Origin of the sequence: Bacillus sp. JUb11, from assembly GCF_024807925.1 — a bacterium.
GTDB classification, from domain to species: Bacteria; Bacillota; Bacilli; order Bacillales; family Bacillaceae; genus Bacillus; species Bacillus altitudinis.
This window is the reverse complement of sequence record NZ_JANUEZ010000003.1, coordinates 1-57,105: the sequence shown is the minus strand read 5'-3', so window position 1 is coordinate 57,105 and position 57,105 is coordinate 1. Positions and strand designations below refer to the sequence as shown.

At 41.2% G+C, this 57,105-nt stretch carries 64 protein-coding genes (1 of these 64 only partly in view); 41 read left to right on the top strand and 23 right to left on the bottom strand.

The genetic code is table 11. The annotated features are described in order from the left end of the window. The 20 genes from prmC to M2369_RS06215 form a co-directional block, all read left to right on the top strand. Positions 1-507, top strand: the 3' portion of a protein-coding gene (gene prmC, locus M2369_RS06310) for a peptide chain release factor N(5)-glutamine methyltransferase (RefSeq protein ID WP_045033923.1). 381 nt of this gene lie to the left of the window's left edge; 507 of the gene's 888 nt are visible here — the last part of the coding sequence; its start codon lies beyond the left edge, outside the window; the stop codon is at positions 505-507. 137 nt (positions 508-644) lie between these two features. Then, positions 645-1,124: a hypothetical protein gene (locus tag M2369_RS06305; RefSeq protein WP_019743247.1), complete on the top strand. Its 480-nt coding sequence runs from the start codon at positions 645-647 to the stop codon at positions 1,122-1,124. 163 nt (positions 1,125-1,287) lie between these two features. Continuing rightward, on the top strand, positions 1,288-1,938 hold the full coding sequence (gene spoIIR, locus M2369_RS06300) for a stage II sporulation protein R (RefSeq protein ID WP_008343416.1): 651 nt from the start codon (positions 1,288-1,290) through the stop codon (positions 1,936-1,938). Positions 1,939-2,001: 63 nt separating this feature from the next. Beyond that, positions 2,002-2,445 carry a GNAT family N-acetyltransferase gene (locus tag M2369_RS06295; protein ID WP_008343414.1) on the top strand — a complete coding sequence of 148 codons (444 nt, stop codon included), beginning with the start codon at positions 2,002-2,004 and terminating at the stop codon, positions 2,443-2,445. 161 nt (positions 2,446-2,606) lie between these two features. Next, on the top strand, positions 2,607-3,659 hold the full coding sequence (locus M2369_RS06290; RefSeq protein WP_008343412.1) for an L-threonylcarbamoyladenylate synthase: 1,053 nt from the start codon (positions 2,607-2,609) through the stop codon (positions 3,657-3,659). Positions 3,660-3,719: 60 nt separating this feature from the next. Then, positions 3,720-4,274 (top strand): manganese efflux pump MntP, encoded by a 555-nt coding sequence (locus M2369_RS06285; RefSeq protein ID WP_008343411.1) that lies wholly within the window; start codon positions 3,720-3,722, stop codon positions 4,272-4,274. 63 nt (positions 4,275-4,337) lie between these two features. Further along, positions 4,338-4,796: a low molecular weight protein arginine phosphatase gene (locus M2369_RS06280; RefSeq protein ID WP_017360042.1), complete on the top strand. Its 459-nt coding sequence runs from the start codon at positions 4,338-4,340 to the stop codon at positions 4,794-4,796. Positions 4,797-4,937: 141 nt separating this feature from the next. Then, positions 4,938-5,387 carry a ribose 5-phosphate isomerase B gene (gene rpiB, locus M2369_RS06275; RefSeq protein WP_003214714.1) on the top strand — a complete coding sequence of 150 codons (450 nt, stop codon included), beginning with the start codon at positions 4,938-4,940 and terminating at the stop codon, positions 5,385-5,387. Positions 5,388-5,399: 12 nt separating this feature from the next. After that, entirely contained in the window at positions 5,400-5,939 is a 540-nt protein-coding gene (locus tag M2369_RS06270; RefSeq protein WP_041507900.1) for a TIGR01440 family protein, read from the top strand. A gap of 177 nt (positions 5,940-6,116) precedes the next feature. Continuing rightward, complete coding sequence (glyA, locus tag M2369_RS06265; protein WP_041508119.1) at positions 6,117-7,364, top strand: serine hydroxymethyltransferase; 1,248 nt, start codon at positions 6,117-6,119, stop codon at positions 7,362-7,364. Positions 7,365-7,511: 147 nt separating this feature from the next. Then, on the top strand, positions 7,512-8,141 hold the full coding sequence (upp, locus tag M2369_RS06260) for a uracil phosphoribosyltransferase (RefSeq protein ID WP_003214553.1): 630 nt from the start codon (positions 7,512-7,514) through the stop codon (positions 8,139-8,141). A 498-nt stretch (positions 8,142-8,639) separates the two neighbouring features. Then, positions 8,640-9,023 carry an ATP synthase subunit I gene (locus M2369_RS06255; protein WP_007497639.1) on the top strand — a complete coding sequence of 128 codons (384 nt, stop codon included), beginning with the start codon at positions 8,640-8,642 and terminating at the stop codon, positions 9,021-9,023. A 7-nt stretch (positions 9,024-9,030) separates the two neighbouring features. After that, positions 9,031-9,765 (top strand): F0F1 ATP synthase subunit A, encoded by a 735-nt coding sequence (atpB, locus tag M2369_RS06250; RefSeq protein ID WP_007497637.1) that lies wholly within the window; start codon positions 9,031-9,033, stop codon positions 9,763-9,765. Positions 9,766-9,813: 48 nt separating this feature from the next. Then, positions 9,814-10,026, top strand: coding sequence for a F0F1 ATP synthase subunit C (gene atpE, locus M2369_RS06245; RefSeq protein ID WP_003214968.1), 213 nt, complete (start codon positions 9,814-9,816; stop codon positions 10,024-10,026). 120 nt (positions 10,027-10,146) lie between these two features. Continuing rightward, positions 10,147-10,659 (top strand): F0F1 ATP synthase subunit B, encoded by a 513-nt coding sequence (atpF, locus tag M2369_RS06240; protein ID WP_007497634.1) that lies wholly within the window; start codon positions 10,147-10,149, stop codon positions 10,657-10,659. Next, positions 10,656-11,201 (top strand): F0F1 ATP synthase subunit delta, encoded by a 546-nt coding sequence (locus M2369_RS06235; protein WP_007497632.1) that lies wholly within the window; start codon positions 10,656-10,658, stop codon positions 11,199-11,201. The genes atpF and M2369_RS06235 overlap by 4 nt, the downstream gene beginning before the upstream one ends. 16 nt (positions 11,202-11,217) lie before the next feature. After that, positions 11,218-12,726, top strand: a complete 1,509-nt coding sequence (gene atpA / locus M2369_RS06230; RefSeq protein WP_008343398.1) for a F0F1 ATP synthase subunit alpha — start codon at positions 11,218-11,220, stop codon at positions 12,724-12,726. 88 nt (positions 12,727-12,814) lie between these two features. Then, positions 12,815-13,681, top strand: coding sequence for a F0F1 ATP synthase subunit gamma (locus M2369_RS06225; protein ID WP_007497628.1), 867 nt, complete (start codon positions 12,815-12,817; stop codon positions 13,679-13,681). Between the two features lie 24 nt (positions 13,682-13,705). After that, positions 13,706-15,127, top strand: coding sequence for a F0F1 ATP synthase subunit beta (gene atpD / locus M2369_RS06220; RefSeq protein ID WP_008343395.1), 1,422 nt, complete (start codon positions 13,706-13,708; stop codon positions 15,125-15,127). 24 nt (positions 15,128-15,151) lie between these two features. After that, complete coding sequence (locus M2369_RS06215; RefSeq protein WP_008343393.1) at positions 15,152-15,547, top strand: F0F1 ATP synthase subunit epsilon; 396 nt, start codon at positions 15,152-15,154, stop codon at positions 15,545-15,547. 42 nt (positions 15,548-15,589) lie between these two features. Here the strand turns inward: M2369_RS06215 and M2369_RS06210 are convergent, their stop codons facing one another. Then, positions 15,590-16,066: a hypothetical protein gene (locus tag M2369_RS06210; protein WP_041507899.1), complete on the bottom strand. Its 477-nt coding sequence runs from the start codon at positions 16,064-16,066 to the stop codon at positions 15,590-15,592. 170 nt (positions 16,067-16,236) lie between these two features. On the opposite strand from M2369_RS06210, the gene M2369_RS06205 reads away from it, so the two are divergent. From M2369_RS06205 to M2369_RS06180, 6 genes are all read left to right on the top strand, one after another. Further along, a complete protein-coding gene (locus M2369_RS06205; protein WP_025208130.1) occupies positions 16,237-16,467 on the top strand; it encodes a DUF1146 family protein in 231 nt (76 codons plus the stop codon). A 128-nt stretch (positions 16,468-16,595) separates the two neighbouring features. Continuing rightward, positions 16,596-17,330, top strand: a complete 735-nt coding sequence (locus M2369_RS06200; protein WP_035389789.1) for a YwmB family TATA-box binding protein — start codon at positions 16,596-16,598, stop codon at positions 17,328-17,330. 32 nt (positions 17,331-17,362) lie between these two features. Beyond that, on the top strand, positions 17,363-18,670 hold the full coding sequence (murA, locus tag M2369_RS06195; protein ID WP_007497616.1) for a UDP-N-acetylglucosamine 1-carboxyvinyltransferase: 1,308 nt from the start codon (positions 17,363-17,365) through the stop codon (positions 18,668-18,670). A gap of 256 nt (positions 18,671-18,926) precedes the next feature. Then, positions 18,927-19,949 carry a stage II sporulation protein D gene (gene spoIID / locus M2369_RS06190; protein ID WP_008343381.1) on the top strand — a complete coding sequence of 341 codons (1,023 nt, stop codon included), beginning with the start codon at positions 18,927-18,929 and terminating at the stop codon, positions 19,947-19,949. 324 nt (positions 19,950-20,273) lie between these two features. Then, complete coding sequence (locus M2369_RS06185; RefSeq protein ID WP_008343379.1) at positions 20,274-20,972, top strand: VWA domain-containing protein; 699 nt, start codon at positions 20,274-20,276, stop codon at positions 20,970-20,972. A gap of 81 nt (positions 20,973-21,053) precedes the next feature. Further along, a complete protein-coding gene (locus M2369_RS06180; RefSeq protein ID WP_025208129.1) occupies positions 21,054-21,728 on the top strand; it encodes a VWA domain-containing protein in 675 nt (224 codons plus the stop codon). Positions 21,729-21,779: 51 nt separating this feature from the next. Here the strand turns inward: M2369_RS06180 and M2369_RS06175 are convergent, their stop codons facing one another. Further along, positions 21,780-24,128, bottom strand: a complete 2,349-nt coding sequence (locus M2369_RS06175) for an FdhF/YdeP family oxidoreductase (RefSeq protein ID WP_041507898.1) — start codon at positions 24,126-24,128, stop codon at positions 21,780-21,782. Positions 24,129-24,210: 82 nt separating this feature from the next. After that, positions 24,211-25,476, bottom strand: a complete 1,266-nt coding sequence (locus M2369_RS06170) for an L-lactate MFS transporter (protein ID WP_041507897.1) — start codon at positions 25,474-25,476, stop codon at positions 24,211-24,213. 134 nt (positions 25,477-25,610) lie between these two features. Here M2369_RS06170 and fdhD point away from each other — a divergent pair, with 134 nt between their 5' ends. Continuing rightward, positions 25,611-26,399 carry a formate dehydrogenase accessory sulfurtransferase FdhD gene (fdhD, locus tag M2369_RS06165; protein ID WP_041507896.1) on the top strand — a complete coding sequence of 263 codons (789 nt, stop codon included), beginning with the start codon at positions 25,611-25,613 and terminating at the stop codon, positions 26,397-26,399. 10 nt (positions 26,400-26,409) lie between these two features. Next, positions 26,410-27,417 (top strand): GTP 3',8-cyclase MoaA, encoded by a 1,008-nt coding sequence (gene moaA, locus M2369_RS06160; RefSeq protein ID WP_017360030.1) that lies wholly within the window; start codon positions 26,410-26,412, stop codon positions 27,415-27,417. A gap of 254 nt (positions 27,418-27,671) precedes the next feature. Here the strand turns inward: moaA and rpsN are convergent, their stop codons facing one another. From rpsN to M2369_RS06135, 5 genes are all read right to left on the bottom strand, one after another. Continuing rightward, positions 27,672-27,941, bottom strand: coding sequence for a 30S ribosomal protein S14 (rpsN, locus tag M2369_RS06155; RefSeq protein ID WP_008343369.1), 270 nt, complete (start codon positions 27,939-27,941; stop codon positions 27,672-27,674). Positions 27,942-27,957: 16 nt separating this feature from the next. After that, positions 27,958-29,154 carry a GTP-binding protein gene (locus tag M2369_RS06150; protein ID WP_041507895.1) on the bottom strand — a complete coding sequence of 399 codons (1,197 nt, stop codon included), beginning with the start codon at positions 29,152-29,154 and terminating at the stop codon, positions 27,958-27,960. Between the two features lie 80 nt (positions 29,155-29,234). After that, positions 29,235-29,384, bottom strand: a complete 150-nt coding sequence (gene rpmG, locus M2369_RS06145; RefSeq protein WP_003214771.1) for a 50S ribosomal protein L33 — start codon at positions 29,382-29,384, stop codon at positions 29,235-29,237. Between the two features lie 140 nt (positions 29,385-29,524). Beyond that, the gene (locus tag M2369_RS06140) at positions 29,525-29,947 is read right to left on the bottom strand and encodes a DUF5362 family protein (RefSeq protein WP_007497598.1); all 423 of its coding nucleotides are present in this window, start codon (positions 29,945-29,947) and stop codon (positions 29,525-29,527) included. Positions 29,948-30,175: 228 nt separating this feature from the next. Beyond that, the gene (locus tag M2369_RS06135; RefSeq protein ID WP_008343345.1) at positions 30,176-30,673 is read right to left on the bottom strand and encodes a GNAT family N-acetyltransferase; all 498 of its coding nucleotides are present in this window, start codon (positions 30,671-30,673) and stop codon (positions 30,176-30,178) included. Positions 30,674-30,800: 127 nt separating this feature from the next. Here M2369_RS06135 and spoIIQ point away from each other — a divergent pair, with 127 nt between their 5' ends. Then, a complete protein-coding gene (gene spoIIQ / locus M2369_RS06130) occupies positions 30,801-31,697 on the top strand; it encodes a stage II sporulation protein SpoIIQ (protein WP_041507894.1) in 897 nt (298 codons plus the stop codon). 85 nt (positions 31,698-31,782) lie between these two features. On the opposite strand, the gene M2369_RS06125 is transcribed toward spoIIQ, so the two are convergent. From M2369_RS06125 to M2369_RS06105, 5 genes are all read right to left on the bottom strand, one after another. Further along, positions 31,783-32,130: a P-II family nitrogen regulator gene (locus M2369_RS06125; RefSeq protein WP_007497589.1), complete on the bottom strand. Its 348-nt coding sequence runs from the start codon at positions 32,128-32,130 to the stop codon at positions 31,783-31,785. Between the two features lie 18 nt (positions 32,131-32,148). Then, the gene (locus tag M2369_RS06120; RefSeq protein WP_173408360.1) at positions 32,149-33,357 is read right to left on the bottom strand and encodes an ammonium transporter; all 1,209 of its coding nucleotides are present in this window, start codon (positions 33,355-33,357) and stop codon (positions 32,149-32,151) included. 193 nt (positions 33,358-33,550) lie between these two features. Continuing rightward, on the bottom strand, positions 33,551-34,291 hold the full coding sequence (locus M2369_RS06115; RefSeq protein WP_008343342.1) for an amino acid ABC transporter ATP-binding protein: 741 nt from the start codon (positions 34,289-34,291) through the stop codon (positions 33,551-33,553). A gap of 10 nt (positions 34,292-34,301) precedes the next feature. Next, positions 34,302-34,979 (bottom strand): amino acid ABC transporter permease, encoded by a 678-nt coding sequence (locus tag M2369_RS06110; protein WP_007497584.1) that lies wholly within the window; start codon positions 34,977-34,979, stop codon positions 34,302-34,304. A gap of 41 nt (positions 34,980-35,020) precedes the next feature. Then, positions 35,021-35,866: a transporter substrate-binding domain-containing protein gene (locus tag M2369_RS06105; RefSeq protein ID WP_226650609.1), complete on the bottom strand. Its 846-nt coding sequence runs from the start codon at positions 35,864-35,866 to the stop codon at positions 35,021-35,023. A 218-nt stretch (positions 35,867-36,084) separates the two neighbouring features. On the opposite strand from M2369_RS06105, the gene M2369_RS06100 reads away from it, so the two are divergent. Then, positions 36,085-37,476, top strand: coding sequence for an MFS transporter (locus M2369_RS06100; protein WP_035389771.1), 1,392 nt, complete (start codon positions 36,085-36,087; stop codon positions 37,474-37,476). Between the two features lie 33 nt (positions 37,477-37,509). Here the strand turns inward: M2369_RS06100 and M2369_RS06095 are convergent, their stop codons facing one another. From M2369_RS06095 to M2369_RS06085, 3 genes are all read right to left on the bottom strand, one after another. Continuing rightward, positions 37,510-38,109: an undecaprenyl-diphosphatase gene (locus M2369_RS06095; protein WP_008343330.1), complete on the bottom strand. Its 600-nt coding sequence runs from the start codon at positions 38,107-38,109 to the stop codon at positions 37,510-37,512. A 109-nt stretch (positions 38,110-38,218) separates the two neighbouring features. Further along, a complete protein-coding gene (locus M2369_RS06090) occupies positions 38,219-39,406 on the bottom strand; it encodes an MFS transporter (RefSeq protein WP_007497577.1) in 1,188 nt (395 codons plus the stop codon). A 15-nt stretch (positions 39,407-39,421) separates the two neighbouring features. Further along, positions 39,422-39,835, bottom strand: coding sequence for a MarR family winged helix-turn-helix transcriptional regulator (locus M2369_RS06085; RefSeq protein WP_008343328.1), 414 nt, complete (start codon positions 39,833-39,835; stop codon positions 39,422-39,424). 347 nt (positions 39,836-40,182) lie between these two features. Between M2369_RS06085 and spoIIID the strand changes: the two genes are divergently transcribed. The 4 genes from spoIIID to M2369_RS06065 all read left to right on the top strand — a co-directional run bounded on the left by spoIIID (position 40,183) and on the right by M2369_RS06065 (position 43,470). Continuing rightward, positions 40,183-40,461 carry a sporulation transcriptional regulator SpoIIID gene (spoIIID, locus tag M2369_RS06080; RefSeq protein WP_008343327.1) on the top strand — a complete coding sequence of 93 codons (279 nt, stop codon included), beginning with the start codon at positions 40,183-40,185 and terminating at the stop codon, positions 40,459-40,461. Positions 40,462-40,646: 185 nt separating this feature from the next. Further along, positions 40,647-41,648 (top strand): cell shape-determining protein Mbl, encoded by a 1,002-nt coding sequence (gene mbl / locus M2369_RS06075; RefSeq protein ID WP_012011515.1) that lies wholly within the window; start codon positions 40,647-40,649, stop codon positions 41,646-41,648. 134 nt (positions 41,649-41,782) lie between these two features. Further along, positions 41,783-42,622, top strand: coding sequence for a flagellar hook-basal body protein (locus M2369_RS06070; protein WP_017360018.1), 840 nt, complete (start codon positions 41,783-41,785; stop codon positions 42,620-42,622). Positions 42,623-42,651: 29 nt separating this feature from the next. Continuing rightward, positions 42,652-43,470 carry a flagellar hook-basal body protein gene (locus M2369_RS06065; protein WP_024718733.1) on the top strand — a complete coding sequence of 273 codons (819 nt, stop codon included), beginning with the start codon at positions 42,652-42,654 and terminating at the stop codon, positions 43,468-43,470. Between the two features lie 14 nt (positions 43,471-43,484). On the opposite strand, the gene M2369_RS06060 is transcribed toward M2369_RS06065, so the two are convergent. Beyond that, a complete protein-coding gene (locus tag M2369_RS06060) occupies positions 43,485-44,540 on the bottom strand; it encodes a tetratricopeptide repeat protein (RefSeq protein ID WP_113766902.1) in 1,056 nt (351 codons plus the stop codon). 219 nt (positions 44,541-44,759) lie between these two features. Between M2369_RS06060 and fabZ the strand changes: the two genes are divergently transcribed. Further along, positions 44,760-45,194 carry a 3-hydroxyacyl-ACP dehydratase FabZ gene (gene fabZ / locus M2369_RS06055; protein WP_024718731.1) on the top strand — a complete coding sequence of 145 codons (435 nt, stop codon included), beginning with the start codon at positions 44,760-44,762 and terminating at the stop codon, positions 45,192-45,194. A 126-nt stretch (positions 45,195-45,320) separates the two neighbouring features. Then, positions 45,321-45,716, top strand: coding sequence for a large conductance mechanosensitive channel protein MscL (gene mscL, locus M2369_RS06050; protein WP_007497563.1), 396 nt, complete (start codon positions 45,321-45,323; stop codon positions 45,714-45,716). 223 nt (positions 45,717-45,939) lie between these two features. On the opposite strand, the gene M2369_RS06045 is transcribed toward mscL, so the two are convergent. Then, complete coding sequence (locus tag M2369_RS06045) at positions 45,940-46,350, bottom strand: YwpF-like family protein (RefSeq protein ID WP_003215215.1); 411 nt, start codon at positions 46,348-46,350, stop codon at positions 45,940-45,942. Between the two features lie 117 nt (positions 46,351-46,467). Here M2369_RS06045 and M2369_RS06040 point away from each other — a divergent pair, with 117 nt between their 5' ends. The 3 genes from M2369_RS06040 (at position 46,468) to ytvA (ending at position 49,018) form a co-directional block, all read left to right on the top strand. Continuing rightward, on the top strand, positions 46,468-46,824 hold the full coding sequence (locus tag M2369_RS06040; protein ID WP_008343305.1) for a hypothetical protein: 357 nt from the start codon (positions 46,468-46,470) through the stop codon (positions 46,822-46,824). Between the two features lie 391 nt (positions 46,825-47,215). Further along, positions 47,216-48,076 carry a Cof-type HAD-IIB family hydrolase gene (locus M2369_RS06035; RefSeq protein ID WP_216635359.1) on the top strand — a complete coding sequence of 287 codons (861 nt, stop codon included), beginning with the start codon at positions 47,216-47,218 and terminating at the stop codon, positions 48,074-48,076. 153 nt (positions 48,077-48,229) lie between these two features. Continuing rightward, positions 48,230-49,018: a YtvA family blue-light photoreceptor gene (gene ytvA, locus M2369_RS06030; RefSeq protein ID WP_024718727.1), complete on the top strand. Its 789-nt coding sequence runs from the start codon at positions 48,230-48,232 to the stop codon at positions 49,016-49,018. Positions 49,019-49,090: 72 nt separating this feature from the next. Here ytvA and M2369_RS06025 read toward each other — a convergent pair whose 3' ends face one another. Then, entirely contained in the window at positions 49,091-51,868 is a 2,778-nt protein-coding gene (locus M2369_RS06025) for a DEAD/DEAH box helicase (protein ID WP_017360014.1), read from the bottom strand. Beyond that, on the bottom strand, positions 51,855-53,462 hold the full coding sequence (locus M2369_RS06020; protein WP_212359719.1) for an SWIM zinc finger family protein: 1,608 nt from the start codon (positions 53,460-53,462) through the stop codon (positions 51,855-51,857). Before M2369_RS06020 ends, M2369_RS06025 begins: the two co-directional genes overlap by 14 nt. 186 nt (positions 53,463-53,648) lie before the next feature. Here M2369_RS06020 and M2369_RS06015 point away from each other — a divergent pair, with 186 nt between their 5' ends. Beyond that, the gene (locus M2369_RS06015) at positions 53,649-53,792 is read left to right on the top strand and encodes a YwzD family small protein (RefSeq protein WP_003214884.1); all 144 of its coding nucleotides are present in this window, start codon (positions 53,649-53,651) and stop codon (positions 53,790-53,792) included. Positions 53,793-53,906: 114 nt separating this feature from the next. Further along, entirely contained in the window at positions 53,907-55,226 is a 1,320-nt protein-coding gene (locus M2369_RS06010) for a UDP-glucose dehydrogenase family protein (protein WP_045033946.1), read from the top strand. A 40-nt stretch (positions 55,227-55,266) separates the two neighbouring features. Here M2369_RS06010 and chrA read toward each other — a convergent pair whose 3' ends face one another. From chrA to chrS, 3 genes are read right to left on the bottom strand one after another with little or no spacing between them, the layout of a single operon-like run. Further along, positions 55,267-55,800 carry a chromate efflux transporter ChrA gene (chrA, locus tag M2369_RS06005; RefSeq protein WP_024718723.1) on the bottom strand — a complete coding sequence of 178 codons (534 nt, stop codon included), beginning with the start codon at positions 55,798-55,800 and terminating at the stop codon, positions 55,267-55,269. Next, positions 55,800-56,360: a chromate efflux transporter ChrB gene (chrB, locus tag M2369_RS06000; RefSeq protein ID WP_056408440.1), complete on the bottom strand. Its 561-nt coding sequence runs from the start codon at positions 56,358-56,360 to the stop codon at positions 55,800-55,802. The genes chrA and chrB overlap by 1 nt, the downstream gene beginning before the upstream one ends. 37 nt (positions 56,361-56,397) lie before the next feature. Then, positions 56,398-56,874: a chromate efflux transcriptional regulator ChrS gene (gene chrS, locus M2369_RS05995; RefSeq protein WP_017360010.1), complete on the bottom strand. Its 477-nt coding sequence runs from the start codon at positions 56,872-56,874 to the stop codon at positions 56,398-56,400. Positions 56,875-57,105: the final 231 nt, after the last annotated feature.

Here is a 57,105-nt window from a genome sequence, read left to right as displayed (position 1 = left end):
ACAGGTAGCGGTGCAATTGCGATTACGTTAGCTCTTGAAAAAGAATCTCTCACTGTGACAGCGACGGATATTTCACATGAAGCACTTGAAGTAGCAAAGCGAAATCAAGAAGCGCTTGGTGCAGACGTTCATTTTGTCCAAGGGGATTTACTTGAACCGATTATGGCTCAGGGCATCAAAGTCGATGTGTTTATTTCCAATCCGCCTTATATTGCGGCAGAAGAAATGGATGGTTTATCAGAGGTTGTCACAAAGCATGAACCTGTCAATGCGCTGACAGATGGGCGTGATGGCCTGTGGTTTTATGAGCGTATCGCCTGTGATCTCCACAAAGTACTTCATCAGCAAGCGGTGGTTGTCCTTGAAATAGGACATACACAAGCACAAGATGTAAAAGCGCTTCTTTTGCAGGCGTTCCCTTCAGCTGATGTTCATATCATCAAGGACATCAACGGAAAGGATCGAGCGGTTTGCGCACACATTCAAAACGGAAGTCCGGCTGAATAAAGTCGGACTATTTTATTATGTAAAGATGAAACTTATGGTAAAAGGGAAACGTATATATAGAAGAATGAACATTCTGATCATGATTTTTTACATAAATTTGTTTTGAAGGAGCGAATGGTGTGAACAGAAGGTATGCGATGGTGTTGGTCATCGTCAGTGTACTATTGATTGTGAGTGCTTGCGGTAAACCGAGCTTTAAAAAAGAAGCAGCAGCATTTGGGGAAAACTATAAAAAAGCACAATACACAGTGAATCGGACGGATGACCTATCTGACATGAAGGAGAAGTTGAAGGATTATTTAACCGAGCATGAATATCAAGAATATACAGAAGACAGCATGTTTCCAAGTGTATTAGAAGCAGCAAAAGATCAAGATTGTCAAATTAAACTGAAAAAAATTACGTTTACACCTTCAGATGAAAGCGATGACAGGATTGAATTTGACTATGAAATGATCATTCAATTTATTGACCATAAAGGAAAGGTCAAAAAGGAAATTGAGAAAAAAGGTGCAATGACAGTTATCAAAACAGATTCGGGATTAAAAATCAGCCGAGATTGGGATGGAAGACTGTACCCTTCCGATTACCAATCCTCACTAAAAAGCCGTTCATAAGTTGTTGAATGGCTTTTTTGCATGCAGAAAAAACATTGATTCGCTCACCTCATGTAGTTGTTTTTTACTCATAATCTATTAAAAAAATCATTTTTGCTGTTTACGAGATGCGTTTCCTGGACACAATGTTTGTAGCGAAGAGAAAAAGTGGGGGGAACACATTATGTTCAAAAGTAAAATGATGATTTGTCTTTATATGTTTCTATTATTATGTGGTGCTTTTGCAAACCTTGGAAAAGAGGAGACGGCGGCTGCTTCTGCCAATCAGCCTGTTGTGATTCCAGATGAAGCCATTCGTTTACGCATTTTAGCCAACAGTGACCGGTCGGCAGATCAAGGTGTGAAACGAAGTATTCGAGATGAGGTCAATGCCAATATAACGGAGTGGGTGAAAGACCTCACATCCATTGAAGAAGCTAGACGTGTGATTCGTTCAAAGCTTCCAGACATCAATCGTATTGCCAAAGCAAAATTAAAGGAACAACACATTGATCAATCCGTATCGGTCAGCTTTCAAAAAGCCTCATTTCCAACAAAGCTATATGGCAACTTTGTTTATCCTGCTGGGAAATATGAAGCCATTTTGATTACGTTAGGGGAAGGAGACGGAGCCAATTGGTGGTGTGTGTTATTCCCACCGCTCTGCTTTATCGATTTTTCAAACGGAGAAGCGATCGCCTCACCAGAAGGAGATGATAAAGAGCAGGTAGCCGCAGAGCCATCAAATGAATCTGTCAATGAAGTGGTAAAAAAAGAAGAGACGGGTGAAGTGAAATTCTTTCTGTTCGAATGGGTCTCTAGTCTTTTCTCTTAAAAAAGGTCTAAATCTGTTTTTGTCTCATAGAGTTGAAGTAAGAGAACAAAAAGAGGTGAAAGCATGTATTATCAATTAAGAATAGCGACAGAAGAAGATGCCCCGGCCATTAATGCTTTTCTTGAAAAAGGCCAAGCAAAAGGCGGGGTGACGATTGCAGAGCGTACGTCATTTGTGGTCATGGAAGATGCAGACGGTGAGCTTGCAGGCTGTTTAGGTCTTGAACGACTAAATGAACAAGAAGGATTGCTAAGATCACTTGTGATATCAGATAAACTTGGTCAGGGGCATATCGTTTCTCTGTTCCAAAGTGTTCAAACGCTAGGGGAAAAACAAGGTGTGGACACCTTTTATGTTGTAGCCAATCACTCCTCGTCGCATGATTTTTTAGCGCTGATGGGCTTTACGCCTATAGAGGAAATCCCAAAAAGTGTGTGGGTATCTGCGCATGCAAAAGAGTCGTTGGGAAAAGAGCAGGCGGTTGTGCTGCAAAAAACAGCGAGTTAATCACAAAACACCGGACTTATTCACATACTTATCCACTGTAAAACAAGCGTTATCCACAAATTGTGGACAACGCTTGTTTTATTTAGCATCATCTTTTATACTTTCAAAAGGATAATTGAGATATATCAACAGTTTTATCTTTTTTAAAAGGAGTTTGTATGATGTTAAATACAAAAAGATGGTCTGTGGATTTAAAAAAGGATTTATCCACATACTATCCACAAATTGAACAAGCAGCTCTGTTGTTGCGGCAGAATGAAGTGGTCGCTTTTCCGACAGAAACGGTTTATGGACTAGGGGCAAATGCAAAAGAGACAGAGGCTGTGAAGAAAATTTATGAAGCGAAAGGACGCCCAAGTGATAATCCGTTGATTGTTCACATTGCGGATGTTCAACAGCTTCATGAATTTGCGCAAATAGAAAATGAAAAAGTAACAGCTCTGATGGATGCCTTTTGGCCAGGCGCTCTCACCATTGTTCTACCTTGTAAGCCGGGCACATTATCAAAGCAGGTGACGGCAGGTTTAACGACAGTAGGCGTAAGAATGCCTGATCATCCTGTTGCGCTTGAACTCATCCGAGCAGCTGGTCTGCCAATTGCCGCGCCTAGTGCCAACCGTTCGGGGAAACCATCGCCGACACTTGCGGATCATGTCGCGAGTGATCTTGATGGGAAAATTGCTGGCATTGTCGATGGTGGTTCAACAGGTATTGGCGTGGAGTCAACGGTTGTATCCTGTGTAGACGAGATTCCAGTGATCTTAAGGCCGGGCGGTATTACAAAAGAAGCGTTAGAAGAGGTCGTAGGAACAGTCAACACGGATCCAGGGTTGACGAAAAAGGACGAGGCGCCTGTATCGCCGGGAATGAAATACACACATTATGCACCTGAAGCACAAATGTATATATTTCATGGAAGTGATGAAGACATGCAGCTGCACATTCAGAAGTACCGAGCTGAAGGACTAAAAGTAGGTGTGCTGACGACAGGAGAAAAGAAGGAATGGTTTGCGGCAGATGTTATCTTTAGCTGTGGATGGAGAGAAAAGCCTGAAACGGTTGCGGCAAACTTATATCGTGTGCTGAGACAATTTGATGAAACGGATGTAGACTTGATCATTTCAGAAGCCTTCTCAGAGCAGGGAGTTGGTTCTGCGATCATGAACCGTCTGCAAAAAGCGGCAGGAGGGCGCACTCTCTCTTCATTCAAATAGTTCTAACCTCTCTTGGACAAACATAGGTTAAAGGAGAATGCGTGTCCAAGGGGGATTTACATGAATGAACTAGCTGGCGAATTGCTGACACTCAGTATCATGGCTTTTGCACTTGGAATGGATGCCTTTTCGGTTGGACTCGGCATGGGGATGATTCAGCTGAGATTCCGCCAGATCCTTTATATTGGACTTGTCATTGGGATATTTCATATGTTTATGCCGCTTTTTGGCATGCTAACAGGTCAGCTTTTATCTGGCTGGCTTGGGCTCCTAGCAACCTATATAGGCGGGGCGCTGCTTTTGGTGCTGGGTCTGCAAATGATCATCGCTTCTATCCGAAAAGAAGATAAGCCATTTATCGCACCTGTTGGGGCCGGTCTCGTTCTTTTTGCAACAAGTGTGAGTTTAGATAGTTTTTCCGTTGGCTTAAGCCTGGGGATTTACGGTTCTCGGGTGTTGATGACCATTTTATTGTTTGGCTTTTTTAGTATGATGCTCACATGGCTTGGATTATTACTCGGTAAACAGGTTCGGTCATGGGTAGGTTCATACAGCGGGACGCTTGGCGGATTGATTTTACTAGCCTTTGGAATCAAATTATTATTTCCGCTCTAGCCAGTCTCCTTACATAACATGTAGAATGAAATGCTATATAATAGAAGAAAAGGAGGTCGAAAGATGAATATCTTATTTGTTTGTACGGGAAATACTTGCAGAAGTCCGATGGCTCAAGCCCTTTTTTCCTCCATTGCAGATGAAAAAGGCTTACAGGTCACTGTAAAATCAGCGGGCATCTTCGCCTCTGATGCAGGGAAGGCTTCTCCTCAAGCAGTCGAAGCATTATTTGAGAAAAGCATTCCACTGAATCACTCATCGTCTAAACTAACAGAAGAACTTCTTCATGAAGCAGATTATGTCTTCACCATGACGATTCAGCATAAACAGTTGATTGTGGAGCAATATGCTCATGTGAAAGACAAGGTCTTCACTCTAAAAGAATTTGCGACAGGATCAGAAGGTGACGTGTCGGATCCATTTGGAGGGAGTCTCTCCATTTATCAGGAGACACGAGATGAACTAGAAACGCTATTGTATCAACTTGCTAAAAAGCTTAAACAGGATCACAAATCCTCATAAATGGACAACCTGTAAAACCGTTGCGCAAACGGTTTTTCTGCTTTTGTTTGCAAATGACTAGGCAGAGGTTAAAATATAACTGTAAATAAAGAATGAATGTAAGACATGACAGATTAACTCACCCTTAGGAGGAATTGCCCGATGAAAGTAGCCATTGCATCCGATCACGGCGGAACGAATATTCGTGAAGAAATCAAACAACTAATGGATGAATTAAAGATTGAATACATTGATATGGGTTGTGAATGTGGATCAGGTTCTGTAGACTACCCTGACTATGCTTTTCCTGTAGCCAATATGGTGGCAAACGGGGAAGTCGATCGAGGCATTTTGATTTGCGGGACAGGTATCGGTATGAGCATTTCAGCAAACAAAGTGAAAGGCATCCGCTGTGCACTGGCGCATGATACATTCAGTGCAAAGGCGACGAGAGAACATAACGATACAAATGTTCTTGCGATGGGAGAACGAGTCATTGGACCAGGATTGGCAAGAGAGATTGCTCACATTTGGCTGACAACAGAATTTACTGCAGGACGTCATGCTGTGCGGATTGGTAAAATCGCTGATTACGAAGAAAAGCACCTGTAAGGAGCGCTTAACATGAACATTGGTCAAGATTGGCTTGAAATGTTAAAAGAGTTTCATCAAACAGTTGAACTGCGAGCCGGCCACATTTTAGTGATTGGCTGCAGTACGTCAGAATTGGCTGGCGAGCACATTGGGACAGCGGGAAGTGAGCAAATTGCTGAAGCTATTTATCAAGAGCTCGATCAACTGAGACGCGAGACAGGAATTGAATTGGCCTTCCAATGCTGCGAGCATTTGAATCGTGCCCTCGTTGTGGAAGAAGAGGTGGCGTACCGGCTTAACTTAGAAATTGTAGCGGCAGTACCTGTCCGTAAGGCGGGTGGTTCTATGGCGGCGCATGCGTATCAGCAAATGGAACACCCTGTGCTGGTTGAATCCATTTCAGCGCATGCAGGGATTGATATCGGTGATACATTAATCGGCATGCACTTAAAGCGGGTAGCTGTACCGGTCCGTCTCAGCCGTCATCAATTAGGACAAGCACATGTGACGTTTGCAAAAACTCGTCCAAAGCTGATTGGCGGAGAACGAGCCGTTTATACAAGTTCATAGTTCGGATATATTTCTAATATAATGTTGAATGATGAAGACGCTTCACCCTTTGAATATTCGGGTTTTCATAAAAAAGAAGTCGATTTTCCAAAAAAAACTTTTACATTTTACTCAAAAACCGTGTACAATGAGATGGTGAAAACATCGAATGGAAATAGATTGGAGAGGATTTCGCTGATGAAACATTTACCTGAGCAAGACGCACAAGTATTCAAAGCAATTCAACTAGAGCGGAAACGCCAGCAGGACAAAATCGAATTAATTGCATCAGAAAACTTCGTAAGCGAAGCAGTCATGGAAGCGCAGGGCTCTGTCTTAACAAACAAATATGCAGAAGGTTACCCTGGTAAACGCTACTATGGCGGCTGTGAACATGTAGACGTTGTAGAAGATATCGCACGTGACCGCGCAAAAGAAATTTTTGGCGCTGAGTATGTGAACGTACAGCCTCACTCAGGAGCTCAAGCGAATATGGCCGTATACTTTACAATCCTTGAGCATGGCGATACAGTGCTAGGCATGAACTTATCACATGGCGGGCATTTAACACATGGAAGCCCTGTAAACTTTAGTGGCGTACAGTACAACTTTGTAGAATACGGTGTAGATAAAGAAACACAACATATCGACTACCAAGATGTACTTGAAAAAGCACGTGAGCATAAGCCGAAACTAATCGTAGCGGGGGCAAGTGCTTACCCACGTCAAATTGATTTCAAAAAGTTCCGTGAAATTGCCGATGAAGTCGGTGCTTACTTTATGGTGGACATGGCTCACATCGCGGGTCTTGTTGCAGCAGGTCTTCATCCAAATCCTGTTCCTTACGCTGATTTTGTGACAACGACAACTCACAAAACATTGCGCGGACCTCGCGGCGGAATGATTCTATGCCGTGAAGAGTTTGGTAAAAAGATCGACAAATCGATCTTCCCTGGTATTCAAGGTGGACCACTCATGCATGTGATCTCTGCAAAAGCTGTTTCTTTCGGTGAAGTATTGAACGGAGATTTCAAAACATATGCACAAAACGTGATTGATAACGCAAAACAACTAGCTGAAACACTTTTATCTGAGGATATTCAGCTTGTATCTGGTGGAACAGATAACCATCTTGTTCTCATCGACTTGCGCTCTCTTGGCATTACAGGAAAAATTGCAGAAAACGTTCTTGATGAAATTGGTATCACTGTGAACAAAAATGCAATTCCATATGATCCAGAGAAACCATTTGTTACAAGTGGTGTACGTGTAGGTACAGCAGCAGTGACAAGCCGTGGCTTCGATCAAGAAGCGATGAAAGAAGTCGGTTCCATTATTGCGCTTGCTCTGAAACATCATGAAGATGAAACGAAATTAGAAGAGGCGAAAAAGCGTGTATCTGATCTGACAGCTCGTTTCCCTCTATATCAAGAATTAGATTATTAAGATGCAGACCCATTTGCCTATTTTTGGCATGTGGGTTTTTTTTGTAGGATTTGCGAATCATATTGAAAGATGATGTCTTTTTATGTAGAATTGTAGGAAGTGTGCAAAGTTCACCGGAAGATGACAGAAAAGGAGTTGTAGCAAGCAATGGCAAAGGTTTATGTATTTGATCACCCGCTTATTCAGCACAAACTTACATATATTCGTGACGTTCATACAGGAACAAAAGAATTTAGAGAGCTAGTGGATGAAGTCGCAACATTAATGGCATTTGAAATCACAAGAGACTTACCGCTTGAAGAGGTAGATGTAGAAACACCTGTACAAGTCGCTAAATCAAACGTGATCTCAGGTAAAAAACTCGGAGTTGTGCCGATTTTAAGAGCAGGTCTTGGAATGGTAGACGGGATTTTGAAACTCATTCCAGCTGCCAAAGTGGGACATGTCGGTTTATACCGTGATCCGAAGACATTAAAGCCTGTTGAATATTATGTGAAGCTTCCATCTGATGTGGAAGAGCGTGAATTTATCGTAGTAGACCCAATGCTTGCAACGGGCGGATCAGCAGTAGAAGCATTAAACAGCTTGAAAAAACGCGGTGCGAAAAACATCCGCTTCATGTGTCTGATTGCTGCGCCAGAAGGTGTAGAAGAAATGCAAAAACATCATCCAGATGTTGATATCTACATTGCGGCATTAGATGAGAAGTTAAACGAAAAAGGTTACATCATCCCAGGTCTTGGTGATGCTGGTGACCGTATGTATGGAACAAAATAAGAATGATTCATGAAAAGCCCACATGCAAACGTGCATGTGGGCTTTTTTGAAAAATATGACAAACGGTTGATATCGTTCTTAGAAAAATCAATGTATACTGAACATTAGCAGTTTTTTTGCATGAATGTCACAACTCTCCTAAAGTTTGATGAAATTGTGAACATTTTGTGTGCTCTCTCATTATAGAAAAGTTTTTTAACTTTCAACGGATTGACACATCATAGACGCTATTGTATGCTAAACGAGGGTATTATGGTAAGGTTTTCATAGCCTATAGCACTCTACTAATCCTCATTGTGAACCCTTTAATAATCAGGGTTTGTATCAGCGAATGAAGCAGAATCCCATAGATCTAAAGATTTCAAGTCTGATTGCACAATTAGACCGATGGGTGATTGATTTTTTTCAAATAGGACGGCTTATCATAAGCGTCTTCTACGCAGTTTTCATCACCATTTATCACCTTTTTTACAATATTTTTCATCGGGAGTCAGATGAATGAACGATCCAAACGTCATTTTCCGCAGACAGAGTAAATATATGTTCTATTTATTGGCAATTTTTGTGTTTGGCTATGCCATGCCTGGTTTTAAACCACTGTTTCTTGGTTTCATTATCGGCACAATTTTTGCTTTCTTTAATTTATTCCTGCTTATTCGGAGAATGCATGCTTTTGATCGAGCAGTTAAAAAAGGAAAATCTATTCGTTCAATGGGAAGTACAGCCAGGTGGGCCAACGCAATTCTCGCAGTAGCGATTGCTTGGCGTTACCCTAACGAAGTTCATCTGGCAGGTGTTGTTATAGGATTAATGACAATATATCCTGTCATTATGATAGATTCCTTCATTCAACTTAAACGTTCTACTATGGAAGAGAGGTGAATACTCTTTGGGTCACAGTTCAAAAACTACAGAATTTTTAGGGTTAACGTTCAACTTATCCAATGTTCTCATGATTACGATTGCTAGTATCATCGTTCTTCTCATAGCGGTGCTGACTACTCGTGTTCTGGCTATTCGTCCGACAAAGGCGCAGAACTTCATGGAATGGATTGTTGATTTTGTTCGAAATATCATAGGTAGTTCGATGGACATGAAAACAGGAGCCCCATTTCTAGCGCTTGGCGTTACATTACTCATGTACATATTTGTTTCAAACATGCTTGGACTGCCATTCTCGATTACGGTCGATCACAACTTATGGTGGAAATCACCAACTGCTGATCCTGCAATCACAATGACACTAGCGGTTATGGTCATGGGATTGACACACTACTATGGTGTTAAAGCAAAAGGAGTCAAGGAATATACAAAAGACTACTTTAGACCAATCCCACTTTTAGTACCGCTGAAAATTATTGAAGAATTTGCAAACACATTAACACTTGGTTTGCGTCTTTATGGAAATATTTTCGCTGGAGAGATTCTTCTTGGTTTACTTGCAGGACTTGCGACTAATTTCTATTCGCAAAACCTTGCACTAGGTATCATTGGTACATTAGGTGCCATCGTGCCGATGATTGTATGGCAGGCATTCAGTTTGTTTGTCGGAACCATCCAGGCATTTATCTTCACCATGCTGACAATGGTGTATATCTCCCATAAAGTCAGCGACGAACACTAAAAAATTGAGAGTCCAAAAAGGACGTTATTTTAAAGGAGGAGCTTTTTAATGAATTTAATAGCAGCAGCAATTGCAATCGGTTTAGGAGCACTAGGAGCAGGTATTGGTAACGGTCTAATCGTATCTAAAACAGTTGAAGGAATCGCTCGTCAGCCAGAAGCTGGTAGAGAACTAAGAACTCTTATGTTCATCGGGGTAGCTTTAGTTGAGGCACTTCCAATTATCGCTGTCGTTATCGCATTCTTGGCATTCTTTGGTTAATATGTGAGAAGCGTTCTAATATGAATTTTAATGGCGAAGATCAGATTAGTTCGAAACTTCGCCATTCCTTTATGTTTTGTTTCTTAACATATTATTTAAAGAAGGGAGTTGCCGTACTAAATGTCTCAGTTACCAGTAGTTTTAGGAGCAGGTCTAAACACCGGAGATATCATATTCCAGCTGATCGCTATGCTCATCCTGCTTGCACTTTTAAAGAAATTTGCGCTTAAGCCTTTATTAGGGATTATGAAACAGCGTGAAGATTATATAGGAAATGAAATTTCAAGTGCTGAAGAAAAGCACGTTCAAGCTGAAAAGCTTCTTGAAGAACAACGTGTCTTATTGAAAGAAGCACGCGAAGAATCACATACACTCATCGAAAATGCGAAAAAGATTGGTGAGAAACAAAAAGAAGACATCATTCAAGCAGCGCGTCAAGAATCAGAGCGCTTGAAAGAGTCTGCTAGAACTGAAATCGTGAAAGAAAAAGAACAAGCTGTGGCTGCACTGCGCGAGCAAGTTGCATCACTTTCTGTATTAATTGCTTCTAAAGTGATTGAAAAAGAACTTGATGAGCAAGCACAAGAGAAATTGATCCAAGAGTATCTTAAAGAGGCAGGCGAAAGCCGATGAGCGTGACTATTGTCTCTAAGCGTTACGCTTCTGCTCTTTTTGACATCGTTCTTGCTTCTTCGGCAGTAGACGAAACTGAAAAAGAGCTGAATGAGATCAAAAAAGTTCTCAAGGCTGACCAAGAATTAAATGACTTTCTTGTTCATCCGAAGATTACGGCAGACAAAAAGAAACATCTGATTGCAGAAGCTTTCAAAGGTGTTTCGACATATGTTTTGCACACAATGTATTTACTGATTGACCGTGGACGCACGAATATTTTTCCTGAAATGGCGTCTGAGTTTGTGAAACTTGCAAACCGTACGAAACAAATAGACGATGCGATCGTGTATTCAGTGAAACCGCTCAGCGGAGCTGAAATTCAATCTTTATCTGAAGTATTTGCCAAAAAAGCCGGAGTCACATCACTGCGTGTAGAAAACGTGATTGACAAGGATCTAATAGGCGGAGTGAAAATCCGTATCGGAAACCGCATTTATGACGGCAGTGTCAGCGGAAAGCTTTCCCGCATTGAACGTCAGCTTGCAGGCGAAAATCGTTAGAAGGGGTGAAACCTTAGTGAGTATCAAAGCTGAAGAGATTAGCGCGCTGATAAAGCAGCAAATCCAAAACTATCAATCTGAAATTGAAGTAAAAGATGTCGGTACAGTCATTCAAGTAGGGGACGGTATCGCGCGTGTACATGGCCTTGACAACATTATGGCAGGAGAGCTTGTTGAGTTCTCTAACGGTGTAATGGGTATGGCTCAAAACCTTGAGGAGTCTAACGTAGGTATCGTAATCTTAGGACCTTACAAAGATATCCGTGAAGGTGACGACGTAAAACGTACAGGTCGTATCATGGAGGTTCCAGTAGGAGAAGAGTTAATCGGACGTATTGTGAACCCACTTGGTCAGCCTGTTGATGGACTAGGTCCAATTTTAACAAGCAAAACACGTCCAATTGAAAGTGAAGCACCAGGCGTTATGGATCGTAAATCGGTACATGAGCCGCTTCAAACGGGAATTAAAGCAATTGATGCCTTGATTCCAATCGGACGCGGACAGCGTGAATTGATCATTGGGGACCGTCAAACAGGTAAAACATCTGTTGCAATTGATACGATCCTGAACCAAAAAGATCAAGACATGATCTGTATCTATGTAGCGATCGGACAAAAAGAATCAACTGTTCGTGGTGTTGTTGAAACACTTCGTAAGCATGGTGCGCTTGACTACACAATCGTTGTCACAGCTTCTGCATCACAGCCAGCTCCACTTCTTTACCTTGCTCCTTATGCAGGTGTAACGATGGGTGAGGAATTCATGTATAACGGCAAGCATGTGCTTGTTGTGTATGATGACCTTTCTAAACAAGCGGCAGCTTACCGTGAGCTTTCATTATTGCTTCGTCGTCCTCCAGGCCGTGAAGCATTCCCTGGTGATGTTTTCTATCTTCACTCTCGTTTATTAGAGCGTGCAGCGAAGCTTAGTGATGAAAAGGGTGGCGGTTCTATCACAGCATTGCCTTTCGTAGAAACGCAAGCTGGTGATATCTCTGCATATATCCCAACAAACGTTATCTCAATCACAGATGGACAGATCTTCTTACAATCTGACCTCTTCTTCTCAGGCGTACGTCCAGCGGTAAACGCAGGATTGTCTGTATCTCGTGTAGGTGGTTCTGCACAAATCAAAGCGATGAAAAAGGTAGCAGGTACACTTCGTCTGGATCTTGCTTCTTATCGTGAGCTTGAAGCATTCGCTCAGTTTGGATCTGATCTAGACCAAGCGACTCAAGCCAAATTAAACCGTGGTGCTAGAACAGTTGAAGTCTTAAAACAAGACTTGAACAAGCCGCTGAAAGTTGAAAAACAAGTAGCGATTCTTTATGCACTGACAAGAGGATACTTAGATGATGTAGCGATTGCTGATGTCAAACGCTTTGAAGCTGAGTTATTCATGTACATTGAAGAAAACCATAAAGACTTGTTTGACACAATCTCTCAAACAGGAAACATGCCTGCTGATGAAGAGTGGAAAGCAGCGATCGAAGGCTTTAAACGTACGTTTGCACCAAGCAACTAATTAGTAATCTTTCCGAGAGAAAAAGATTCTCTTTTTCTCTCTTTTCACGTAAATGAACACGGATTCCTGAAAAAAGGTGGTGAAATCTTTGGCCTCATTACGCGATATTAAGTCAAGGATCACGTCAACAAAAAAATCGAGTCAGATCACAAAAGCGATGCAAATGGTATCAGCTGCGAAACTGAATCGTGCTGAAAATAATGCGAAGTCCTTTGTTCCTTACATGGAGAAAATCCAAGAAGTCGTTGCGGCAATCGCAACTGGAACAAGTGCTAAGCACCCAATGCTTCTTTCAAGACCTGTTAAGAAAACAGGGTATCTCGTCATTACATCTGATCGAGGACTTGCAGGACCTTTTAACAGCTCGATTTTACGTGCCGCTTACCAAGCCATTCAATCTCGTCATCAATCTGCTGATGAATATGCGGTGATTGTGATTGGTAAAATCGGACGCGACTTCTTCAAAAAGCGTGGTATTCCAGTTATTTCTGAAGTCACAGGGCTTGGAGACGAAGTAGCGTTTGCTGATATTAAAGAATTAGCAAGCAGTACAGTACAAATGTTCTCTGATGAAGCGTTTGATGAGCTTTACATGTTCTATAACCATTTCGTCAGTGCCATTTCACAAGAAGTAACAGAGAAAAAATTATTGCCGCTAACGGACCTTTCGGCCGCAGCAACACCAAATAAACGTTCCGCATCTTATGAGTTTGAGCCTTCTGAAGAAGAAATTCTTGAAGTTCTCCTTCCTCAATATGCAGAGAGTTTGATTTTCGGTGCGCTTCTTGACAGCAAAGCAAGTGAACATGCTGCAAGGATGACAGCAATGAAGAGTGCAACAGACAACGCAAAAGAATTGATCGACAGCCTGACACTCTCTTACAACCGTGCTCGTCAAGCAGCGATTACACAAGAGATTACAGAAATTGTCGGCGGAGCAGCTGCCTTAGAATAGAAATAATTGTCAGGAGGGAATGCAATGAAAACAGGACGCATCAGTCAGATCATGGGACCAGTCGTAGACGTTCGTTTTGAAGACGGTCACTTGCCTGAGATTTATAATGCGATCAAAGTTTCGCATAAAGCGGAAAGCGAAAGTGAAGTTGATATCGACTTAACTTTAGAAGTAGCACTACATTTAGGTGATGATACAGTGAGAACCATCGCAATGGCATCAACAGACGGTGTGAAGCGCGGTATGGAAGCTGTAGACCTTGGAAAACCAATTTCAGTACCAGTTGGTAACGTAACACTTGGACGTGTATTCAACGTACTGGGAGATAACATTGACTTAGATGAGCCACTTGGTGTGGAAGCGCAAAGAGACCCAATCCACAGACAAGCGCCTTCTTTTGATCAACTTTCTACAGAAGTTGAAATTCTTGAAACAGGTATCAAAGTTGTTGACCTTCTTGCTCCTTACATCAAAGGTGGAAAGATCGGTCTATTCGGTGGAGCCGGTGTTGGTAAAACCGTTCTGATTCAAGAATTGATCAACAACATCGCACAAGAACACGGCGGTATTTCTGTATTCGCTGGTGTTGGAGAGCGTACACGTGAAGGAAATGACCTTTACTACGAAATGAAAGATTCTGGCGTTATTGAAAAAACAGCGATGGTCTTCGGCCAAATGAACGAGCCACCAGGTGCACGTATGCGTGTAGCTCTAACTGGTTTGACAATGGCAGAGCATTTCCGTGATGAACAAGGTCAAGACGTATTGTTCTTCATCGATAACATCTATCGTTTTACACAAGCAGGTTCTGAAGTATCAGCCCTTCTTGGACGTATGCCTTCAGCGGTAGGTTATCAGCCAACTCTTGCAACAGAAATGGGTCAGCTTCAAGAGCGTATCACGTCTACAAACGTAGGATCGGTTACATCGATTCAAGCGATCTATGTACCTGCGGATGACTATACAGATCCAGCTCCAGCTACAACGTTCGCTCACCTTGATGCAACGACAAACCTTGAGCGTAAGTTGACAGAGATGGGGATTTACCCAGCGGTAGATCCACTTGCTTCAACATCTCGTGCCCTTGCACCTGAGATTGTTGGCGAAGAGCATTATGCGATCGCGCGTGAAGTTCAGCAAACATTGCAGCGTTATAAAGAATTGCAAGATATCATTGCCATTTTAGGTATGGATGAATTATCTGAGGACGATAAGCTTGTGGTACACAGAGCTCGTCGTGTTCAATTCTTCCTATCTCAAAACTTCCACGTAGCAGAACAGTTCACTGGCCAAAAAGGTTCTTATGTGCCATTGCAAGAAACTGTTAAAGGCTTCAAGGAAATCTTATCTGGTAAATACGATCACCTTCCAGAAGATGCATTCCGCTTAGTCGGCCGCATTGAAGAAGTGGTTGAAAAAGCCAAAGAGATGGGTGTAGAGGCCTAATCTGGTCCTTAGGAGGGTAAAAGCATGAAGACCGTTCAAGTCAATATCGTTACTCCCGACGGCCCAGTGTATGAAGCGGATGTGGAAATGGTCAGTGTAAGAGCAGAAAGCGGTGAGCTTGGGATTTTAGCTGGCCACGTTCCAATGGTTGCTCCGCTAAAAATCGGTGCAGTTCGCTTAAAACATAGTGGATCAACTGAATTGGTTGCAGTAAGCGGTGGATTTGTTGAAGTTCGCCCCGAAAAAGTAACCATTCTTGCTCAGGCTGCTGAAACATCAGACAAAGTTGATGTCGATCGTGCAAAATCAGCGAAACAGCGTGCTGAAGAGCATTTGAACCACCCGAATGAAAGTGATGTACGCAGGGCGGAACTCGCATTAAAACGGGCATTAAACCGTTTAAATGTAGCAGGGAAATAAAACAGAAAATCCTTCTTATCACAGTGATAAGAAGGATTTTTTTTAGGATGACATGAGAGATTGATACATCGACACATAAGGATGAGATGCTTGCTTTTCTAGATATAACTGCTCGCAAAATTGCGTACTGCAATGCCATGTTTTATTATTTCTGCGTAAGCCAAGGGTATATTGGTGCGAAGAGTCCATATAAGACCGCACGACCCAATCAGCATCTGAATGATGACGGATGACAACTTCTCCTAAATACACACTCATCATCGCTTCTAATGCATCTATTGGCATTTTCCACTCAGCAAAAAGCTGCTGACGGAAGGCATCGAAGTATAATGACTCTAACTGATAAAGGCTTTCCTCTGAGTAATCCAAAGAAATGTTATGAAAATGACACAATTGTGCTAATTCTTCTAGCTGTGTCTGTCTATAATCAAAGTAGAAAGCAATGGCTTCCCATTCATGTTCAAATGAGGGAACCAGTTCTCCGTACAAATCAACAAAGTCAGGAAAAGAATCTTTCAAATATGATCAGCTCCTTCCACCGCAGTATATCATCTCCTTCGCATCAGAATAAGAGGGGATTCACTCTAAATGTAGCTCTTTTTTCCAAATGATTCATCTTTCCGATTTTGAAGGATATAATGAAAGGGAGTTTTCCTTTACAGAAATCAATAAAAGGAGGATTCAAGTGTATGGAAGACGTAGGACAACAAGCAATTGTTAGTATTGTGATCCACCTATTTTTTATTGCCATTACGTGGTGGGCATTGCTTGCGGTGAATATCGATCCACTGATTAAAAAAGGAAAAATTATTCAAGCTAGATTGCTCATGATGCTGATCACGATTGCTATTGCATCGGCAGTCAGCAATTTCTTCCTTGATTATTTAAATTTCTCCAGACAAATCCCTTATATGTTTTAACATAAAAGGTTTGGTCACTGCCTTCTGCGGGAACGTAAAAAGAAGTGTCAAAAATATGGCCTTTGATGACTTTTCCACGTATGCATTGATCTCCTTGCGGCAACACTTGTAGCAAGGGGGAATGACAAGTGAGAAAGTGTTTAAAAGGTTGGCCATTATTTGCATTTATTCTTTTTTTTGTTCTGATGATTCAAGGTGTTCGGGCGGAAGAAACATCGACGCTCGCTCAAATAGCAGAAGGTATGAAAAACCAGCAAATCGAAGTAAGTGGATGGACGCTTCATGCCAAAACAAATATAGACATTTCATCCGAACAATTTTCAAAAAAAGTGAAACGTTTGAAAGACGAACTACGACAGTATGAGTGGACCGAAAAAAAAGAGAAACATGTCACCAAAGTCACAGGAATTTACAAAGATGAAAAAAATGATACATTATCGAAAATTTTACTCGTGAAGACCGACACAAAATCAAACCAAAAGTCGTATTTATTATATGAGCAAAAAGGTGCTCGCCCACTGAATACCTGGGAGCATACATATGATCAGTTCGTACGTCATGCAAAAAGCATATTACAAGAAAAATTTGTGATTTTTACTTGTCTCGATGGTCATGTAAATGGTATGATGGATGTTGTTTTGCAAAAAAAAGCTGAAATGATAGCAAATGAATTTCAAGCAAAACCTGTTGAGTATCTCGTTGAGTCTAATTTTGTGTCGCTTTCCGCTTACACAGAGAAGTGGGAACAGTTCATTATGACTTCAAATGATAAAATGAATGTTCAAATTGCCATCAGAAGTTCGGAAATGAACGAAAATCATACGATTACGGTTGGCACACCAATCGTAACGACTGAATATTAATATAGAGAATTTGGGACGCGGAGGGGAAGACCTTGGAAAAAATCATCGTCCGCGGCGGTCAAAAGTTAAACGGCACAGTTAAAGTAGAAGGCGCAAAAAATGCCGTTTTACCAGTTATCGCTGCATCTTTGTTAGCAAGTACAGAAAAAAGCGTAATTTGTGATGTACCTACGCTCTCCGATGTATATACAATCAATGAAGTGTTACGTCATTTAGGAGCAGAAGTACATTTTGAAAATAACGAAGTATCAGTAGATGCATCTCATGCACTAGAAACTGAGGCTCCGTTTGAGTACGTCCGTAAAATGAGAGCATCTGTGCTCGTCATGGGACCACTTTTAGCTAGAACAGGTCATGCAAGAGTTGCATTACCTGGTGGTTGTGCGATTGGTTCAAGACCAATTGATCAGCATTTAAAAGGCTTTGAAGCAATGGGAGCTAAAATTCAAGTAGGTAATGGTTTCATCGAGGCTGAAGTAAATGGCCGTTTAAAAGGTGCAAAAATCTATTTGGATTTCCCAAGTGTAGGGGCAACTGAAAACATCATCATGGCAGCAGCATTGGCTGAAGGAACGACGATTTTAGAAAACGTAGCAAAAGAACCTGAAATTGTTGATTTGGCAAACTACATCAATGCCATGGGCGGTAAGGTTCGCGGTGCTGGAACTGGTACAATTAAAATCGAAGGTGTAGAAACACTTCACGGTGCAAAACACAACATCATCCCTGACCGAATTGAAGCTGGTACGTTTATGGTGGCAGCAGCCATTACTGAAGGAAATGTTCTTGTAAAAGGCGCTGTGCCTGAGCACATGACTTCACTTGTGGCGAAAATGGAAGAAATGGGTATTCAGATCATTGAAGAAGAAGAAGGTTTAAGAGTCATTGGACCATCTGAGCTCAAGCCAATCGATCTAAAAACAATGCCGCATCCTGGTTTCCCGACGGATATGCAATCTCAGATGATGGCGCTATTGCTTCGTGCGAACGGAACAAGCATGATCACAGAAACTGTGTTTGAAAATCGTTTTATGCATGCTGAAGAATTCCGCCGCATGAATGGTGATATTAAAATTGAGGGTCGCTCTGTGATAATCAATGGACCTGTTCAACTTCAAGGTGCTGAAGTGGCAGCGACTGATTTAAGAGCAGGAGCAGCACTTGTACTTGCTGGATTAGTGGCAGAAGGTCATACACGTGTCACTGAATTGAAGCATATTGACCGTGGATATGTGAACTTCCACCAAAAACTAGCAGCAATCGGTGCAGACATTGAAAGAGTAAATGATGAATCAGCAGATGTGACACAAGAACAAGTTGTATCAGATCTAAACGCATAATCATAAAAGAAATCAGTGTGTCCATTTGGGCATGCTGATTTTTTTTAGAATCATAGACTGGTTGCATTTTCAAAAGCTTATCATTAGTGTATCCAATCATTTTAAATTTTATTCATACAGACGAACAGTAAATCAAATGATGAAGAGCACAAACATATCACCAAAAGACTTGTCCAATGAATGAAAGAAGCTGTCATATTAGCTTGTCCTTGCCCATAGGATAAAAGAGATTCAATGACAAATGGGGGCAGCCAATATGAAACCAATGATATGGACAATCGCAGGAATTTGCATCATCATTTTAATGATTCCAACCTTACTCGTGTTGCCGACGTTCCAAGGAAAACCAGCAGCCAGCCAACACGTAGCAGCAGAACCATCAGTTAAAAAAGAAGTGAAAGGTTCAGTCAAATTGAAACAATCACCCGTCTCCATTCCCGTCTACCGTTCAGCGCATCAGCAGGTAGAAAACATCCCCTTAGAAGAGTATGTGATCGGTGTCGTCGCTTCTGAAATGCCAGCCGATTTTGAAATAGAGGCGCTCAAGGCACAAGCACTCGCCGCTAGAACGTATATCGTCAGACAAATGATCATTGATAAAACCGTCAAATCTCCACAGGGTTCTCTTGTAGATGACACCCAAATGTTCCAAGTGTACAAAAATAAACAGGAACTGAAGAAAATTTGGGGAAAAGCGTACAATTGGAAATTAAAAAAGGTCACAGAAGCGGTCGCCAGTACACAAGGGAAAGTACTGACGTATGACGAAAAACCAATTGATGCTTCCTTCTTTTCAACAAGTAATGGGAAAACCGAAAATGCAGAAGCTTATTGGAAAAATGAAATCCCTTATTTGAAAAGCGTCTCAAGCAAATGGGACGAAAAATCACCCAAATTCCAAAACAAGAAAACCATCACAGTGAGCGAATTTCAGCAAAAACTGGGTGTGACCCTTGGCCAGCAGCAGGTGGGAGAAATTGTAGAACGAACACCAGGCAATCAAGTAGCCAAAGCCGTCATTAACGGAAAAACATTGTCGGGCAGAGACATTCGCGAATCACTAGGATTGCACTCTGCAGACTTTACATGGGAACGAAAGGGTCAGCAAATCGTGATTACGACAAAAGGGTATGGCCATGGTGTGGGCATGAGTCAGTATGGTGCACATTATATGGCACAGTCAGGCAAAAAAGTAGAGGCGATCGTGAAACATTATTATCAAGGGATAAAAATTGAATCAGCTGATCGCTTTCTGAACACATATATGGCTAAGAAATAAAAGCAAAGGTGCCTCAAAATGGGGGCATCTTTTTTTATGTGTGAAGAGGTATGAACAGAATGTGACAAATTGCGACTTAAGGCGCACCTCAGGAAATCTTAAACATTTACATCCCGACAAGAACCGATGGCCGATACAAAGCCCCTCGAAAGAATGAGAAAACGAGGGTGACAAAAGAGTCGTTAGGTGAATATATCTAGACATCTGACAGAATTTTAGTGATTTTGATGAAAGAGAAAAAGGGATCGAGTCCTATACCATTCCAAGACAGAATATTTTACGATTAAGATGTTTCAATCAAATACATAAGGAGGAAGGAAAAGCATGTTGAAAAAAGTATTTACACTCGTAACCTTAGCTGTATTGACATTATCAATGTCAATCTCTTCACCAGTATTTGCAGAAGCAGCATCAGCCAAAAAACATAAGAAAGATGTAAGAGTGACGATCTTACTTGATGCAAGTGGAAGTATGGCAAGAAAAGTGGATGGAGAGCGCAAATTCGATTTAGCAAAACAAGAGGTATTTAAATTTGCTCAGTCTCTTCCGAAAGATGCTAAAATCCGTATGAGCTTGTTTGGGTCTGAAGGAAACAACAAAAACTCAGGTAAAGCCCAATCATGTGAAGTCATTAGAGGCGTTTATGGCGTTCAGCCTTATGAAAAGGATAGTTTCGAAAACTCTCTAAACGGTCTTGGACCAAATGGCTGGACACCGATTGCACGTGCTCTTGAAAGTGCAAAGCAAGCGGATAAGCAGCTTCATAAGGGAACAAAACACATTGTGTACTTAATTACTGATGGTGAAGAAACTTGTGGTGGAGATCCAGTGAAAGTAGCGAAAGAGCTTCATAACTCAAAAGGATCTACTGTAGTCAATGTGATTGGATTAGACTTTAACGATGGCTATGAAGGTCAATTGAAGCAAGTAGCTAAAGCTGGTAAAGGTCATTACTACCAAGCAAGCACAGGGAAAGAAATGGGTTCTATCCTTACAGCAGAATCATTAAAACTACACGAATAACTTGCTGAAGAAAAGGGAAACGATTGATTGATGCTTTCGTTTCTCTTTTTCTGTACAAATGAAAAAAAGGGAGATTTTTTAATGAAAAGAAATATTATATTAACCATTTTAGCGAGTCTTGTTCTGCTTCTTTCTTCACCAGCTCATGCTGTAACGAAAAAGGAGCCTGCTCATGTGGTGATTTTACTTGATTTAAGCGGAAGCATGGCACAATCGGTTGAAGGCGAAAAGAAAATCGATATCGCAAAACGCTCGATCCAAAGTTTCGCAAGTATTTTATCAGAAGATACACAAGTCTTGCTTCGTGTTTTTGGTCATGAAGGAACGAATAAAAATGCAGGAAAAGCCGTTTCTTGTGCAAGTTCCGAAGCAGTTTATGGATTTGGAACATATGAGCAAGCAACCTTTCAACAAGCGCTAAATGTGTATGGTCCAACAGGCTGGACACCACTTGCCAAAGCATTAACTGATACGAAACAAGATTTTGAAGATCACCAAGCTAAAGGAAAAAATATTGTCTATGTTGTCAGCGATGGTGAGGAAACATGTGGCGGAAGCCCATCACAAGCAGCGAAGCAATTACATGAAGAAGGTATTGACACAATCGTCAATATCATTGGCTTCGATGTAAATGAAAAAGAAGCAAAAAGTCTAAAATCTGTTGCCAAAGCTGGTGGTGGACAATATCAACCAGCAGCAAATGCAGAAGAATTGAATCATATTCTTCAAAAAGAAGCGAACTCTTTTGGTCAATAGGATGTGAATAGACAGCTGGGGAGAAACCCCCAGCTGTTTTTTCATAAAGGATCAATTTAAAGTCGTTTCCAATTCATCAATCCGTTTCTCCACGTAGTGCTGATCTTTTCTTGCATGAAAGGTTTCGGCTTTTTCTAATATCGCGGTGGTATTGTATTCTGGAATCTGGGAATAGCTTTCGTAAACTCCTTTTGGTATTAACACGTTTCCTTCAGGCCAATAAACTGCGATATTTCCACGTTTCAGCTCTCCGAATTGAGCAACTCCTTGGTAGGATCCATATTGATTAAAAAGGACAACGGGATCGCCTTCTTGGACGTAAAGCTCTTTCGCATCTTCTTCATTCATCAAGATAGAATGCCGCTTTCCACCATTAAAGGCATCCTTTTCACTGTAAATCATAGAGTTGAATTGCTTGCCTCGTCTTGTCGTGATATTGAAATGCCCCTCAGTTTTTCGGTATTGAGGCAGCTGTGCTGGGAGCAGGTGTCCTTTTCCATCCGGTGTTGGACACACCCCATCTTCGCAAAGCCATGCGCCACCCCATTGAAAGACATCCCCTTTATGACGCAAATGCTGGATCCCATCATAGTTTCGATTTGCGATGGCAATCTCACGGCGAATGTCTTCAGCATGGTCAAAATGAATCAGCTTCGCGTCTTCTGGGCGAACCCTTTTTGCTAGGTCAATATAAATGTCCCATTCAGCTCTAGCTTCTTCAATGCGAGGTCCTTCAATTTCCGGACTGAAATACACCATGCGTTCCGTACTGGTTGATGTACCGCCGCCTGGCTGTTCATATCTTGTCATTGCAGGCAGAACAATCACAGTCTCTTCTGCTTCTACCAGTGTAGAGGTGTTCAAAATAATATCTTGATGGACACGGAGTTCAAGTTCGGATAGTGCTTTTTCAATCGCTTCTGGATTTGGCATCGTTTCTAAAAAGTTTCCACCGCTAGTAAACAGCATCTTCAGCTTTTGCGGGTGTTCTTTTGGAAGAGCCATTTTTTCAAATGATTGCCCAATCGTGTCACCATGCCATTTTGGAATATCAAATCCCCATATCTTCTCGATTCTTTTAATATTCTCTTCATCAAAATCACTGCCGGGCAATACGAATGGATCAGCACCCATTTCGCCTGAACCTTGGACACCGCTATGGCCACGAATAGGCATAACGCCACAATGTTTTCTGCCAATAAATCCGCGTAACATGGCAAGGTTTGCGACTTGTGATATATTATCAGTTGCAAAGCGATGCTGAGTGAGACCCATACTCCAAATAAATACCCCTGAATTGGCATTGGCAAGCAGTACAGCGAATTCCTTCATTCTTTCTTTAGATAAGCCTGACGATGCTTCGAGATCCGACCATTTTAACTGAGTGACATGCTGCTTTACATCTTTTATACCGGTTGTATGCGCTTGGATAAATTCATGGTCAAGAGCGGAATGGGGCGCTTGTTCCTCCATATCAAACCAATGTTTGATGACACCATTCATAAACGCAATATCGCCGCCTATATTGACTTGATAAAAATCATCCGCTATTTTTGTGCCGAATAAAGCACTTTCTGGGATAGAAGGGACCCAATATTTTTCCATTGCAGGTTCTTTATATGGATTGATGACAATGATTTTGGTTCCTTTCTTTTTAGCGGCGTACATATATTTAGTCGAAACCGGCTGGTTGTTTGCTGCAACAGAGCCCCAAAATATCAATACATCTGTTCCAATCCAATCACTGTAATTACAGCTGGATGCACCTATACCAAGGGAGCGTTTAAGAGCGGTTTTGCTTGGTGAATGGCAAATACGAGAAGCATTATCGATATGATTTGTTCCAATAAATCGCGCAGCTTTCGCCGCAGTATAGTACACTTCATTTGTAATCCCTCTAGCCGTTAAATAGAAAGCAAGCTGACGTTTATCAATCGATTTGATTTTAGCGGCGATTTTATCTAATGCACTATCCCAAGAAATGCGTGTAAAGGCATTCTCACCTTTTTTTCGAATCAGGGGATAAGGAATACGCCCAAGTTTTCGAAGAGACGTGCTATCCATTTGTTTGAGCCGCTCAATATCTTCGAACCATTTTGGATCAATAGCTGGCATTGTGTTAAGCCGTAACACATTCAGTCTTGTAGTGCATATATGGGGTCCTGCTAGTGTTTGATCGTATAAACCTGATACACCAAGAGCACAGCCGTCACAAACGCCCTGAGTCAATATACGGTACGCATAGGGGAGATTATCTTTGTTCTCCCATGCCACTTTCATCGTGTCTCGAATGTGTTTCGGTTTTACTTTTCCGAGCCCCATAGGAGCAAAAGAGGCCCATAGCTTTGGTGAGGGTTTTTTGTTGAGTTTAATAGGCCCCTTGTGTTTTGTTTTTCCCATGATATCGTCACCCTCCTATCATTTTGTAAAGCGTTTTCATATCTAAAAATTACCTGTAGATTGTCATTCTGTCAAATTCATATTAAAAGCGGACCGTGACAGAAGAAGGAGCAGTAAGATTTGATTCACGAAGTTGTTTAATATCCTTCCGAATGAGAAGAGATATGATAAACGCAATGAAAAATAGGCCAGAGAAGACCATAAGACTTTGTGTGTAATTGCCTGTAATGTCACGAATAAAGGAGGAAAATAAAGGTCCTGCTAAACCAGCAGCGGCCCAAGCGGTGAGAATATAACCGTGTATGGCTCCTAGCTGCTTCGTACCAAATAAATCTCCTATATAGGCTGGAATTGAAGCAAACCCTCCTCCGTAGCACGTATAAATGATCGCCATCACGATTGAAAAGATGAGCGGTTCTTTTAAGTAGGGAAGTAAGGGAAAAGCAATGAGCTGTATAGTAAAGAAAATCGTATACGTATTTGGCCTTCCGATATAATCAGAGAAGGATGCCCATCCGATCCGTCCTAGCCCATTAAAAGCACCTAAAATTCCAACAAGAGTAGCTGCTGCACCCGCCGTGAAACCAACACTTTCTTGAGCAAGCGGTGATGCTACAGAAATAATAGCAATTCCGCATGTGATATTAATAAAGAGCATGACCCACAAATAATAAAAACGCCGTGTTTTAATGGCTTCATTTGCGGTGAGCTGTGATAAATCTTGAGGAATTTTCCTTTGGCTTGTTTTTAGCACGTTAAATTGTTTGACATCATCAGGTGTTGGTGGTGATAAATAAAGAGATGAAACGACCATGATGATAAAATAAGAGATTCCGAGAATATAGAAGGTATTTGCAATATCAACTTTTTCAATGAGAAATTGAATAATGGGACTGCAAATCAGAGAAGCAAATCCAAAACCCATAATGGCTAAACCCGTTGCGAGTCCTCTTCGATCTGGAAACCATTTGACTAATGTTGATACTGGAGCAATATAGCCTACACCTAATCCGATTCCAGCGAGTACACCATAAAATAAATAGAGGAGAGGTAATGAAGACATGTGGACAGCAAATCCTGATCCAGTCATCCCAATGCCGAAGAAAATAGCTGAGAAGAGCCCTGATGCCCTCGGCCCATACTTTTCAACGAAATGCCCCATAAAGGCAGCTGATAAACCTAAAAATAAAATAGCGATGCTAAATGTCAGGCTTATTTCTGTTAATGACCATTGAAAGGTTTGATGTAAAGGATTCGTAAAAACACTCCATGCATAAACAGATCCGATAGATAAATGAATCCCCACAGCACTTGTAGCGATCAGCCAACGATTTTTTGTTTTATTCATTGTGTTCCCTCCATATAAAGCAAACAAAAAGTTTGATAAGATAGAAATATGTTACATTTCTATGACTTTTTAAAATAATATCACAATTCGTCTGGTTCATATAACTAAATTTGTGTTGAAAGGAAGATCAGATCATGAATCCTTCTGTTAAAACGAAACGACGCATACACCAATATGGCAAAGGTCAAATGACATGTAAAACAGATGAAGTTGTAGAAGAATTCCCTTTAACCGTGCTGGTGAATGGTGAAGAGTTTGTCACACTCGTTTGTTCACCAGATCATTTGAAAGAATTGGTGATCGGTTTTTTAGCTTCAGAAGGAGTCATTCGATTTGAAAAAGAGATTAAAAGGTTTACAATAGATGAAAGTATGGGTTTTGCATATGTTGACTTACATCACACAACTCAGTTCCAATCCTCAGATTTTACAAAACGAGTGATCGGATCTTGCTGTGGGAAAGGAAGACATTTTTATTTTCTCCAAGATGTGAAGACGGCAAAAACAGCCATTGACCGAATCAGTATTTCTGCTGAAACTTGTATTCATTTAATGAAATGTTTACAGGAGGAAAGTCAGTTATTTCAACATACTGGTGGTGTCCATAATGCTGGACTGTGTGATACAGAAAAGCTATTCATCACTAGGACGGATATAGGACGGCATAATGCGTTGGATAAAATCTATGGATATTGTTTACTTCATAAAATCCCACTGAGAGATAAAATCCTTGTGTTTAGCGGCCGGATATCATCTGAAGTTCTGTTGAAGGCAGCAAAATTAGGAGTATCAATCGTCATATCAAAATCAGCTCCTACTGAGTTAGCACTTAAAATGGCAGAAGAATTAAATATAACAACAGTTGGATTCGTAAGAGGAGAATCTTTTAATATCTATACTCATCATCAGCGTATTACAGAATAGGAGGCTAAGTATGGTCAGTATTTTGGATAAAAGACATCGACCATTGCGCGATTTAAGAATATCCGTAACAGATCGCTGTAATTTTAGATGTACGTACTGTATGCCTGCTGAAATCTTTGGACCAGATTATCCTTTTTTAGATAAAGAAGAGCTGCTTAGCTTCGAGGAAATTGAACGACTTGCTGCGCTTTTTGCAAAGGAATTAGGTGTGGTGAAATTACGTATTACAGGCGGTGAACCTTTAATGCGTAAAGATTTGCCCGTTTTGATAGAAAAACTCGCAAAAATTCCAGGTATCGAAGACATCGCGATGACAACCAATGGAACGCTGTTACCTTTGTACGCAGATAAGCTAAAGAAAGCAGGTCTGAATAGAGTCACCATTAGTTTAGATTCTTTAAATCCAGATCGTTTTAAGCAGATGAATGGAAGACACATTTCTATCCAAAAAGTATTTGATGGGATAGAGGCTGCAAAAAAAGCTGGACTTGCTATTAAGATCAATATGGTTGTCCAAAAAGGTGTGAATGATCAAGATATCTTACCAATGGCAGCCTATTTTAAAAAAGAAGGACACATTCTACGATTTATTGAATTCATGGATGTTGGCAATACGAACAAATGGAATCTCAAGCATGTATTGACGAAAAAAGAGATTATGGAGCTAATTCATTCAAAATACCCTATCAAACCAGAACCTCCTCGATATCAAGGGGAAGTAGCCAAGCGTTATTTTTATGAGGATGGGTCAGGAGAGATTGGCATTATTTCTTCCGTTTCAGATGCTTTTTGTGGATCGTGTAATAGAGCTAGACTATCTGCACGTGGCGAATTATTCACCTGTCTTTTTGCATCATCGGGTTTTGATCTGAGACGATTCATCCGTAATTCAGAAAATGATGAATACCTAGTGAACATATTGAAGGAACTTTGGTCAAACAGACAGGATCAATATTCAGCTGAGAGAGAGCAAAAGAAAGATCAGAAAAAAGTTGAGATGTCCTACATCGGTGGGTAATGACAACAAAGTATCATGATCATCGATTTTTGAAAAGAAGAGAAAATGCTATAATCACTGTTGAAAATCTTCTTTTAACATCAGGATAATCTTTCCTATAAGGCTCGGTCCCATAAAAAAACAGCAGAGATTCTGCTGTTTTTTAAAATGCTATTTTGTACCTCAAAATTGACGGAGTAAGGATGAAAAAGAGATTTTTATTCATTTTGAACTACTTTACATTGACAGGAACTATGCTAAGATCAAATCAATCTTTACCAACTCGATTTTTTCACTCCTGGAATCTGTCCTTTATAGGCAAGCTCACGAAAAGCAATTCGAGACATTTTAAATTTTCTCAAGTAACCTCTAGGACGGCCAGTTAATTCACAGCGGTTTTTTAAGCGAGTGGGTGAAGAGTCTCTAGGTAGTTTCTGCAAAGCTTCATAGTCACCTTTTTCTTTTAGCTCTTTCCTTAATTGTGCATATTTCAAAACGAGCTGCTGCCGCTTTTTTTCTTTTGCTATTTTTGATTTCTTTGCCATTTAAAACCCTCCTGGTTTAAGTGTGTATGTTCCATTGAAAGGGGTCTTCAAACGTTGTCCAATCTTGATCAAATTCTTCAGGTGTGAGTAAGCATTGATCTAGTGTACGAATAATATCTGCTTTAGGTAAATCTACACCGATAAAGACAAGTTTTGTATGTCGATCACCAAACTCTGCATCCCACTCATCTAGAATGTCTGGTTCCTGATTTAAGATCCGTGATCGTTCTTGCTCAGGCAAGGCAGCAATCCAGTATGCGATTGGTTCAATTGCCACAGATTTTCCGGCTTGTGAAATTAAAATGGTTAAATCATGATGTGTCGCTAGCCATGTAAATCCTTTCGCTCGAACGATTTGCTCTGGCATTTGATCTAACCATGCATTCAGTCTGCCAGTATGAAAAGGAAGCCTTCTTTCATAAACAAAAGATGAGATTTGGTATTCTTCTGTTTCAGGCGTATGCTGAGAGTGTCCAGCATTAATTTCTTTGATCCAGCCCGCAGAAGCACTAGATTTTTCAAAATCGAATAAACCAGTATTCAAAATATCACTAGGCTGTACATTACCTTTAGAGGTTCTAATAATGGTTGCTTCTGGTTGAAGTTTGGTTAACACGTGCTCAAGCCGATCTAGTTCTGATGCTGATACAAGATCACATTTGTTGATAATGAGCACATCACAAAATTCAATTTGATCAATAAGTAAATCGGAAATCTCTCGTTCATCATCATCTGAAACTGCTTCTTTACGATCCAATAAACTTTCTCCTGACTGGAAATCTGTCCAGAAACGGTTTGCATCTACCACCGTTACCATCGTGTCTAATCTGCAAAAACGTGTCAAATCTATGCCCATTTCTTCATCAATGTAAGAGAAAGTTTGAGCGACAGGAATTGGTTCACTAATACCTGTAGATTCAATGACAATATAATCGATATTCCCAGCCTTACAAAGGCGTTCTACTTCAATTAATAAATCTTCTCTCAATGTGCAACAAATACAACCATTAGATAGTTCAACCAGTTTCTCATCTGATCGAGAGAGTTCGCCGCCTTGCTTAACTAATTCCGCATCAATGTTTATTTCACTCATGTCATTGACAATAACAGCTACTTTTAGCCCTTTACGATTCTGAAGAACATGATTTAATATCGTGGTTTTTCCAGCTCCTAAAAAGCCGCTTAGAACTGTGACAGGTATTCTTTTATCCATTTGTTTTAGTCCTTTTGAACATGCTCATTTTGTATGCCGCCTCACTTATATAGTAATGATTACGATTTAGATCTTAAAAATTATTTTGTTTCCCGATGAAGGGTGTATTTCTTTAATCGTGGAGAATATTTTTTTAACTCCAATCGGTCTGGGTTCGTTCGTTTATTTTTTGTAGTGATATAGTTTCTGTCACCTGTTTCAGTACAGGCTAAGGTGATTTTCACGCGCATAATTGCTATAATCCTCCTTTATTTCGTAATGATTACGATTTGTATTTTAAAATGATAAAGGCTGATTGTCAAGTTTAGTATCAAGTCTATGCCAACTCAAATAAAAAAGGGGTATCGTATTTCATTGATACCCCTTTCTATTAATAAAAGTCACCAAGTTCTTCTTCGTAATAATCTTCGTACTGTTGGACATCGGTAGGGAGTTCTTGGAGAAAGGCTAGTCCGCCTAGTATAAACATCAAAACAATCGCGATGAATGAGAGAATAACGGCGGCAATACTTGAAATCGCAAACAGTGTTTGCATTTTCATCATCTTAGCATATTGTTCCAATAATTCTTCGTAAGAAGTATCAGGCGCTTGAATCAATTGTTCAGCTGCTTTCACGGATTTTTGGACATGAATTCCCATCATAATCAGAAAAACGCCAATGGCAGCAGGAAGAACAAGCCAAAACCCACTGAGGATGGATAGACCACCTGAAATATAGAGAAAGATGCTCCCAACCTTTCCCCACTTTGTTATTGAATGAAGAGATTGAATGATTTTCTCAGTTTGTTGCAATTGTGTTCACTCCTTTATGTACTCATTCTTTATCATACTGGAGCATGTAGTACTTTAGGAAGAGTGAATGTTGATCAATTGATTTTTTTTCATCATTTATTTACTTTTTATGATAATTAAATGATTTTCGAACTATCAATCTGAAAAGAAGACAAAGGACTAAATTAAAGTTCAATTTAGCCCTTTGTCAACAATCTAAAGCGTCTCTTTCTTCAAGAGACGCTCCGTTTATAACTCTTTTCCTAAAATATCTAAGTCGTACCGGTTGCCGTCCATTTCTGCGATGCGTGGCAAATGTCCCCAAGTCTCAAAGCCGTGCTTCTTAAATAATTTGATGCTGGCTTCATTGTGGCCGAAAATAAAGGCAAGTAACGTTCGGATGCCTAATGAGGGTGCCAATTCGAGCGCCTCTTGTAAGAACAATGATCCTAAACCTTTTCCTCGATAGTTTTGGTTCAAATAAATACTCATTTCAACAGTACCGTTGTATGCAGGTCTGCCGTAAAACGTTTCAAAACTGAGCCAGCCGTAGATATTTCCTTCCTCATCTGTTTTCACATAGAGAGGACGTTTCTCTGAATGATTCAAAAACCACTGACGGCGGTCTTCTACCGTAACAGGTTCTGTATCGGCCGTTACTTCTCTTGAAGCAATCGTTGAATTGTAGATATCGACGATCTCTTTGAGGTCATCTTCTGTTGCCATGCGGTTGAAAGTCTTCACCATATGTACCCCCATCTTTTTTCATTCATCATACATATTATTGATACGATTGCGCAAAATAAAAAGAAAAATAATTTCGTGTGTATATATTTTTTGAAAAGTGTTCAGAATGTTGCTGAGGTGATGAAAAATGAGAGAGGAAGAAAAGAAACGTACTTCCAAAATCACAAAAGTTCAGCAATTTTTCCGTAAGCGCTGGGTATTCCCTGCTATTTACTTGGTCAGCGCAGCGGTCGTGTTAACAGCCGTTCTTTGGTATCAAGCTGTATCGAAAGATGTGAAAGACCAACTATCTGATGGAAATCAAACAGGACAAGAACAACGTGATGATGCCGTTGAAGTTGGAAAGCCAATTGAAAATGTCGCTATGCCGGTCCAGAATTCTGAGAATGTTTCTGTCGTGAAAAAGTTCTATGAAGCAGATGCTGATCAAAAAGAAAAAGAAGCAGCACTTGTAAACTATAATAACACCTATACCTTAAGCAAAGGTATTGATCTTGCAGATAAAGATGGCAAAGTGTTTGATGTCACAGCTGCTCTTAGTGGAACAGTCGTTCAGGCGAAAAAAGATCCAGTTCTCGGTCACGTTGTTGAAATTGAACATGAAGATGGATTGTCTACTGTTTATCAATCGTTGTCTCAAGTGAGTGTAAAAGAAGGCGATGAAGTAAAGCAGAATGATGTCATCGGTGCTTCTGGTAAGAATCTATATGGTGCTGAAAGCGGCAACCATGTTCACTTTGAAATTCGTATGGAAGGTTTAGCGCTTAATCCACTTAGCTTCATTGATAAGCCTGTTTCTTCCATTGAAAAAGCAGCGCAAGAAGTGACGGAAGAAGCAAAAGAACCTGCTCAGCCAAAGGTTGATGAAAAAATGAAGGAACCTGCTGCTGACGATAAGGCAAAAGAGCCAGCTGAAGAAAAATCTGAAGATAAGTCTGATGAGAAGGGGAAATCCTCTGATCAAGAAAAGTCTTCTGATTCCTCTAAAGACCGCAGTCAGTCAGAAGAAACAAAACAATCTTAATGTCATGTCAGATCCTCTGTGTAGATAAATGCACAGAGGTTTTTTTCTGTCTTTAAAAAAACCTCCGCCATATGGCGGAGGGATGCTATAAGGCGGCAGGTCCTTCTTCACCTGTCCGAATGTTGATTGTATTTTCTATCTCATATATAAAAATCTTCCCATCCCCTGGTTCGCCTGTACGCAGTACTTTCTGTGCTGTTTCCACGACCTGTTCAACAGGTACTTTGCTTAAGACGATTTCAATCTTTAAACGTTCGTACACATTGCTTTCCTTTTTGACGCCACGGTATAGTTCCGTATGTCCCTTTTGTAATCCGCAGCCGTGCACATTGGAAAAGGTAATCGAGGTGACACCAATCTTTCCAAGCTCCACCTTTAATGTTTCAAAATTAGCTGGACGTGTGACAATCTCCACTTTATACATTTTGCTCATAGAGACACCCCTTTTTCTTTAATCTTGATATGCTTTTTCGCCGTGCATCGTTAAATCAAGACCGACTGATTCTTCTTCTACAGTTGCGCGAATCTTGAAGAAGATGTTGACGACTTTGATGATCACGTATGTGACAACTGCAACAAAGACGTATGTGGCCACGATGGCGACAACTTGTTTCCAAAGTAAGCTTGGATCGCCGTAAAATAAGCCGTTGGCTCCGCCATCATTGACAGATGTAGTGGCGAAAAGGCCTGTAGCAATGCCTCCCCACGTACCGCCGATTCCGTGCAGACCGAATGCATCCAGTGCATCATCATAGCCGAACTTGGCTTTAAGTGAATAGACGCCCCAGAAACAAACGATTCCGCCGATGATTCCGATGATAATCGAAGCAAATGGTGTGACAAAACCTGCGGCAGGTGTAATCGCTACTAGGCCTGCAATGGCTCCAGAGATTGCACCTAGCATCGTTGGTTTTTTGTTGATCATCCATTCGACTAACAGCCAGCCGATGATTCCTGCAGCAGCTGCTGTATTGGTGTTAATAAAGGCATACATGGCGACACTATCTAATGTGAGGGCACTTCCTACGTTAAACCCAAACCAGCCAAACCAAATCACAGCTCCGCCAAGAAGTGTGTAGATCAAGTTATGCGGAGAAGAACTTGCCGCTTCTTTTCGCTTCCCGAGAACAATGGCTACGACTAGACCAGCCACACCGGATGAAATGTGGACGACGTTTCCACCGGCGAAGTCAAGTGCTCCCATTTCGCCAATCCAGCCGCCACCCCATACCCAGTGAGCGACTGGAGCGTATACAAATGTGACCCAAAGGAGTGTAAACACGACCACCGCTGAGTAACGAATACGTTCAGCGAAGGCACCAGAGATAATGGCTGTTGTGAGGACAGCAAAGGTCATTTGGAACATCATGAACAATGAATGTGGAATCGTATCACTATATGAACCAGGTTCAAAGCCAACGCCTTTTAGTCCAACCCAGTCAAAGCCTCCGATCCATGCATTGCCTGGCGCAAAGGCCAGTGAATAGCCAAATACGATCCAGACGATAGAGACAATGGCTAGTGAGGTTAAGCTGTGCATTGTCGTACTTAACACGTTTTTACTTCTCACAAGTCCTCCGTAGAATAAGGCTAAACCCGGTGTCATTAACCACACGAGTAGTGTGCAGAAGAACATAAATACTGTATCACCCATTTGCATGCTGCATTCCCCCGAATCATTCAGAATTAATAGATTTCTTAATTCTTCATTATAGAGAGAAAAGTCATATATAACATATTCATGTAAGTTTATCTAACATGGTTTTTTGGTCATTATCAATATAAATGGATGAAAAGTTCGTAAAAAATGAGAATAAACGTGTATGAACGACGAAAAATAAAGGGCGTTTGACCTATAAAATCGAACTGAGAAACAATTTGGTTCGCTCCTCTTGAGGAGAATCAAATAATTCTGATGGGGTACCTTGTTCGACAATTCGTCCTTCATGCATATAAACAACTCGGTCAGCTACTTCTTTTGCGAAGCCCATTTCATGAGTGACGATGACCATTGTCATGCCTTCTTTGGCAAGACTTTTCATGGTTTGCAGCACTTCTCCTACAAGCTCTGGGTCCAGCGCAGAAGTGGGCTCGTCAAATAACATGACATCGGGCTTCATGGCGAGAGCTCGTGCGATGGCAACGCGCTGTTTTTGACCGCCTGATAGCTTTGAAGGGTACACTTTTGCTTTATCCGCTAGTCCGACTTTCTCTAATAAGACATTGGCTTCAGTTATCGCTTGTGCTTTCTTTGTTTTTTTCACCATAACCGGTGCTTCGATAATGTTTTCAAGCACGGTTTTGTGCGGGAAAAGATTAAAATGCTGAAACACCATGCCTATTTTCTGCCTCATTTCGTTTAATTGATCTCGTTTTGGATGAACGGGACTGCCATCAATGATGATCTGACCGTCATTTTTTATTTCTAAAAAATTCATACAACGGAGTAAGGTGCTTTTCCCAGAGCCGCTTGCACCAATTAAGACGACGACATCATTTTCATATACAGTGAGGTCGATATCTTTTAAGACATGCAGTTCTCCAAAGTATTTATTCAGTTTTTCAACACGAATGATCTCTTTTGATTCTGTCATGCTTCTCCTCCTAATGATCACTGACTGATAGTTTCTTCTCAACGGTTTGCACAGCGAATGTTAACAGCAGGACAAGAACTAAGTAATAGACAGCCACGACAAGTAAGTACGTCATGTTGTCAAAACTGTTGGAGCCTTGAGTGGTGGCTATGTTAAAGAGTTCATTGACGCTGATGAAGGCAGCAAGTGATGAATCTTTTAAGCCGATGATAAACTGATTGCCGAGAGGGGGGAGGGCGCGCCGCATCGCTTGCGGGAGAATGATACGTCTCATGGTTAGAAATCGCCCCATGCCAAGAGAACGTCCTGCTTCTTTTTGACCTTGATCGATTGATTGAATCGCCCCTCTGAATATTTCTGCTATATAGGCACCGTTATGGAAGGCAAGCGCAATAGAGGCTGCCCAAAAGTCGGGTATATTTAATTCTGTCAGCCCAAAATACAGGATAAAAATCTGCACAATGAGTGGTGTCCCGCGTACAAGGAAGATATAGGCATTTGCGATATAACCGAAAACGGCCACGCGGGATATTTTTAGTAAGGCAAAGAAAAGCCCGATGAACATGCCGATGAAAATACTGATGACAGTGAGTTGTAAGGTGAGCAGCATTCCTTCTAAGAAAACGCCTCTAGAATCAATCAGCGTTTGAAAAAAATGTGATAAGGTAGGCAAAACAATCATCTCCATTTGAAGAAAGTGCGCCTAGAGAAAGGCGCACAATCGTGGTTTTAATCCTGTTTGACGGTAATATCTTCGTCAAAATACTTTTCGCTAATTTGTCTTAATGTTCCGTCTTTTTTGAGTGCATCAATCGCATCGTTGATTTCTTTTATGAGCTCTTTATTGTCTTTAGAGACAGCAATTGCTTGCTCACTTTGCCCGAGTCTTTCTTGTGCTTCAATTTTTAGTTTTTTCTTCATGGCTTCTGCCCCTGTGGCAAAATCAGTGACGACCGCATCGTGTTTGCCATTGGCTAGTGCTTCTAAAGCGACAACATCACTGTCGTAATATTTCGGTTCCTGACCGCTATGTTCTTTGGCAATATCCGCATAAGACGAACCTTTAGAGACAGCGATTTCTTTGTTTTTTAAGTCATCTGCACTGTGAATGTCTGCGCCGGGTCTTGTGAAGATTTGCGGACCTGAGTAGTAATACGGTTGAGAAAAAAGGACGTGTTTTTTTCGTTCCTCGTTGATGGTATGACTTGCAATGGCGGCATCAAATTTACCTGCTTTGACGCCTTCGACGATGCCTGCGAATTTATATTTTTTCTGTACAGGCTCTAGGCCCATCTTGTCGCTAATCGCATTGCCGACATCAATATCAAAGCCGGACATCTGGTTTCCATCCATGTAACTGAATGGGTGGAATTCACCTGATGCTGCAAAAATAAATTTCCCATCCTCCAAAATCGGCGACCCTTTCGCTGTAGAATTACGTTTATCTCCGTTCCCATTTGTTTCATTTGAACCACACGAAGACAGAAGTAATACTGCAACCGAGAAAAGGGCTGGGACCCAAAACCGTCTTTTTTTAATAATAAGCTTCTCCTCCTTTTCAGCCGTTCTCCGTATAAGGAGAAAGTAGGCTTTTCAATATGTGTAGCATCTTACCATTTGTTCCTCATATTCTCAATTTTATATGCGCTTTTCCAACACTTGCCCTTTTTAAAATGTATGTCTTGCTTTTCGGAGAGAGAACTTGAATTGATCAGGGTAAAAAAGGGAAATGAATCTCATAATAACGAGGAGATAGACAAAGAACGTGTATGTCAAAAGAAGGGGGCGGGTGTATGATCAAATGGAAAAACAACCGAAAAGTCTTTTTAACGGCGATTGCTTTTGGAACGATGTTAAATCCATTGAATTCCTCAATGATTTCTTTAGCCTTGCATCAAATTCAGCATGAGTTCGGTTTGTCGTTTACGACGGTATCTTGGCTCATTTCAACCTTTTATTTGGCCAGTGCGGTCACGCAGCCGGTGAGTGGACGAATTGGAGATCATGTGATGAGCCGGAGAACCTTATTTTTATTTGGACTAGTTCTAGTGGCAGTCTCAGCCATTTGTGCGCCGTTTGCCCCGACTTTTGCGGTGCTGATTGTGATCCGGCTTCTACAGGCGATTGGAAGCAGTGCGATCTATCCTTCAGGTGTTGGACTGATTCGGGATCATGTGAAGGAACGACAAGCTTCTGCTTTAGCGGTATTGTCCATCTTTGCTTCAGCGATGACAGCACTCGGGCCGACGCTTGGCGGGTTTTTGATGACGATCGGCAGCTGGCCGGCGATCTTTTTAGTGAATCTGCCATTCATATTGATCAGTTTTTTTCTAGGCCTTTCCTTGTTTCCTAAGGAGAAGAAGAAAAAATTGCGTATCGGAGACACTGTCCGAAAGCTTGATTTGCCAGGGATGTTTCTATTTACAGTTTGTATTGTCCTTTTGCTTTCTTTTTTATTATCACTATCTGATGGTATTCAGTATGTACAGGGCATTCTCTGTCTTGTGAGTGCGGGTGCTTTTATATGGTGGGAATATCAGGTGGATGAGCCATTTATCCAAATTCGGATGTTCAGGCAGGAGAAACGGCTTTCGCTTGTGTATGTGCAATTTATCATTTTGAATATTTTCTTCTATTGTCTCTTTTTTGGCTTGCCAAGTTATTTTCAGGATGAATTGGGCTGGCGTGTGGAGATGACAGGTCTCTTTATGCTTTGCATGTCTGGCGTGAGCATAATGGTATCGCCGCTGACTGGCAAGTGGGTAGATCGCGGCGATGAACGGCATCCTGTTTTGGCAAGTGCTGTGCTGATGCTGGCCGGTGCTTCCGCAATGACTTTCTTTTTTATACCTGCGCCATTCTGGGGGAAAGGACTGGTTCTTGCTTTGCTTGGACTCAGTTACGGGATTGGAAATGTTGCGCTTCAAGCTGCGATGTTAAAAGCGAGCCCTCAACAAATGATTGGCACGACCTCTGGGCTTTTTCAAACATGCAGGTACCTTGGTTCTATTCTGTCATCTGCCGTGCTTGGCATGCTGTTTGGTGAGGAAATTGCAGGTTCTCATTTTGAACAATTAGGCTGGACATTAATCATGATTTCCCTTGTTGGCATTAGCGTCAGCCTTTATTTTTCGAGTATGGTCAGAGGAAAACAAACAATGAAAAAAGCGGCTGGGATAAAGTAGAAGAGAGGTCTTCCATACTTTATCGCAAGCCGCTTAAGAGTTGGACAGGTCTGACCCTTGGTCCTTTTGCTTCCTTCTGAAAATTTTGCCCACAATGTTCTCGTAAAATGTCACGATACGGTCAATTGGAGAGTCAAAGAACTTCCATAATTTATTCATGATAAAGACAACCACAATCGATACGATCAAGCTGCCTAATACATCAAATGGATAATGATGACCGACCCAGATGCGGGAGAACCCTGTCAGTAATCCAAAAACAAGCAAAATATTGCCGAGTTTTTTATTACGGGATCGAATGGCTAGTGAAAGAGCCAGTGCACCTGTTGTGTGGTCACTTGGGAAGGAAGCGTCTGCTGAGTGCGGGATGAGTGTGTCGACTTTGTGCGCCACAAACGGCCGCTCTTCATAATAAAACAGCGTAATGGCAAAATTGACGATGAGTGCCACGATGCCTGTTACACCAGAAAAGAAGACATGCTTCTTAAATTTGTGATTACCTAAAAACCAGCAAATCAATAAGACGAGGGCATATACGAGAATGGCCTTTTTCGTAATGAAAATCATGGCCTGATCTAAAAACTCAGAATGATGAGCCATCCCGTGTATGACTTTAAACAATTCGTAATTCAAAACATCACCTATACTTTCGCTTAACGCCAACTATTTTTCAAAAGACCTATCTGTTCATTTGAAATATCCTATATTTTAGCATGTTTTCAGTGAAGTTTAAAACAGTATCCTATTCTGATAGGGAAACCTTTTGTGCTTTTGCTTCTTGCGGTTTTCGTTCGCTCCAATAAAAAACGCCCATGCTGAGTAACACAACAACGCCAGCAATGAGATATACATTTGAAAAATCTGTGAAGCTGACAAGCAGTCCGAAGACAAATGATCCAGCGGCAATCCCCGTATCATATAGGGTAAAGAAAGTTGCTGTGGCGTAGCCTGTACGGTGTGCTGGTGAGTGCTGTATCGCAAGTGTTTGTAGACATGGCACCAAAGAGCCGTAGCCAAGACCGATGACAGCGCCGGATAAAAGAAGCATGGTGGCTGTTTGGGTAGCGGTCAGCATCCATAAACCAATCGCAAAGAGAGCAATCGATGGATAGATCACAATATGAGGCCCGACTCGGTCAAACAGTCTGCCTGTAAATGGACGTGATCCAAGCATCGCAGCTGCAAATACAATGAAGAAATAACTGCTTGCACCCATTAGGTTCAGGGAATTGGCATAGACTGAAATAAATGAAATGATCGGCGAGTAACAGAAGGAGATAATGATTCCAACTGCTGCCGTTTTTAAAGCACCTTTTTCAAACAGGTGAGAAAAAGTGAATCGAAAGATGACACTTCCGCCGTTTTCAGGCTCTGGCTGTCTAATCAGCATCGTGAAAGCTGCACCGATAGAGACGATGATCGAAAAGAGAAGAAATAAAGAATGGAATCCTACTTTTCCGACTTGATTCAGTGCGATAAACGGACCGATAACCACAGCGAGGTTCATTGACATCACAAAGTATCCAAGACCCTCTCCTCGTTTATGTTTCGGAATCATATCAGCTGCAATGGCACTTGCTACGGTTGTCAAAATGCTGAAGAAGATTCCTTGCACGAAACGCAGCATGAGAAGTGTTTGGAATTGATCAATTGGAATGTATAAATAAGTGAGCAGGGCAAAAGCTGTTGAAGAAAAAATCGCCATGCGTTTCTTGCCGAATTTCTCAATAATGGCCCCTGAAAATGGTCTTGTCACAATTGCTGATAATAAGAAGACCGTCACAAGGAGGCCGCCCTGTGATTCTGTTCCATTTAATTCATCCATTGTGTAAATGGGGAGTAGTGTCAAAAGGGCATAAAAAGAGGTGAATGTAAATAAATTCACCAGGACAATCATGATAAAGTCTTTTGTCCAAATGCGTTCGTTCATGGTGTATGTCACTTCCTATTCAGTTGATAATTTGTGTAAAAGTGTATGGAGGAGTTGTTTTTCTTCGTAGGTAAAATCTGAAAGACATTCTTCTTCAAATTGTTCCATCGTCTGTTTGATTTTTTGAAACTTTGCTTTTGCATCGTCTGTCATGACGATGAGATTCTCACGTTTGTCTTTTCCTTGGACTCGTTTCACCCAACCGTTTGCTTCTAGACGCGTCACGGTTCTGGTAATCGTCGGTGCTTCGACGTTCAAATAGGTCCAAATGTCTTTTTGCGTTTTAGGACCGAATGTATCCAAACAAAAAAGTACAGTCCACTGGGACATGTACAAGTCATAAGCAGCAAGCGCTTCGTTCGCTTTTTTAGACAGCAGCCGCGCGCTTTGATGTATTTGATGTAAACACTCTCTGTTTAACGTATCCATAGGCTCACCTTTATTCGTTATTTATCTAGGTAAATAAATTCACCTTTCCTATTTTACGTGTTACACCGATGCTTGTAAAGTGAAAATTTTCGCCACTCGAAATGATTTTTTGTTTTGTCTTTTCTGATAAATCCCTTGTCCCATCTTCATTTTTAGCATATTCCCTTTGCAATGCTAATACACTGTTACAAACCTGACAAAGAGAGTGTTTGAGGTGAGGGATCGTGTTTGGCATTTACTACCTAATGGATGAGAAATTAAGACGAACAAGCGCCGCTGAAAATGGATAATATTGATACGGATCTCATTTCACACTTCTCACATCCATTTTAGGGAGGTCGAGTGGTGTGCACGATTACATCAAAGAGCGAACAATCAAGATAGGAAAGTATATCGTGGAGACAAAGAAAACCGTTCGTGTAATTGCGAAAGAATTTGGAGTCTCTAAAAGTACTGTACACAAGGATCTAACAGAAAGACTGCCAGAAATTAATCCAGATCTGGCTAACGAAGTGAAGGAGATACTGGATTATCATAAATCAATCCGCCACCTGCGAGGGGGAGAAGCCACAAAGTTAAAGTATAAAAAAGAAGAAATTTTAGAAGGTGAGCCTGTAAAACAGTAAGCTTTAGTTCTTTGTTCATAAACATGATATATATATCTTCCTCTTATCGGTAGTTTCTAACCACAAATTTTGTAAAGACTTTTGTAAAGAAATATCTTTTTTTCTGCAAATTATGATAGAATATATAATTAGGGCAGAATGTGGTATTTGCTATGGAAACAGATTTTCAAGGAGGATATATATAGATGTTTGCTAGGGATATTGGAATTGATCTTGGTACTGCAAATGTACTGATTCATGTCAAAGGAAAAGGAATTGTGTTAAATGAACCATCTGTTGTCGCTCTTGATAAAAACAGCGGGAAAGTATTAGCTGTTGGAGAAGAAGCGAGACGTATGGTTGGACGTACGCCTGGGAATATTGTTGCGATTCGTCCATTAAAAGATGGCGTAATTGCTGATTTTGAAGTAACTGAAGCGATGCTCAAGCATTTTATTAACTCATTAAATGTGAAAGGGCTATTCTCTAAGCCGCGTATGCTCATCTGCTGCCCAACAAACATTACATCTGTTGAGCAGAAGGCGATCAAAGAAGCTGCTGAAAAAAGCGGCGGGAAGCATGTATTTCTTGAAGAAGAGCCAAAAGTAGCAGCTATTGGTGCTGGTATGGATATTTTTCAGCCAAGTGGAAACATGGTCGTAGATATTGGAGGCGGAACGACAGATATCGCTGTCATCTCAATGGGTGACATTGTAACCGCCTCTTCTATTAAAATGGCTGGAGACAAATTTGACTTGGAAATTCTAAACTACATTAAAAAAGAGTACAAGCTGTTGATCGGTGAGCGAACTGCAGAGGACATTAAGATCCAAGTTGCAACGGTATTCCCAGACGCACGTCACGAAGAGATCTCGATTCGTGGACGAGACATGGTGACAGGATTACCAAGAACGATTACCGTCACAAGCAAAGAAGTAGAAGAAGCATTACGTGAATCTGTATCTGCCATTGTTCAGGCTGCGAAACAAGTTCTCGAAAGAACACCACCTGAATTATCAGCTGATATCATTGACCGCGGCGTCATCATTACTGGTGGCGGAGCGCTTCTAAACGGGCTTGATCAATTGCTTGCAGAAGAGCTGAAAGTACCAGTTTTCGTTGCAGAAAATCCAATGGATTGTGTAGCAGTTGGTACTGGCGTGATGCTTGATAATATGGACAAGCTGCCAAAGCGTAAACTCAGCTAATGATTTCCCTCATTCTTTTTAGAAAGAATGGGGGATTTTTATTAAAGAAGCCTGCCAATATGCCGATATATTTCATAGAAGATTGTGTACTGATGATTTTAGGTCATGTGAAAGAATTTGAATGAGGTGAGCACGTGTTAAAAGGACTATACACCGCAACATCTGCCATGATCGCTCAAGAGCGGCGGACAGAAATGCTTTCAAATAATATCGCAAATGCGAATACTCCAGGCTATAAAGCAGATGAAGGGGCCATGCGCGCATTTCCAGAAATGCTGCTAAGCCGAATGGAATCAGGACGTTTCCAAACATCTTCAGGCAAAGGCTTTAGTATCCCACAGCAAACGGCGATTGGCGGAATTAATACGGGAACATACATGCAGGAATTGATTCCTCAATTTACACAAGGAACATTAAAAACAACGGATCAAACAACGGATATCGCATTAGTAGAAAATAATGTACCCATCAACCCGGAGACAAATCAAAAGTCAGCGCTTTTTTATGCTGTGAATACACCAGAAGGCGTTCGTTATACGAAAAGCAGTTCCATTACATTGAATGATCAAAATCAGTTGACGATTAATGGACGTGCCCTTCTTTCTGTGACGGGTCAGCCGATTACCGTTCAAAGTGAGAATTTCAAAGTGAACGCAGATGGAACCGTGAGTGAAAACGGACAAAACCTTGGACAAATTGATGTACGTGTTGCAATGGATACAAGAAACCTTGCGCGTGAAGGAAATGATTTATACCGTACAGCTGATAACCAGCCTCTTCCAAGTGCGGTCAATAACGGTCAAATGTCCTATACATTAAGCCAAGGTGTATCAGAGCTCTCGAACGTTGATGTGACGAAATCATATACAGAAATGACAACAGCCTACCGCGCATTTGAAACAAACCAAAAAGTGGTTCAGGCATATGATAAAAGTTTAGAAAAAGCAGTGAACGAAATCGGAAGAGTGTATTAATGAAAAAATGAAGAGAGAGGAGGATTCTCATGCTTAGAACGATGATCAATGCAGCTGTGTCAATGAACGAGGTGCAAAAGCAGCTTGATATCATTAGTAATAACATCGCAAACAGTGAAACAACAGGGTATCGCGCAAAAAACACCCGTTTTTCAGAGCTGATCAGACAACAGTTTAATCAAGTAGATGAAAAAAATGAGCAGGTGGCAAACAGTCGTCTGACACCTGCTGGTTTAAGGCTTGGAACTGGAACGATGGTCAATGCATCCATTAACTCATTGCAAGGGTCTATTAAAGAAACAGGCCGTGACCTTGATGTTGCATTTGGTGCGCCATCTCAGTATTTGCAGGTCAATGCTGGCGGTAACATCCGGTATACAAGAGATGGCTCTCTTTATTTACAGCCAGGAAATAATCCGAATCAAGTCCAGCTGGTGACAAGCGAAGGCCATCCGATTCTTGACGAAAACGGGAATGAGATTGTCTTAAATGCGAATTTCCGTGATATTTCTATCGATAAAAATGGCCGGCTTACAGCTATTTCTCGAGGTAATCAACCGAATCAGCAGGTGAATCTTGGGGTTGTTCAAGTGAATAATTCTTCAGCACTCATCTCTGAAGGAGAAAATTTGTTCTCAGTCGACGGCAACTATCAAGGCGCTTTAACGGCACTGAATGGGGCAAACCGTCAGGCCATTCAACTTCAGCAAGGTGCACTTGAAACGTCGAATGTGGACATGTCTAAAGAATTAACAGACCTCATGACAACACAGCGTTCGTATCAGATGAACTCAAGAACCATTACGATGGGCGATCAAATGCTAGGACTCATTAATACCATTCGATAATGAGCAGGCGGATGTCAGCCTCTCATGATAAAAAAGGCGGCTCGCTCAAAGTCGCCCTTTTTTTTATAAAAATCTGAGACATCTGCAAGCAGATCTTCAAGATCAATCCAGGCTTCTTTTCGTTCAAGACATGTGACGAGTGTAGCAATCTGTTCATCTGCCTTGGGCGCTTGGCTGTAGAGAAGGAATAAAATTTGGAACTTGATTCTTAATAGATCAAATTGGGCATCAACGGCTTCTTTTAGCCCTTTTTGAATATACTTCATTCCTTCATCAGTTAAATTCTCTTTAAAGCAGGAACGCACAGTTTCATAGAGACACGATACATAGGAGTGGGCAGATTTCCGGTATGCTGGGAGCCGAAGCGCTTTTTTAAAGTATTCTAGTGCTTCCTTATGACGATTCTGTCTCGACTTGATAAAACCAGCGTCATAATACACGATACCAAGCAGTTCTTGGTCATCAATCATTTTCACGTATTCGATAATTTCAATCAAAATAGCTTCTGCTTCTTCATATTTTTTTTGATCACTAAAGTTAAGGGCGAGCACAATTTTGCACCGATAAATGCTGTGGATATCCCCGTGCTTTGCAAAGATATCCATGGCTTTTTCAACATGTCGAATGGATAACAGTGAATAGCGGTTGTTATAATAAACACCACTTGTACGGAAATGAAACTCCGCTTCCTCTAGCTCATCGTCTAGCAGGGGCAGTTTTTCTTCTGCTTTTTCTAGATAATGAATGGCATCATTTTGATCGCTCTTTAAAGATTCGTATAAACCGAGAAAAAAGTAAAAATAATATTGCAGTTGATCATTCATTTGATCTTTGTGGAGCATGAGTTCATGCTTCAGTTTTTCTAAGTCTTCTGTTTGGTTCATCCAGAGCTGGTGCCGAAAAAGCATAAGCTGATAATGTAAATGAAGCTCCTGTTTCTTTGACAATCTACGTTTATATTTGGTTAAGGACGTTTTGATCTCTTCAGCCTTCGAAAAATGTCGATGTTTTAGCATTGTATACCACGAATGGAGAAGTTTTTTAATGGATTTATCGCTTATAAAATTCATTTTTACCCTCTTATTCAATCAATGATGTAATATATATTACCATATTTGTGAAAAAACGATGAGTGTAGAGTGGATTATATTTCATGACAATAGGTAATGGTAGATTCTATTTTTTACCATAAATGTTGGCTGAACATTGAAAAATGACTGCATTCATAATATACTTCAATAGGAATCAAATGAAGATTAGCGATATAGAAAAGAAGGAGAGATCAAGACATGCTTGATGCTCAGCAAATTCAAGACATTATTCCACACCGTTATCCATTTTTATTGGTTGACCGTATTTTAGAAGTTGATGGTGAGAAAAGAGCGGTTGGAATCAAAAATGTCACAGTAAATGAAGAATTTTTTAATGGCCATTTCCCAGGATACCCCGTCATGCCGGGTGTGCTTATTGTAGAAGCGCTTGCTCAAGTTTTTGGGGTCATCATGTTAGGTAAAGAAGAGAACAAAGGGAAAATTGGTTTGTTTGCAGGGATTGACAGCTGCCGATTCAAAAGACAGGTCAAGCCAGGCGATCAGCTACGTTTAGAGGTTGAAATCACACGTCTTCGCGGTCCAGTTGCCAAAGGAAAAGCAGTTGCAACAGTAGATGGCGAAGTGGCATGTGAAGCAGAACTGACATTTTCTATCGGTCCGAAAGTATCGTAATGTGTCTGACGGTTCATCTTGTATGAACCGTTTTTTATATGGAAACATTCATCCAGAGCGGATGAGGACTTGCTTTTTTGACAAAAAAACGTCATATTAGACAAAAAAAGATGAAGGTGATAAAGAATGCTGAAAGAATTTAGAGAGTTTGCCGTCAAGGGGAATGTGATTGACCTTGCTGTCGGTGTCATCATCGGGGGAGCATTTGGCAAAATTGTCACTTCTCTTGTGAATGATTTAATTATGCCGCTTGTTGGTATTATTGTTGGGGGGCATGATTTTAGTGGATTGTCTATTAAAATCGGTTCTGCTCAAATTTTGTATGGAAGTTTCATTCAAACAGTGGTCGACTTCTTGATTATCTCCTTTTCCATTTTTATCTTTATTCGTTATTTAAATAAATTAAAACGGAAAAAGGTAGAGGAAGAGGAAGTGGTTGAAACGCCAGATCAAACGGAAGTGTTGTTAACCGAAATTAGAGATTTATTGAAAAATCAAAGCCAATCGAAAGATGTGCAATAGAAAAAGAGCGGCTCATCCCGCTCTCAGCGTGTAGACAAACCCTCGCATTCTTTGTCAGGGCTGTGCTCCGGTGCTCACGAATATTAAATTCGCTCTGCTCCGGTGCTCGCCCTTCCTAGACTTCAAAGGTTTTCTATCACGCTGAAAAGGAAGACAAAGGGCTAAAATAAAGTTCATTTTAGCCCTTTGTCAACCATCTAAGAGCGGCTCATCCCGCTCTTTTTTATGTGTTCTGTTTAAAAGCATCCAGCAGTTTTTCTCCTGATAGCCCCTCTTTGACGAGGTCTTTTAATACTTCTTCGGTTTCTGTTCTGTAACGATTTGTGATCATTTTACCGTCGAGTAATACAGATATGTTTTCTTCTAAGGCAACGATGTTTTTGACTTGGACCGATAGATGAACAGGGCGGTTGTTTTCTTTTGTAATCGTCACGAGAATCTTTACTTCTGTATGCTGCTGGAAGAGCACCTCAAACACTTGTCTATGCTTCTTTGGAATCAGTGCCTCGATCATCCAGTGATTTTCGCCATCTTCTTTATTAATGATTAAGCCGTCACGAAGGGGAATGCTGGACATTTTATCTTGCTTTGGATCAAGTTCGATTTTTAAATCAATCAGCCTAAAGGTTTTCATATTTATCACCTCACAAGCGTTCATTATTCGTAAGTATCATTATAGCATACAACATCTGTATAAATGAAACCGCTGCCTACTCAGAACTAGCTGCATATAAGTGAAAGGAGATGTTTTATGGAGTCCTATCAACTTCGAAACATACATATTGGTGAGGAAAAGGAAAGCAATGTGAGGGTCTATACATGGGGAGACATTCTCTCATTTTGTGACGTGTATATGGAAGAAGGGGAGTCCCTCACTTTTCAATATGTGACAGACGATCAAATGGACTGTTTTGAATTTCAATTGTCAATTCATGATGGAAGGCTTTGTTTTTATTGGTTTGCGTGGGACGGGTCTGACTATATTCACATGCCTTCTAGTAATTGGATTCATTCAGATGTTTTTTATCAATTTATGAAAAATAAGTATTTCGTCAAACAAAATAAGATGATGTTTTATACGCAAGCGGTAAAAAGTAAAAATGATTGAGGAAATTAAGAATTTGAAGAACGATTTTGTCATTTTCGTTTTTTGTCTCTTGTGCTATTTCTCAGTAGACTAGGGTTAGCTGAAAGGAAAGGAGGCAAAAGGCAAAGGTCTAGCATCTCGTGGCCCCCCTCTAGCTATAGCTGATAGACTTTGCCTTGTACACATATTCACTGCGTAATAGTAGAACCAAGGTTTCTTTGTATCAGTCATGTGTCCCCTGTGAATCCCCTTATGCGTATCCGGTCATGTAGCGTGACCGGGTACTCTTATATTCATTGATAAGCCGATCATCCCTTGCAAATAGTGGATACTCATTTCATAATGATGATGGATTTGATAAACGGAAGGTCAACTGAAAATGCAGGCAAAAAAGGAGAGACCGATGACAAACATTCAATTAATCGCAACGGATTTAGACGGAACTTTATTGAACAGTGAGCACAAAGTGAGTCAGGAAAACGAGCAGGCGTTAAAGGAAGCAGCGGCGAGTGGGATTGAGGTTGTCGTTTCAACAGGAAGAGCGTATTTTGATGTGAAATCTATTTTTGATCAGCTTGGGATGAATACGTGGGTCATCAGTGCAAATGGAGCTGTGATTCATGATCCAGAAGGTCAGGTATATCATTCGGCTGTTCTAGAAGAAGAAAAAGCAAAACACATCTTATCATGGCTAGAGGAGCGTGATTATTACTATGAAGTGTTTACGAATGAAGCCATTTACACACCAAACCGCGGCAGGGAGCTTCTGGCGATAGAAATGGACCGCTTAAAGAGTGCAAATCCAGAAACGGATCAGCGTGTTCTTGAGCAAGCGGCTGAAGTTCAATACAGCCAGTCAGGTTTTGCTTATATTGATACATATCAAGAATTGTTTCGTGAGGATCAGAAGCTTTCGTTTTATAACATCTTAGGTTTCTCATTTTTTCAAGACAGATTGAAAGCCGGATGGGATGCGTTTGGACATGATTCTGAATTAACATTGGTTAGTTCGGCTGATCATAACTTTGAAATTGGAGCAAAGGAGGCGTCGAAAGGGCAGGCGTTAACCAGGCTGGCAGAAAAGCTCGGTATTCCATTGAGCCGAACAGCGGCTGTAGGAGACAGTTTAAATGATGAATCGATGATTCGGGCAGCTGGGGTTGGAATTGCAATGGGGAATGCGAGAAAGGATATAAAAGAATTAGCTGATCACGTCACGTTAACAAATGATGAACATGGTGTGGCACATATGATTCAACATCTTTTGAAATAATTGAATCGTATGTATTTGTATAAATGACATAGGATGAAGCGCATTCTACAAAAGAGGAATTCAGAACTACTTCTATTTACACCCGCTATGGAACATCATATAATTTAATTATGAATATAACCCGCTTGTAAGGAAGTTAAGGAGAGTAAACGAATGGCGCTGGAATCTTATAAGTCCGACAATCTGCATTTAATCAAGGAAGCCTTAGACTATACTCAGGTTGGCCTGACGGTGACGGACCCGTCTTTACCTGATAATCCTTTAATATATGTGAACAAGGGCTTTTTAGATATGACAGGCTATCAAGAAACCGAAGTAATAGGAAAGAACTGTCGTTTCCTTCAAGGAGATGAAACTGAACAGATTGCTCTCAAACAAATTAGGACAGCCATTGAAAACAAAGAGGCTGTCACTGTACAGTTGAAAAACTATAAAAAATCTGGTCAAATGTTTTGGAACGAGTTAAGTGTGGCGCCTCTATGGATTGATGAAAATGAAGGGAAACGCCTTTATTTCGTTGGTCTGCAAAAGGATGTTACGAAAGAGATGGAACAGCAAGAGCTTCTTGAGCAATCCATTGATGAAGTATTGAATATTTCTGTCCCGATTGTTCCGGTGAAGGATGGTATTTCTGTCCTGCCGATCATTGGTACGTTAACAGCGCCAAGGTTTGATAAAATCATCTCAACAGTCTCCACTTATATCTCTCAATCCAAAGACGATTACTTTATTGTGGATCTGTCTGGTCTATTAGAAGTGGATTCATTTGTGGCGGATGCGATCTTTAAGCTGAACGATTTGATTTTAATGACTGGCACAGAACTGATCGTGACAGGTATTAAACCAAATCTTGCGATGAAAATGGGAGAAATGAGAGAGGACTTCCGTGAGTTGAATACGTATATGAATGTGAAATCTGCATTGAAAAAGCTGCAAATTTAAGCATTCCTTTAGATGAGATTAAAAAAAGAGGACTTTTCATCAAGTTTGAGAAAAGTCCTCTTTTTGCTGTCATTAAGATGATTGAGCGGCTGCACTTAACGTGAATAAATCTTCTAGTTCATTCGTTGACAGCTCTGTAATCCAGCTTTCACTTTGGATAATTTGATCATTTAACGTTTGTTTTGTTTCGAGCATTTGATCAATTTTTTCCTCTATCGTGCCGGTTGTGATCATCTTATGGACGTGAACAAACCGCTTTTGCCCGATGCGGTAAGCACGGTCTGTTGCTTGGTTTTCTACAGCAGGATTCCACCATCTATCGTAGTGAATGACATGATTGGCGGCGGTTAAGTTTAGTCCGGTTCCTCCTGCTTTTAAAGAAAGAATTAAGATGTTGAACTCTTTTTTCTGGAAACGTTCCACCATTTTGTCCCGATCATGTTTTGATAAGCTCCCATTTAAAAATTGAACTGGTTCTCCAAACATCTTTTCGGCGAGCTGTTTGATCATGTTGCCCATTTCAATATACTGCGTAAAAATGAGACAGCTTTCTCCTTGTTCGTGTATGGCTTTTAACAGCTCTGCTAATTTATCCATTTTTAATGAACGCTTCAACAATTTCACATCTGTTCCGCTCTCTTTTAAATAAAGAGCAGGGTGATCGCAAATTTGTTTGAGTCTGCCAAGCATACTTAAAATGATGGCTTTCCGCTGCATCCCTGTTAATGAGGCCATATGTTCAAATGTATCTTTGACCAGCTGTTCATATAAAGATGCCTGCTCTGCAGATAGCGGGATGAATTCTTTTTCTTCTAGTTTCTCTGGCAGATTGAGTGCAACTTCTTCATCTTGTTTTGTTCGTCTTAATAAGAATGGCTTGATCAGCTGCTGTAGCTGTTGGATTCTTTTTTCTTCACGGTCTTTTTCAATCGGAAGGACGAACTTTTTATGAAAACTGGTCAGGCTGCCGAGATATCCTTTGTTCACGAAGTCGAAAATAGACCAAAGCTCTGTCAAGCGGTTCTCCATCGGTGTCCCGCTGAGGGCAATGTGGTGCTGTCCTTTTAATTGCCTAATGGCTCTCGATTGTTTCGTATGGGCATTTTTAATGTTCTGGGCTTCATCTAAGCAAATGGTATTCCATTTGGCTGCTGTTAATTCATCACGGTCAGAATGTGAGAGACCATACGAAGTGAGGACGATATCTGTTGATTCGTACGCTTTTGTAAAGTTCTCACCTTGTGGACGTGACGGTCCATAATGCAGAGCGACATTCAAATGTGGTGCGAATGTTTCAAGCTCTCTTTGCCAGTTCCCTAATACGGAAGTCGGTGCAATGATGAGAGATGGAGCGGCGTCTTGTTGATGCTCCTTCAAATAGGTGAAATAAGCGATCATTTGAATCGTTTTTCCAAGTCCCATATCATCTGCTAAACAAGCCCCGAATCCATGAGACCTTAAGAACAGAAGCCAGTTGACACCGTGTTGCTGATACGGGCGCAGTGTGCCCTTAAAGGACTCACTCATCTCATAGGATGGCAGCTCTTGTGTATCATTTAACTGATGAACAAGTCCTCGTAGTTGAGACGAAAGTTCAAATTGAATATGGGCAAAGGCCGAACTGTCTAGCAGCTCAGGAATCGACTCAGAGGAGGCCTCTTGGTCTGCGAGTTCACGTGATAAAATATCCGACATATGAAGTCCTTCGTTCTCAGCGCGCTCCATCCATTTCTTCATTTGCTGGATAAAGGTCGGATCGATTTTAATCCATTGTCCACGAATGTTGACAAGACGACGTTTACTTTGAACAAGCTCGTTGAACTCATCTTCTGTCAGCTCAATACCGTTTGTGGCAAAGCGCCAATTAAAGTCCATAAGGGCATCCATTCCAACGTGCGATTCGCCTCGTGGTGTGGAGGAAATCCGTGCTTTTAGCATCATGGTGCTTTCTTTGACGATCTGCCACCATGATGGGAGCAGGATCTCAATCCCCATGTTCACAAGTGTTTCACTCGCTTCAGATAGGAAGAGCCACGCTTCTTCTTCTGACATGAGGGTGGTACCAGATGTAAATGAGAGCCAAGGGACAATCTGACCGAACCGCTCCAGCTCTCTGGTGATTTTTTCTTGAAACGGACGCCATGATTTTTTTAAAGAACGGATGCCTTCAAAGAAATGCAGATCACTGTTTTTCTTATCACGCAAAAACAATTCAATTTTCCAATCATCCCCGTCGAAATCAGGCTCATTTAAACGCAAGCCGACAGTGAAAGGCGTCTCATCATCAATCCAGCCGATCGTTTCCAAGAAATCCTGTTCATCTAAAAAATGTCCCTGGAAGGAGGAAAGAGCAGGCGATTGTGCAGTCATTCGGTTCCATTTGTGCTGCAAGGCATCATCATATTGAATGTAATCCTGTACGGCAAAGGAGAACCAATCAGCTGTGTAGCCATCTAATAGGCCTTCTTTGTCTTTAAAGCGAAGCATGCCTTTTGTCCATGCCTCGAAATCTGGGACAAAATCTTCATCCTCGATGAATTCGTAAATGGTTGAGGCTGTTTTCATAAGCGGCTCTGTTTCATCCGTTAACGTCACATGGCTGAAAGTATTGAATGAATTTTTCCCTAGCAATTCAACGGTCATCCAAGGACTTAACAGGAAGGCAGGTGTGCCAATAAAGCTCACATCTTCTAAGAATGTTCCGTAAAAAGATGATTCGTGCCATTGGAAAAGCTGCCTCTTCATTTCATTTAGCGGTACAGGCTGTCCGTCCTCTGCTTGCGCTGAAATGGTGAAAGAGAAATCTTCGGTTTGTTCTGCATGAATGACAATTTGTTTATGGCGTGTCATCAATTAATTTTCCTTTCTTCATTTCCTCTTGGAACGCACGCAGCCGTTTTGTTGAATCTTGCAGCTGCTGTACATATCTTTCCCACACCGCGTTTTTTTTCGTTTTATGATAAAGCGTACGCAGTTTTTTGAGCATTTTCACAGATTCCCGGTAAGCACTTCGATTCTTTTGATCGAGAAGCAGTGAGATTTCCCGGTGGTATGAAGGAATGAGTGCTTCAGGCTCTTCCTTTGCAATCTGTTTGATCAGTTCTTTCTCCAATTCACTGATGGAGAAACCAACGAGGCTGTGTATTTCAATCCATTCTGCATAGCGTTCTTGTGCATATAAGAGCTGACTATATTCAGTAAATGCATAAGGCATACAGATTTGGAGATAGCGTTCATACAAGAAATGATCTTTCGTCTGTTTAAAGTACGCGTCTAAATAAAAGAAGAAATCGCTGACGGCTCCACGCAGTTCTCTATAAGATAGGTCAAGCTGGCAATATTCTTCTAATACATATGTGATCTCTTGATACCAAAGTTTGAGACGCTTCCAGTCCTTGCGATTTGTGAGATCCTTTAGCCAATTGAGCACATTCGGCAGCATATCTGCATTGAGCAATTTTAATTGCTGGAAGAGTCTTTCGTCTTCTTTTAGCAAATAATCCATATGCATGAGCCCAATGGTTCGCTCAACCGTTTGTTCCTGCTGTTGGGCGCTCTTGAGTAATTCTGTTTCTTTTTTGACCCATTTCCCTCTATTTAATATAGTTCCCCAAATCTCCATAAAGACCGCAACTCGTTCATGCTGGAAAGGTCCGCTGATTTGAAGAAGTGTCCGAACGGCAGTTGGTGTGTTTTCAAGAAAAGGATCGAGGGAAAAGGAAAGGGCGTATGTCCTCAAATGATCCACTGAATCAAAAATGGTGTTCATGAGCTGTTCTACATATGGATTCATCGAATAAAAGTCTTTTTCGGCATCAAGACGGCCGAGATCGATTAGCTCATGGAGCCTTAACCACACATCGATGGACGTATGAATCGCATACAAACTCTTGAATTCAGGTGAAGTGGGTGCGTGTTTTTTCAGGATCGATAAATAGCCGTAATACAAATGCTGTGGCGTTTGCTGGTGCTTCGGTGTCCGTTTCAGCCAGAGGTGAAATTCCTCCTGGAAAAAATTCAGCCAGCTCTGAAGTGATTGTTCATCTGGGCGTTTCACTTGGAAGTGCTGACGAATGAGTTCTTTGCTGCGCTGTAATTCATCCTTCTCTGACCAATTTTCTGTAAAGCCGGTCACACTCTCTACTTGAGCGTATAGCGAAAAGAAGACAGCGAGGATGTGTTTACATAGTCCATCAGCTGGACATGAACAGCTGCTTCTCACTGGAAACAGCACATGAAGGTGGACTCTTGCTGCCACGACATCATGTACATAAGCTGACCATTCGGTATCAGACTCTTGCTTGAGCCGATATACGCTGTCCTGTCTATAAGTAATCAATGCTTTTTTGATGAGTTGCTTGTTTTCATCTGTTGAAGGAAGAAGTTCTTTGATCTGTTCGGCTGTTTGTTTGATTTCTTCTTCGTTGATGTTGTGCTGAAGCATTTGACCCGCTCCTAACCAAGTAAAAGATTCCAATTCTTTTATTATAGCTCAATGATGATTTATAAAAAAGTTTTTCATGAAAATGGTCATAAATTTCAAAAGCTGTCGAATGATGTATTAGAGTATTGCATAAACCAACCATACAGCATATAATAATGAAATTAGTGGAATCGAAAGGATACAGACATGGATAATAAGGGTTTAAATCAAGAAGAGTTTTTAAAGATTTTGATGTACGCTCATGATATTGGTGAAAATTCCAATGATGTCACAACAAAAGAAATGCTTGAAAATCTGATTGCTCATATTCGAAATGGCCTTGTTTCATAAAAGTAGCCCCCTGCTCTCTCAGCAGGGGGTTTTTGTATGCTTTTATGAATGGATCGAAAATCCCCGGCATACGATGACATTACAAGCATAAGGAGTATGGGGAGCTGATGTGTCATGAAGGTTGCGATTGCAGGCTGTGGATATGTAGGGCTTGTCACAGGGGTGTGTTTAGCAGAGGCAGGACATGATGTGACATGTATGGATATTGACCGGCGGAAGGTCATGCAGCTGAAGCAAGGGAATCCTCCGATGTACGAGCCGGGATTAAAAGAACTGCTCAAACGGAATATGGAGCAAGGACGCATTCGTTTTCACATCAATGGAGCGTCAGCCTATTCGCAGGCTGACGTGTTAATGATTGCTGTCGGTACCCCGCAGCAGGCAGACGGTCAAGCAGATTTGCAGTATGTCTTTCAAGCGGCAAAGGAGATGGGCTTACAAGCAAAGCCAGGCGCAGTGCTTGTCGTAAAAAGTACAGTGCCTGTCGGAACGGGCGATCAAATTGATCATTTGATTCATCACGTATTAGGTCGTAAGGAGCCATTATCTATCGCATCGAATCCAGAATTTTTACGAGAAGGGTCTGCCATCTCAGATACGCTGCGAGCGGATCGGCTGGTGATTGGAGCTGAAACAAAGAACGGATTAGATCAGCTAGAGTCTATGTATGCGGATTTCCACATTCCATTCGTGAGAACAGATCGGAAAAGCGCAGAGATGATCAAATACGCATCAAATGCATTTCTTGCCACAAAAATCAGCTTTATGAATGAAATTGCTTCGATTTGTGGAAAAACAGGAGCTGATGTTGAGAGAGTTGCAGAAGGGATGGGACTCGATCAGCGGATTGGTGCTTCGTTTCTTAGGGCAGGCATTGGTTACGGAGGTTCCTGTTTTCCGAAGGATACTAATGCCCTTGTCCAAATTGCAGGGCATGTGTCCCATGATTTTGAGCTATTGAAGGCTGTCATCAAAGTCAACAATGAGCAGCGAGCAAGTTTTATTCGAAGTGTGAAGGAGCGGATGGGAGAAAACTTGGAAGGGAAGAGAATGGCTCTTCTTGGCCTTTCCTTTAAGCCCAATACAGATGATATGAGAGAGGCGCCGTCAATCCCAATCGCTCATCAGCTCCATCAATTAGGAGCGGAGATCGTAGCCTATGATCCTGCTGCCGCTCGCAATGCAGCTCAAGAACTGCCTGATCAAGTCCTTTTTGCTCAAACGATTGAAGAGGCGATCAAGGATGCTGATGCTGTCTGTATATTAACTGAGTGGGCGGATATTCAGTCCTTTCCACTTTCAGCTTATAAAGATTTCATGAGGCAGCCGATCATTTTTGATGGTCGGAATTGTCATACGCTTGAAGCGGCAGAAGTAGCTGGTGTCGAGTATCATTCTATTGGGCGCAGGTCTGTCTCTCCTATTTATATGTAATGAGAAAAACCGATAACTTCACGTGTTATCGGTTTTTGCGTTAATGCGGAAGAATGAATCCGCCATATAAAAATGCAGCCACAATCAGAAAGGCAGGGTGCAATTTGAATTTGGTCATAAAGAAAAATGAAATGGCGGCAATGGCAAGTGATTGTATCCAGCCAATGGCTTTCACGGCATCTCCGCCAATTTCCCATGTTAATAAAAGCATCATCATGGCAATGACAGGCTGCACAGATAAGGTCATGCCTTTGACGACAGAAGATTGGCGAAAACGGTCAATGAGTTTTAGCAGTAAAATCAATCCAATCGCAGACGGCAGGACCGTCGCAAGCAGTGCAACGATAAAGCCTGGCCATCCCATGACATCATAGCCTACATAAGCCGCAATTTTCGTAGCGATTGGACCTGGAAGTGCGTTGGCTAATGCGAGCATATTGGAGAACCCTTCGTTTGTCATCCAATGAAAATGATTGACGATTTCTTCATAATTGAGCGGAATGGAGGCAGGTCCTCCGCCATATCCTAACAGATTGGATAAGAAGAATGCCCAGAATAAAAAGAGAATCAGCATCACGAAGACACTCCTTTCTCTTTATTTGTTCGAGTCCAGCGATCTTTCAGTTTGAAATGAAAGGCACCATAACATAAAAAGATGATGACAATGATGCCTGGATGAATCGAGAGTACTTGAAGACCGACAAATGCCAAAAGGAATAGGACGATTCCGAAGATCATGCCGAAGCCCTTCAACGCTTTTTGTCCAAATTCATATGCCATCATTCCTAACAGAACGGCAATCACTGGTGTCACAGCACCGATCATATTTTGAATGATGACTGAAGAGCTTAAGACGCTGACAAGTGTAACAAGTGCCACCATAGCGAGACATGTCGGTAAAATATGTGCAGCTGTTGCAACAAAGGCACCAGATACACCTTTTAACCGATAGCCGAGGTATGCCGACATTTTCGTAGCAATCGGTCCGGGCAATGCGTTGGCGATGGCGAGTGTTTCTCCAAATTCGTCATCATTGATCCATTTGTATTTGACGACCGCTTCATGGCGAATGAGCGGGATCACAGAAGGTCCTCCGCCAAATCCCAGAATACCGGTTCGCACCATGGCGATCATGAGTTCAAGATATGATTGCAAGTGGTTCAACTCCTATCTACAATTTCATGCCCATTCGGCTTTTGTATCGTTTAATGAGCATTTGACAGTCAACACTGACGACGCCTTCAAGCGGGTACAGCTTCTTTGTCAGGAACGTCTCCATTTCCTGTTCATTTTGAAAAATGCCATGCATATGCAGCTTGCTTGGTCCTGTCATATGATAAAGGCTTGTGACGGCTGTTTCCTGCTCAAGCTGAAGGGCGACTGTTTCTAAACATTTCGGCTCAACCTCTACGTTAAAAAAGACAGAGACATGAATGCCGATCTTTGCTGGATTAATGACAGCGGTGAATCGTTCAATGACACCTGCTTCAATGAGCTGTTGAATACGGGCTTGTACAGCAACACGGGAAAGGCCGACTTGTTTCCCTAAATCTGTATAGGACATACGCCCGTCCTCGTGTAATAAGGAAAGAATTTGTTTATCTCTTTCATCTAATGTTAAGTTTGGAATGCGATATTCATGTGCCATCGTATAACCACCTTTCTTCTGTTGATATTCTATCATATTTTATTACGAATAGAATGTTTGATTTTTAATTGAGTAACGAAATGAAATAATAAAAGAAAATAACATATCTTTTTGCATAAAAAAACACCCCGACATCGGGACTGACCCCATAAGATGAGACAAATAAAAAACACCTTCAAGTTTGAAAACGGATCGTTGTGATCCGAAATAAAACATGGAGGTGTTTTTTCT

Bases quoted from the DNA above. Each gene is read 5' to 3' on its own strand.
- chrA (WP_024718723.1), bottom strand. From the start codon at position 55,800: ATGCTGATTCTCTTTTTATTCTGGGCATTCTTCTTATCCAATCTGTTA.
- M2369_RS06150 (WP_041507895.1), bottom strand. From the start codon at position 29,154: ATGGATAAAAGAATACCTGTCACAGTTCTAAGCGGCTTTTTAGGAGCT.
- M2369_RS06305 (WP_019743247.1), top strand. From the start codon at position 645: ATGGTGTTGGTCATCGTCAGTGTACTATTGATTGTGAGTGCTTGCGGT.
- M2369_RS06065 (WP_024718733.1), top strand. From the start codon at position 42,652: ATGCTTAGAACGATGATCAATGCAGCTGTGTCAATGAACGAGGTGCAA.
- M2369_RS06025 (WP_017360014.1), bottom strand. From the start codon at position 51,868: ATGACACGCCATAAACAAATTGTCATTCATGCAGAACAAACCGAAGAT.
- M2369_RS06270 (WP_041507900.1), top strand. From the start codon at position 5,400: ATGAACATTGGTCAAGATTGGCTTGAAATGTTAAAAGAGTTTCATCAA.
- fabZ (WP_024718731.1), top strand. From the start codon at position 44,760: ATGCTTGATGCTCAGCAAATTCAAGACATTATTCCACACCGTTATCCA.
- ytvA (WP_024718727.1), top strand. From the start codon at position 48,230: ATGGCGCTGGAATCTTATAAGTCCGACAATCTGCATTTAATCAAGGAA.
- M2369_RS06285 (WP_008343411.1), top strand. From the start codon at position 3,720: ATGAATGAACTAGCTGGCGAATTGCTGACACTCAGTATCATGGCTTTT.
- M2369_RS06040 (WP_008343305.1), top strand. From the start codon at position 46,468: ATGGAGTCCTATCAACTTCGAAACATACATATTGGTGAGGAAAAGGAA.
- M2369_RS06290 (WP_008343412.1), top strand. From the start codon at position 2,607: ATGTTAAATACAAAAAGATGGTCTGTGGATTTAAAAAAGGATTTATCC.
- M2369_RS06060 (WP_113766902.1), bottom strand. From the start codon at position 44,540: ATGAATTTTATAAGCGATAAATCCATTAAAAAACTTCTCCATTCGTGG.
- atpD (WP_008343395.1), top strand. From the start codon at position 13,706: ATGAAAACAGGACGCATCAGTCAGATCATGGGACCAGTCGTAGACGTT.
- M2369_RS06280 (WP_017360042.1), top strand. From the start codon at position 4,338: ATGAATATCTTATTTGTTTGTACGGGAAATACTTGCAGAAGTCCGATG.
- M2369_RS06120 (WP_173408360.1), bottom strand. From the start codon at position 33,357: ATGCAAATGGGTGATACAGTATTTATGTTCTTCTGCACACTACTCGTG.
- M2369_RS06125 (WP_007497589.1), bottom strand. From the start codon at position 32,130: ATGAGCAAAATGTATAAAGTGGAGATTGTCACACGTCCAGCTAATTTT.
- M2369_RS06215 (WP_008343393.1), top strand. From the start codon at position 15,152: ATGAAGACCGTTCAAGTCAATATCGTTACTCCCGACGGCCCAGTGTAT.
- chrB (WP_056408440.1), bottom strand. From the start codon at position 56,360: ATGATCGCCATGGTGCGAACCGGTATTCTGGGATTTGGCGGAGGACCT.
- moaA (WP_017360030.1), top strand. From the start codon at position 26,410: ATGGTCAGTATTTTGGATAAAAGACATCGACCATTGCGCGATTTAAGA.
- rpsN (WP_008343369.1), bottom strand. From the start codon at position 27,941: ATGGCAAAGAAATCAAAAATAGCAAAAGAAAAAAAGCGGCAGCAGCTC.
- M2369_RS06295 (WP_008343414.1), top strand. From the start codon at position 2,002: ATGTATTATCAATTAAGAATAGCGACAGAAGAAGATGCCCCGGCCATT.
- chrS (WP_017360010.1), bottom strand. From the start codon at position 56,874: ATGGCACATGAATATCGCATTCCAAACTTAACATTAGATGAAAGAGAT.
- M2369_RS06085 (WP_008343328.1), bottom strand. From the start codon at position 39,835: ATGGATACGTTAAACAGAGAGTGTTTACATCAAATACATCAAAGCGCG.
- atpF (WP_007497634.1), top strand. From the start codon at position 10,147: ATGTCTCAGTTACCAGTAGTTTTAGGAGCAGGTCTAAACACCGGAGAT.
- mbl (WP_012011515.1), top strand. From the start codon at position 40,647: ATGTTTGCTAGGGATATTGGAATTGATCTTGGTACTGCAAATGTACTG.
- M2369_RS06180 (WP_025208129.1), top strand. From the start codon at position 21,054: ATGAAAAGAAATATTATATTAACCATTTTAGCGAGTCTTGTTCTGCTT.
- fdhD (WP_041507896.1), top strand. From the start codon at position 25,611: ATGAATCCTTCTGTTAAAACGAAACGACGCATACACCAATATGGCAAA.
- spoIIQ (WP_041507894.1), top strand. From the start codon at position 30,801: ATGAGAGAGGAAGAAAAGAAACGTACTTCCAAAATCACAAAAGTTCAG.
- M2369_RS06015 (WP_003214884.1), top strand. From the start codon at position 53,649: ATGGATAATAAGGGTTTAAATCAAGAAGAGTTTTTAAAGATTTTGATG.
- M2369_RS06170 (WP_041507897.1), bottom strand. From the start codon at position 25,476: ATGAATAAAACAAAAAATCGTTGGCTGATCGCTACAAGTGCTGTGGGG.
- M2369_RS06010 (WP_045033946.1), top strand. From the start codon at position 53,907: ATGAAGGTTGCGATTGCAGGCTGTGGATATGTAGGGCTTGTCACAGGG.
- M2369_RS06135 (WP_008343345.1), bottom strand. From the start codon at position 30,673: ATGGTGAAGACTTTCAACCGCATGGCAACAGAAGATGACCTCAAAGAG.
- mscL (WP_007497563.1), top strand. From the start codon at position 45,321: ATGCTGAAAGAATTTAGAGAGTTTGCCGTCAAGGGGAATGTGATTGAC.
- rpmG (WP_003214771.1), bottom strand. From the start codon at position 29,384: ATGCGCGTGAAAATCACCTTAGCCTGTACTGAAACAGGTGACAGAAAC.
- M2369_RS06020 (WP_212359719.1), bottom strand. From the start codon at position 53,462: ATGCTTCAGCACAACATCAACGAAGAAGAAATCAAACAAACAGCCGAA.
- rpiB (WP_003214714.1), top strand. From the start codon at position 4,938: ATGAAAGTAGCCATTGCATCCGATCACGGCGGAACGAATATTCGTGAA.
- M2369_RS06100 (WP_035389771.1), top strand. From the start codon at position 36,085: ATGATCAAATGGAAAAACAACCGAAAAGTCTTTTTAACGGCGATTGCT.
- atpE (WP_003214968.1), top strand. From the start codon at position 9,814: ATGAATTTAATAGCAGCAGCAATTGCAATCGGTTTAGGAGCACTAGGA.
- M2369_RS06090 (WP_007497577.1), bottom strand. From the start codon at position 39,406: ATGAACGAACGCATTTGGACAAAAGACTTTATCATGATTGTCCTGGTG.
- M2369_RS06235 (WP_007497632.1), top strand. From the start codon at position 10,656: ATGAGCGTGACTATTGTCTCTAAGCGTTACGCTTCTGCTCTTTTTGAC.
- spoIID (WP_008343381.1), top strand. From the start codon at position 18,927: ATGAAACCAATGATATGGACAATCGCAGGAATTTGCATCATCATTTTA.
- M2369_RS06110 (WP_007497584.1), bottom strand. From the start codon at position 34,979: ATGGAGATGATTGTTTTGCCTACCTTATCACATTTTTTTCAAACGCTG.
- M2369_RS06185 (WP_008343379.1), top strand. From the start codon at position 20,274: ATGTTGAAAAAAGTATTTACACTCGTAACCTTAGCTGTATTGACATTA.
- glyA (WP_041508119.1), top strand. From the start codon at position 6,117: ATGAAACATTTACCTGAGCAAGACGCACAAGTATTCAAAGCAATTCAA.
- M2369_RS06115 (WP_008343342.1), bottom strand. From the start codon at position 34,291: ATGACAGAATCAAAAGAGATCATTCGTGTTGAAAAACTGAATAAATAC.
- M2369_RS06205 (WP_025208130.1), top strand. From the start codon at position 16,237: ATGGAAGACGTAGGACAACAAGCAATTGTTAGTATTGTGATCCACCTA.
- spoIIR (WP_008343416.1), top strand. From the start codon at position 1,288: ATGTTCAAAAGTAAAATGATGATTTGTCTTTATATGTTTCTATTATTA.
- M2369_RS06045 (WP_003215215.1), bottom strand. From the start codon at position 46,350: ATGAAAACCTTTAGGCTGATTGATTTAAAAATCGAACTTGATCCAAAG.
- upp (WP_003214553.1), top strand. From the start codon at position 7,512: ATGGCAAAGGTTTATGTATTTGATCACCCGCTTATTCAGCACAAACTT.
- M2369_RS06255 (WP_007497639.1), top strand. From the start codon at position 8,640: ATGAACGATCCAAACGTCATTTTCCGCAGACAGAGTAAATATATGTTC.
- M2369_RS06175 (WP_041507898.1), bottom strand. From the start codon at position 24,128: ATGGGAAAAACAAAACACAAGGGGCCTATTAAACTCAACAAAAAACCC.